We start from the raw sequence: 56766 nt of genomic DNA, 5'->3' as shown, positions 1-56766 counted from the left end.
CTCAGCCCGAAGGGGCGGCTCGCGAGCCGCTGTGCCCAGGTCTCCAGCTCGGCCTCGGGCCGCCCGGCCGTGCGCAGCCGTACCGCGATCTCCAGCAGCGCGGCCCGCTCGTCCCGCGACTGCCCGGCCCCGGCCAGCCAGGACGCGACCACCCGGGCCCGGGCCCGGCCGGAGAGCAGCCCGAGCAGCTCCGTCCGCGACCGCGGGGTCATCGTGGTCAGCCGCCGCGCGGCCTGGGCGCAGACCCGGTCCAGCAGTTCGCGGGGGACGTGCACCCCGCGGCGCTCGATCTCCTCCAGCACCGGGGCGGCGTCCCCCGGCAGCCGGGCCCCGGCGATCCGCGGCGCGGTCAGAACCAGGCCGGCCCCGGTCGCGTCCCGCCCGGGAAGCGTGTTCTCCACGGCCGCGGCGAGCTCCGTGGTCTCGGGGGCGTCGAGGTCGGCTCCGGCGAACATCCGGGCGAAGAGCCCGATCAGGCTCGGGCGCTCAGCCAGCCAAGGGCCGAAGGACTCCAGCAGCCAGGCGCAGTCCGCGGGGGTGGGCACCGCGTCCTGCCAGACCCGGCGCAGGATCGGATCGGCCTCGGCGGCGGTGAGCTCCAGGTCCAGCAGGGACACGGTGGTGATCCGCCGGTCCAGCGAACCGCCCCGGGCGAGCGACTCCAGGATGAGCGCCCCGATCCGCGGCGCGCGGCGCAGGTCCCGTCCGGCGAGCCGCCGGCACGCCTCGTCGGTGAGCATGCGCCGCCGGATGTGGGAGTTGGCCCGGTCAAGGCCGGTGAACACCCCGGCGACCAGGGGGTCGCGTCCCTCAGGGGGCATCCGGTCGTAGGCGGCGGAGAGGTCCCCGGCGCCGAGGCAGGCGAGGGCGGCGGCCGCGTTCTCCACCTCGGTGACCGGCGGGGGCGAGTCCGCGGCGAGGCAGACGTGCACGGTTTCGGCGAGCCTGACCAGGTCGGGCGCCGTCCAGAGGGCGCGGATCGTGTAGCGCAGGGCGTGGCGCGGCGGGGCGGTCGCGCAGGCGGCGAGGGCGAGGTCGAACTCCAGCCGGTCCAGCGGGAGGTCCTGCCAGACCCAGCCGGGGGCGGTCGCGCCGTACCGGAGCAGGAGCCGGGAGACGGCGAGCTGCTCCTCGGGCGTGACCGACACCTCGCCCCGGCAGAGCGCGAGGAGCGCGGCGGCGGTGTCGAGGTCGTCCCCGTCCAGTTCGCCGACGGCCTCGATGCCGGTGAGGTCGAGCCGCCGCCAGCAGGCGGCGACGGAGCGGATGAACCGGCCGGCCCCCTGCTCGGCCCGCGGGTCGCCGGGGGCCGGCCGGTCCAGGTCGATCACGACCGCGTTCAGGGTGGGCGGGATCCGGACGTCGGGCGTGGTGCCGACCAGGAGCTGGGAGGTGCCGGCCGGTTCGGCGCTGTAGGTGGTGAAGGAGAGCAGCGCGGCGGTGGCGCAGGGCAGGGAGTACGAGATCACGGCGATCCAGAAGACGATCTCGTCCGGATTCCGGCTGACGAGCAGGATGCGTCCGTATCCGGCGGCGAGGGCTCGCCGTACCTCCCGCAGGAGCCTGATGAGCAGGGCGTACCCGGGTTCGCCCCGCCGGGCCAGCCCTCGGCCGAGGGTTTCGGGGTCGAAGGAGGCTCCCGGGCGCAGGTCCACGGTGCCGTTGAGGGAGCGGGAGCGCCACAGCGGCGCGTCCCAGAAGTCGATGGGCCTGATCCCGTCCAGCTCGTTCGGGGTGGTGACGACCGCGTGGCCGAAGAAGTCGCCGTGCCGTCCGGAGCGATCCCGGTCCAGGGGGTGGCAGCGGGTGAGGACCACCTCGCGTCCGTAGGCGGCGTAGGCGAGGGTGACGGGGCGGGCCGCGCCCGGGGTGGGCGGGGGTTTGCCGGTGAGGAGGGGGACGACCAGGGACTCCAGCCGGTGCGGGGTGCCGGGGGTGCGTCCGATGAGCTGGAAGCCGGGTCTTCCGGCAGGGCCGGACGCGACCGAGGTGTAGTGGAGCTGCCAGGCCATAATGGGGTCCTCGTTGCCCGTGAATTAGTCCAAATCTGCACAAGAGCCGCAAGAGTGGATCTTCTACGCTTTAGTGGGCGAGAGAGGGGGTTTCACCAGGGTGCCGGGGCGCGCCGGACCTCCCCGTGTCCAAGCCGCCGGTTCCTCCCGGGCGGTTTATCGACGATCGCTTCGCGGTGTACGGCACGTCGGTGCGCACGCCTGCTCGTCTCCGCGGCATCGTGGCCGGCGGCCAAGAGGTCATTCACTGACATCCCGGGTGGTTCACCCATATGGATTCCCCAAGCGCTCTTCGATTTTGCCAACACCATACCCCTGTGCGCCTTCAAGGAGACGCCTGTTCGCCGCCCGATAAACAACGGGTCGAGCCATACGGATATCACGGGCTATTTCCCGAAATAGGGGTTAGCCGTAGAAGACGCGCTCGACCACGGCGCGGGCCCTGCGGGTGGTTCGCAGGTAGTCCTCCACAAGGTCGGAGGTGGCGTCAGGGGGGTAGCCGAGAACCCCGGCGAGTTTCGCGCGTTCCCTGATGTCGGCCGGGATGCTGTCCCCGGCCCGGCCCCGGACCAGCATGATGCCGTCGCGGATCCGGGAGGCGAACCGCCACGCCTCGACGAGCACGGCGCAGTCGTCGGCGTCGAGCAGCCCGTCGGCCGTCGCGGCCCGCAGCGCGGCGAGCGTCCTGGTGGTCCGCAGGCCCGGCAGCCGCCACGCGTGCCGGAGCTGGATGAGCTGGGCCACCCACTCGACGTCGGAGAGCCCGCCGCGTCCGAGTTTGGTGTGGAGTGTGGGGTCGGCGCCGCGGGGGAGCCGCTCGGACTCCATCCGCGCCTTGAGCCGCCGGATATCCCGTACCGCACCGTCGGGAATGCCGCCCTCGGGGTAGCGGATCGGGTCGATCATCGCGATGAACGCCCGGCCGAGCGCGGCGTCACCCGCGAGCGGGGCCGCCCGGAGCAGCGCCTGGGCCTCCCACGACGACGACCATCGCGCGTAGTAGGCCGCGTAGGAGGCGAGGGTGCGCACGAGCGGGCCCTGCCTGCCCTCCGGGCGCAGCCCCGGGTCGATCCCGAGCGGCGGATCGGGCGCCGGGCGGGCGAGGAGCCGGCGGAGCTCCTCGGCGACCGCGTGGGCCGCGTCGACGGCCGCGCGCTCACCGCCGCCGTCGAGCGGCTCGTGGACGAACATCACATCGGCGTCGCTGGCGTAGGAGACCTCGGCGCCGCCGAGCCGGCCCATCGCGATCACCGCGATCCTGGTCGGCAGCGGGCCGCCGCGCTCCAGCTCGACCTTGGCCCGCGCCGCTTCGAGGGCGGCCTGCACCGTGATCGCGGTGAGCTCGGTGAGGGTCTCGCCCACGGTTTCGCGGTCGGGGCGCAGCCGTACCGGCGGCCGGTCCTCGTCGTCGCCGCCGTGCACGCGATCCGCGGTGTGCTCGCCGAGCAGGTCGGCGACGGCCGTGCGGAAGAGTTCCCGGCGGCGCAGCGCCCGTACCGAGACGACCGCGGCCTCGGCGTCGCCGTGGCGCTGCAGCGCCGACCGGGCCTCGGCCGCCAGGGTGTCGGCGGATCGCGGCGCCAGCGCGGTCACGTCGCCGAGGAGGGTCACCACCTCGGGGGCGCGCAGCAGCAGGTCGGTGGCGTATCGGGACGAGGCGAGCAGCCGGGCCATGCGCTCGGCGACGGCCGCGTCGTCGCGCAGGAGCCGCAGGTACCACGGGGTGCTGCCGAGGGCGTCGCTGACCTGGCGGAAGCCGAGCAGCCCGGCGTCGGGGTCCGGGGCGTCGGCGAACCAGCCGAGCAGGACGGGCAGCAGGGTGCGCTGGATCGCCGCCCGGCGGGAGACCCCCGTGGTCAGCGCGGCGATGTGCCGGAGGGCGCCGTCGGGGTCGAGGTAGCCGAGCGCCTCCAGCCTCGCCTTGGCCGCCTGCGGGCTGAGCCGCGCCTCCTCGCCGGGGAGCCGGGCGACGGCGTGCAGGAGCGGCCGGTAGAAGAGTTTCTCGTGCAGGCGGCGGACTTCGAGGGCGTGCCGCCGCCAGGTGGCGGTGAACTCGCCGACGGGGTCGCGGACCATGCCGAGGGCGCGGCCGATCCGGCGCAGGTCCTGCTCGGCGTCGGGGACGACGTGGGTACGGCGCAGGCGGTGCAGCTGGATGAGGTGCTCGACCTGCCGGAGGAACGAGTACGCCTCGGCGAGGGTTCGCGCGTCGTCGCGGCCCACGTAGCCGCCGCGGGAGAGCGCGGCGAGCGCGTTGAGCGTGGTCCGGTGGTGGAGGAGCTGGTCGGTGCGGCCGTGGACCAGCTGGAGGAGCTGGACGGCGAACTCGATGTCCCGGAGCCCTCCGGGGCCCAGCTTGAGCTGACGCTCGGCCTGATATTTCGGGATATGCGCTACCACTCTTCGCCGCATCGCCTGGACGTCCTCGACGAAGTTCTCGCGTTCGGCGGCCCGCCACACCAGCGCGTGCATCGCCGCGGTGTACTCCCGGCCGAGCGCGAGGTCGCCCGCGATCGGGCGGGCCTTGAGCAGCGCCTGGAACTCCCAGGTCTTGGCCCATCTGCGGTAGTACGCCAGGTGGCTCTCCAAGGTGCGCACCAGCGGCCCCGCCTTCCCCTCGGGGCGCAGCGCCGCGTCCACCTCCCACAGCGAACCCTCCGGGGTGGTGGCCGAGCAGGCGCGCATCATGCCCTGGGCGAGCCTGGTCGCCGTCCGCAACGCCTTGGTCTCGTCGGCACCGGGGACGGGTTCGGCCACGAAGACCACGTCGACGTCGCTGATGTAGTTGAGCTCGCGCCCGCCGCACTTGCCCATCCCGATCACGGCGAGCCGGACCTGCCCGGTGTCGGCGACCTCCGCCCGGGCGATCGCCAGCCCCGCCTCCAGCGCGGCCGCGGCCAGCGAGGTCAGCTCCACGGCGACCTCGGGGAGCGGGACGGCTCCGGTGAGATCCCGACCCGCCAGCCCCAGCAGCAGCCGCCGATAGGAGACCCGCAACGCGTCCAATGTCGCCGTCGAGGCGTCCTGCGCGCGGGGCTCGGCGTCGCCCGGCGCCGCGCCCACCGCGAGCAGCAGTTCCTCGCGGAACGAGGACTCGGGGTCGCGCGAGGGTTCCTCCGCGAAGACCGGCAGGTGTTCCGGATGGCGGGTCAGATGATCCCCGAGGGCGGCGCTCACCCCCAGCACGGCCAGCAGGCGATCACGCGGCTCCCCGGGGACTCCGGCGAAGGCGACGGCCGAGGGATCCCGTTCGGCCAGCCGGACGAGGGCGGCGAGGGCCAGATCGGGGTCGGCGGTCCTGGTCAGCGCGTCGAGGAGATCGGGAGCCTCGGGCCCGAGGGCGGAGAGGAGCCGCGCGGCCCGGGACCCGTCGGCGAACCCCATTCTGGCGAGCCGACCGGCGTCGGTCTGAAAACGGGCCTCGGCGTTCACAGCACCACGGTAATCGTTGCCCGGTGTCCGCCGGCACCCGGTGGCCGATGATCGCTGTGGGCCCGGGGTTCCGCCGCGCCACTCCCCGAAGGGTCTCGATCTTCCCGGCGAGGACGCCCCGGTCTCCTTCGTGACCGGTACGGGCTGCGCCCCCAGGTCACCCGTGGCCCGGCCCCGGCGGGTACGGCACCACCCGTCCGCCCGATGAGCCCGCACGGCTCGGCGGCCGTCGCCCGTCCTCTCCGCTCTCCGAGGGCTCGCGGACGGTACGGGCCGCGCGGGGCCGGTCTGGTCGGCCGGGTGCCCGAGCCGCCTGTGGCCGTACCGTGTCTCGCTCTCGGCGGGGGTTCGCCGGCGTGGTCCGGGCCGCGCCGCGGTCGTACCGGATTCCGGCTGAAGATCTCAGGGGTTGTGAACCTTTTCGGGGGCTCGTGGCAATAGGGGCAATAGGAGGTGATCGTCCGGGCTCTGACCGACGGCGGTCACGGGGTGGACGGTTCGCCGATGTGTTCGTCGAGCAAAGGATGCCGATGAGATTGAGGTCAAGTGTCACAGCGCTCGCTGTGGTGATCACCGGGGTTGTCGCGCTCACCCCGCCGGCGGGAGCGGATCCCGGGAAACCGGTCACATCCGGAAGGAGCCTTGCACCCGGTCAGCCGGGGAAGCAGGCCGACCAGCCGAAGGACGGCAAGGTCACTCTGATCACCGGGGACCGGGTCACGGTCCTGCCCGGCGGTACCGCGGACCGGCCGCCCCGGGTCCGGGTGGAGCCGGGAAAGGGCCGTGAGGTCTCCTTCGCCCAGCGCTGGCGCGACGGCCACCTGCACGTGGTCCCCTCCGACGCGATGCCGTTGATCGCCGGCGGTCTCCTGGACGAGCGGCTGTTCGACGTCACCCAGCTGCTGGCGTGGCGGTACGGGGACGCGTACCGCGAGGACATCCCGGTGATCGTCCAATCCGACGCCGAAACCGCGACCCCGCACCTGAAAGCGGCCGAGGGTACAAGATCCTTTCCCGATCTTGGTCTCGACTCCGCCCGGATCCCCAAGACCGAGGTGGCCGGGACCTGGAAGAGCCTCGGCGGCTCGGCCGGCGCCAAGACCCTGGCCGGTGGGGTGACCAAGCTCTGGCTGGACGGCAAACGACGGCACACCCTGGAGCGGAGCGTCCCCCAGATCGGCGCCCCCACCGCCTGGGCCCAGGGCCTCACCGGTGAAGGCGTGACCGTCGCGGTGCTGGACAGCGGCTACGACGGGACCCACCCGGACCTTCGCGACGTCGTGGTCCAGGCCAAGAGCTTCGTCCCGGGCAGCCCCGCCGACCGGGACACCGTCGGACACGGCACCCATGTCGCCTCGATCATCGCCGGGTCGGGTCAGGCGTCCTCCGGCGTGAACCGGGGGACGGCGCCGGGCGCCAGACTCGCCGTCGGCAAGGTGGGGGACGAGAACGGCATCGCCGAGTCCTGGATCCTGGCCGGGATGACCTGGGCCGCGACCGAGGTCAAGGCCAAGGTCGTCAACATGAGCCTCGGCGGCTACGACGGCCCGGAGATCGACCCGCTGGAGCACGCGGTCAACACCCTCACCGCCCAGACCGGGTCACTCTTCGTCGTCGCCTCCGGCAACTCGGGTCCCCAGTCGGTGGGCAGCCCGGGCAGCGCGGACGCCGCGCTCACAGTCGGCGCCGTCGACTCCGCCGACCGGCTCACCGGCTTTTCCAGCACCGGGCCGCGCAGCTGGGACAAGGCAGTCAAGCCCGACATCACCGCCCCGGGTGACGCCATCACGGCGGCCGCCGCGGCGGGCACGGCGCCCGGCCCGTACATCACGCAGGGCGGAACCTCCATGGCCGCTCCGCACGTCGCCGGGGCGGCGGCGATCCTGGCCCAGCGCCACCCCACCTGGACCGCCGGGCAGCTCAAAGCCGCACTCATCGGCAGCGCCGTGCCGGGGGTCGGCACCGGGGCCTTCGAGCAGGGTGCCGGGCGGGTGGACGTGGCCCGCGCGGTCGCCCAGCCGGTGATCGCCGAGCCGGGTACCCTCTCCACCACGCTGCCCTGGCCGCACACCGGCGGGCCGGTCGTCAAGACGGTCGCCTACCGCAACAACGGCACCGCCCCCCTCACCCTGGACGTCGCCGTCGAGCGGTCCGGCGCCCCGCTGCCGACGGGATTGGTGGAGCTCTCCGCCCGGCAGGTGACCGTCCCCGCCGGAGGTGAGGCACCGGTGACGGTCACCCTCAACCCCGCGGGGGCGCCGGCGGGCGCACACGCCGGGGTGATCGTCGCCCGGTCGGGGGAGACCGCGGTGCGAACCCCGATCGGCGTCCATGTGGAGCCCGAGTCCGGCGACGTGAGCGTCCGCCTGATCGGCAGGGACGGCGGCCCGGCCATCGGCGACATCACCTTCTACGACCTGGCCAAGGGGGAGCGGATCGAGGTGCCCGTCGGCGGACGCGGTGTCGTCTCCGTCCGGCTCCCCGTCGGTGACTGGAACCTCTACACCGACCTCTTCTCGTTAAACGACCGGACCGCCACCCTCGCCCATCAGCCGGTCCGGGTGACCGCGGCCACCCAGCCCGTGGTGGTGGACGCGCGGCAGGGGAGGATGTTCCGGTTCTCGGTGGACGAACCGAGCGCCGTCCCCGACCGGCTGATCTCCCTGTCGGTCGTCGACAGGGAAGGCGCGAAGTCGTGGTCGAGCACCGTCACGTGGATCCACGCGGATCCGAACAACAAGCTGCTCGTGATCCCGGCCCGGAAACCCGGGCTCAGCCTCACTGTGGGGACGGTCTGGCACAAACAGGGCGCTCAGTACAGCCCCTACCGTTACGACATCCTCAAACACCACGACGGCGGCTTCCCCGAGGACACCGCCCACGCGGTCAGGACCGCCGACCTGGCCAAAGTCACCGCCACCTACCGGAGCAACGGGGCACCTGGCGGAGCCGCCGACGTCGGTGTCGGCGCGGCGGCACCGTCGGCGCATCCGGCGTTCACCTACGACACCCCCGTCGCCCTTCCCGGCACCCTCACCCACTACCGCACCCCGGGGAACACGCTCACCTGGTTCTCTTCCCTCGCCCACAACCCCTCCGGGCACTGGGTCAAGGACACCGGCCGGACCCTGCGCGGCATGAACGAGACCGAAGTGTGGAACAACGCGGTCGCCGGGCCCGCGCTTCAGGACGGCGAATCCGCCCGTACCGGCGACGAACTCCGCTACGCCGTCGGCTCGCTCTTCACCGAGGGCACCCCCGGCCGGTACAGCGTCGACGCCGGGACCACGGGCACGGTCACCCTCGCCAAGGACGGGCGGACGCTCGCCAGGACCGAGTTCGCCGACTGCGTGCCGTGGGACCTTGGCCTTTGCACCTTGAAGGCAACGGTCCCGGCCGAGGAGGCGGTCTACACCCTCACCACGAGTGGCCGCCGGAACCCCTCGGTGAGCCCGCTGTCCACCGCGGTGGAGACGGTGTGGACGTTCCGCTCGGCCCGCACCGCGGAGGCCCGGCCGCTCCCGCTGGCGACCGTCCGGTTCAACCCGGCCGGGCTGGACACCGCCAACCGGGCCCGGCGCGGCAGCCTCACCCCGATCCCGTTGCGGATCGAACGGGCGCCCGGCGGCGCTCCCGCGCCGGTGGTCACCTCGGTCCGGGTGGAAGCCTCCGCCGACGACGGCGCCACCTGGAGCCGGATCCCGGTCCTGCCGGGGCCGCACGGCACCTGGACCGGGTTCGCCCTCAACCCCAAGACCGGCGACCACGTCTCCCTGCGGGCCGTGGTGACCGACGCCTCCGGCGGCTCGGTCACCCAGACGATCACCCGGGCCTACGGCCTGGCCCCGTGATCTGAGCCCGTTTCCCATGACGGTCCGATCCGCCGGGTGAGGACCGTCCGGGGACCGTGGGCCTGCGCCCTGGGCCCACGGTCCCCCGCCTCGCCGGTTCACGCGATCGGGTACGGGCTGCGCCACGCCGCCTGCCCGGGGGCCGCGGGAGCGGGTACGGCTCCGCGGGTTCGCTCGATTACCACACTCGGCGTCCTCCGGGAGCCCGGCTGTGAGGGGAGAAGCCGCGCGTGGACCGTCTCCGGCTTCGCTGCTTGCGGTTTCGTTCCCCGCTTGACAGGCTTGGTGAAGTCGCTCTGACCTGGGAAGATCGGTGTTCGAGCAGGTCAAGGTAAAGAAATCCCTATGACGTGACCAAAATCATGGTCTCAATGCATACATTCCGGAAACTAGGGGTATACATCACTTAGCGGAGCGAAACGGAACTCCTCGCGATGTCGATACGCATCGTCAGGATGGTGTTACGCTAAGCGATGTCGCGTCAGGTAAAGGGATTCACTTGCGGACATCGACTAACCCCCTCGTGGAACAGGGGGTTAGTCCTATTTGGGCGTCAGACGCTTCGCCCTCACGGCCACACGTCTGGCCTCGGCCCAATTCTTGATCCTCACTCGGCTATGTCGCACCCGGTTTCAGAGATGTCGATGTTCCTGGCGATGACTAGGACCTGAAGACGATCGGCGGCATCGGGCGCCATCGCCGCGTGTCGCCGTACCACCTCATGATTCCGTCGGCCGGGCTTCGCCAGCCCCACGACCTGCGTTGCACACCGCCCCAGCCAACCCACCGGCTTCGGCCACGGACCGTCGTCGCCGACCGGCCCGGCGACGCGGCCGGGAATGTCGGTGCCGCCGCCTAAGCTCACCCGTGAAACAGGAACCGCAGTCCGCCCGTCGATTTCTCCGGAGCCAGTCTGCATCGCGATCTGAGCAGCGGAAGAAGAAACGATGGCCACATTCGTCCTGATTCACGGCGCCGGCGACGTCGGCTGGTCCTGGCATCTGGTGGAAGCCGAACTGCGGGCGCGAGGCCATGACACCGTCGCCCCGGATCTTCCCTGCGCCGACGACTCGGCCGGCCTGCCGGAGTACGCGGACGCCGTGGCCGAGGCGATCGGCGACCGGACCGACCCGATCGTCGTCGCGCATTCGCTCGGCGGTTTCACGGCCCCGCTCGTCTGCGACCGGGCGGCGGTGCGGCTGCTCGTCCTGGTCGCGCCCATGATCCCCGCACCGGCGGAGGCGCCCGGCGACTACTCGGCCAACACGGGATACGACCGGGAGCCGCAGGACGGCTACGACGATGACATCGCCCTGTTCTACCAGGACGTCCCGCCGGAGCTGGCCGCCGAGGCGCTGAAGCGGTCGCCCGGCCAGTCCGGGGCCCGGATGGGGGAGCCGTCGCCGCTCAAGGCCTGGCCCGACGTCCCCACGCGGGTCTTGATCTGCCGCGACGACCGCGTGTTCCCCACCGGTTACCTTCGCCGGGTCGCCCGGGAGCGCCTGGGTGTCACCCCCGACGAGATCGCCGGCGGGCACACCCCCGCGCTGAGCCGCCCCCGCGAGCTGGCGGACCGCCTCGAGGCGTACGCCGCCGAGCAAGGACCGCTCCGCAGGGTGACGTCCTGATGGACGCCGGTGACAACAGGCCGGGCGACCCCGACCGTACGGAAAGGACCGCGATGCGACACCCGGCAAGCGAACACACGCCCGGCTTCGACGGCTACGACGCCGAACTGCGGCGGCACGGCGAGGTACTGCGCCGGGCCTGTGGAGTCCGGCTCCACGACCACGTCCTCGACATCGGATGCGGGACCGGGCAGACGACCCGGGAGAGCGCGCGCACAGCCCGGGCAGGCGGTGCGCTCGGGGTCGACGTGTCCGCATCCGCCGTCGAGCGTGCCCGCGAACTCGCCCGGGCCGAAGGGCTCCACAACGTCACCTTCGAGCGCGCCGACGCACAGGCCCACCGCTTTCCGCAGGAGCACTTCGACCTGGCCGTCAGCAGGTTCGGCACGATGTTCTTCGACGACCCCGTCGCCGCGTTCGCCAACATCGGGCGTGCGCTGCGCCCGGGCGGGCGCCTGGTGATGATGGTCTGGCAGCACGGCGAACACAACGAGTGGGACGTCGCCATCCGCCGATCCCTCGCAGGGCCCGGGGAGTTTGCAACCGCCGCTTCCGCCGGACCGGATCCGTTCTCGCTCGCCGACCCGCCGGCCGTGAAGCGGATCCTGGACGCCGCGGGGTTCGCCGACAGCGCCTTCACCGACGTCCATGAGCCGGTCTACTACGGCCCGGACGTGGCCACCGCCCTCGACTGGGTCCGCGGCTTCACCTGCACCGGCGAGACACTGAAGCGGCTGGACCCGCCCGCTGCGGCAAGCGCGCTCGGGCGGCTGCGCGAGTCGCTGTCCGCGCACCTGACCGATGACGGTGTCTGGTTCGACTCCCGCGCCTGGATCGTCACGGCCCGTCGCCGCTGAGCGGGAGCTTCCGGGCCGGAGTCGATCACAAACCGTCGGAGCCCTCCCGCCCGTCGACGGGGGGTTTCGGGGGTACGGCTTTGAGTGGTTCGGGCGTGACGAGAAGCCTGACCACACCGTCGCTGTGGGATTGTGCCGCCCATACCAACCAGTCCGCACCGACCGCGTCCGGAGGGACTGATTCGAAGGTGAGGCTGTAGGCACCCTTGCCGCCGCGGAGCCAGTTGACCGTCGGGGAGTCGGGATCGGCCTTGACCAGCTGATAGACGACCTGCAGGCCGCGTCGGCGTACCTCGTCGAGGACCTGCGCCACCGTACGGTCGTCCACGTCGACGCCCGCAAGCATCTCGCCTTCCGCGTTGGCCGCGTTGGCTGCTTGGTAGAGCTCGCCGGGTTCCGCCGGCCTGCCCAGCTGAGCCCGTATCTCCCCCTCGAATCCGACGGGGGCGCGAAACGCCAGATGACAACCGTCCTCGCCGATCCGGCAGTTCTCGGGCTCAAGTCCGCTTTCAAAGGCTCCCGCGGGTTTGGGGTTGCCTTCCCCGTCCGTCAGCACCAGACCCCCGACCAGACTCGGTGAGGCCGGTACGCGCTGCAGCCGAACGTTCAGCCCCACGGCGCTGAACGCCTTCGCGTACATCTCATGTTCGGCGAGCGGATCCTTGATCCGGGCCACCCACTGCCCGCCCTCCCGATTGATTTCGATGGCGGAGTTGGCGTAGGACGTCGCGCTGCCCCCCATTAGGCTCGGGCCGAGCACGGCGATCGTCGCGATACCCGCCGTCACGAGAGAACCGGCGATCAGCCGTCTCGCCGTCACGAGGGGTGAACCGCCGGGCAGCGGAGGAAGCCCCCGCCGTGTCCGGCGGGAACGCGGCTCCTCGGGATGCCAGCCGATGGCCATGGCCAGCTCTTCAGGATCCCGCAGGGGGATCTGCGACCTCATCGTCTCCAGCAGTCGGCTCTCATTCACCTGCGGTTCCTCCAAGTGCGTGTCGAACCTTGGTCCGGGCTCGGTTCAGTCGTGAGCGCACCGTGCCCACCGGGATCTTCAGGACGTCGGCGACCTGCTGGTAGCCGAGCTCACCCCAGGCGATCAGCAGCAGCACATCACGATCGCCTTTGCGCAGACCGGCCAGCGCGGCCGCCAGGCGGGAGGTCGCCGCGACGGCGGTGACCCGCTCGGCGACGCTGTCCGCGTGGTTCTGCAGCACCGGGTCGACACCGGTGCGGGCCAGCGCGCGGTACAGCCGGGTCTCCGAGCGGTGGTGCCGGTGAATCAGGTTGGTGGCGATGCGCCACAGCCACGGCCGCGCGTCGTCACGGGCGGGGTCGTAGCCGTTCCGCTTGCGGAATGCCACATGAAACGTCTCGGCCACGATGTCGTCCGCGAGGTCCTCGCCGAGGCGACGGGCGGCGTAGCGGTGCAACGGCGGGGCGTGACGGCGGAACAACTCACCGAAACACCCCGGGTCTTCGAGAGACTGCGCGATCACCAGCGCGTCGGGCCTCTCATCGTGAATCACGTCGGGGGAGCCCATGTGCTTCTTCCTGTTGCTGTGACCTACACCGGTTACTAGCCCGATGGAGGGCACGGGGTTCACGCCTGAGCGCACCTCTTCATCCGGATGAGCGGCCCGCGGGGTCGTTCATGCGATCCACCCTTTGGCCGACGGGGTACGGGCGCCGCTGCCTGAGCCAGGCACAACAGGCGAGCGATCAGCGCGGCCGGGAAGCTCACCCCCGGTGTCGCTGACGTGGGCGAGGCCCAAGGTAGCTGTGTCATCGCCGGTCAGATCTTCACTTATGGTCTTCGCCGACGCCGGGGCAAGGTCTGCCGTCCCGGTCCGCGCCCGTGGATCGCCCCCAAGTCGGTGGATCGTGACCGCTTTCGCGGCTCTTATCGACAACCCTGCCGAAGGCTGCGATGAAACCGTGGTCGGGTGCCATCGGACGATAGCGGCTCGGCGACTGATCTCCCGGTCGCGACTTGAGCGCGGCCCGGTCAGGCCGTGTCGGGGGTGAGCGTGGGAGGGGCCGGGAGGGGCTCGTAGGTGTTCGCCCGGCTGTCGAAGGTGTAGGCGGTCCAGGCGCCGCGCTGCTGGGAGGCGAGCCGGGCGCCCAGTGCCACCGCGATCGACGCGGGGCCGCTGAGGAAGATCGCGTGCTGCCCGGTCCTGGCGGCCGAGGGGAGCGGCGCGTCACGCCACGTGCGGCAGATCTGTTCGACCACCCCGCTGAACGTTTCGGTGTCGGTCGTCAGCTTCTCCGAGCCGGATTCCATGAGCCGAAGCTCGATCAGGTAGCCGATCCCGTCCTGCCTGCAGGTTCTCTTCACCTGTTCGGAGAACGACCTCCCAAGGCCCTGCAGGTCCACGGCGAGTGCGACCTTGGTCGGGTCTCCGCCTTCGACGGGCTCCAGCGGCTCCGCGGCCAAGGGTTTCACGGTGCTCTCCACGACTCGCAGCGGGTTCGCCGCGAAGAAGGATGAGGTGCCGTCGTCTCCCTTGGTCGCGTAGGCCGTGATTCGCTGCGCGTGCGTGTGGCCGAGCCGGGCGCCGAACCAGAAGGCGACGTGGAGCGGCATGATCGGGAACAGGTTGGTCTGCGTGGCGTCGGGGGTGACGCCTTCCGCCAACGCGGCCGCGGCCAGGGTCTGGTCGGCGAGGGCGTCGACGATCTCCCGGTCCCAGATGCCGTCGTCCGGCAGGTGGATTTCCGTTTTCAGGGTCATCACGCAGGTGTTCCGGCCGAAGGTTTCGGCTTGCTGGGTGAGCAGCCGATATCTGTCCAGTACGCGTCGGGGGTCTGCGGCGGCGGCCACGATTCCGACCTCGACGTTGCCGGTGGCCCTGCTTCGCAGCCGGAATCCCAGGGCGACGAACGCGAGCCCGAGAACACAACCCGCGACGAACCACCAAGGGCCGGGCTTCTCTCCGGTGATCACAGCCTTGACCGCTTCGACCCCGAATCCTCCGGCGACCGCCCCGCCGCCCGCGATCGCCGCGGTGCCGTCTTTGACGGCTTGGGCGATCCTCGTGCTCTCGCGTGGCGGATTGCCAGACCCGACCACGGTCAGCCGCGGGATGCCACGTCGTTCCAAAGCCGTCATCGTGTTCCCACTCCGGTCCGGTCTGCGCTGGAGAAGACCCGCGAGGGCACGATTATGGCGGTCAGGTACCGGGAAACTCCACCGGCGCAGGCGAAAGGCCATCGGATCCTCGGAGAGCGGCTTGCACGGGATCGCTTGTCATTCGGCCGGATCGTCGCCGTATGCGTCACGAAGAGACAGGCCGACGGCGGCGAGCCTCTGCTTGACGTCCTCCACGGACACGGGACCGAAGCGCTCGATCTCCAGGAGGTCCTGTTCGCTGCGGGCGACCAGTTCGCCGTAGGTGTGGATGCCCGCACGCTTGAGGCGGTTGTAGGGGCCCACCGCGAGGTAGAGTTCTTCGATGGGGCACGCCAAGTCACTGACCAGGCAACGGTCCGACGGCGACACCATGCTGCCTCCTCATCTTCGCCGGTTGCTCCAGCAGATTCTCCCGGTAGGGAGACGAGGGTCCAGCTGTTCGCGGCATTGATCACGATTATCCTACGCCACGGTCGTCCAAGCCAGGCATGTGATCACGTGGCCGTACACATCACCGGGTTGAGGTCGTTGGGGCCGCGGACCGTCGTGCCCTGATCAGGTACAGCACCACCGACAGCTACCACCAGGGCCAGCCCGTGCCGGGCAGCAGCACCGGCGGTGGCAGGAAGCGCCTCACCATCCGGTCCGACGGCTCACTCTTCATCGAGGGCACCGACTAGCCGGACTTCGCGTGGCGGCGTGAAACGACGCGTCCGATCAGAGGCCGACGGATTCCAGGTGGGCCGCGACTTCGCGGTAGCGGCTGACCGGGACGAGGTGGACCCCGTCGAAGGCGCCGCTGTCGCGGATGGCCAGGACCTGCTCGCAGGCGGCCCGTACTCCGGCCGTACGGTCGCGTTCGACGTCGTCGACGAGCTGAGAGGGGATGTCGATGTCGGGGATCTTGGAGGCGAGGTTGCGGGCCATGCCCGCGCTCGCCAGGACCATCACCCCGGCGTAGACGGGGACGTCGACCGAGACGGTCTCCCGCCAGCGGAGCAGGTTCTCCAGCGAGTAGCTGACCTGGACGAAGACGAAGTCGGCCGCGCCCTTCCAGGCGGGGATCGGGCGGAGTCCGGAGGTGACCCCGATCCGGAAGGCCGGGCAGCCGTCGAACGCCGGGTCGTGGCCCGCTCCGCGCGCTTCTTCGATCATCGAGCGTACGTTGAGTTCGCCGGTACGGCCGCCGGCGCTCGGTTTGTCGCCGTAGACGAAGAGGAAGCGGTCCACCCCGTAGGCGGCGGCGGTGAGCAGGTCGCGCCGGAAGCCGAGCAGGTTGCGGTCCCGGGAGTTGAGGCAGGCGATCCCGCGGGCGCCCATGGCCTGGACTTCGTGGGCGACGGCCACGCTGGAGACGGTGGCCCGGCCGATGTGGTTGTCGGGGATGAGGAACGAGTCGGCGACGGGGCTGAGCACCCCGATCTGGTGGCGTACCCGGGTCAGGTCGGGACGCGTCGGCGGTTCGATCTCACAAATCAACTCAAAACGGCGGCCAGGCACAGGGAAACTCTACCGGCGCGCGCGAACGGCCACCGGATGTTCGGCGATCCGGCGTGCGCAGAACCGCTTTGTCACTCGGCCGGATCGACGCTGTGTGCGTCACGAAGAGACTGACCGCTTTCGGCGAGCTTCCGCTTGACCTCCTCGACGCATGCAGGGTTGAAGTGCTCGATCTCCAGGAGGTCCTGCTCGCTGCAGGCGAGCAGTTCGCCGCAGGTGTGGATGCCCGCACGCTTGAGGCAGTTGTAGGAACGCACCGTGAGGATGAGTTCCTCAATGGGCCACGCCAGATCCAGGCGCGGGGGGTAATACGACACCATGTCGGCTCCTTACATTCATGGCTCCAGCCGCTTTCCGGTCGGCGACGAATGTCCGGCGGCCCGCAGCTTTGGATCATGATAGTCCGACGCCGACGTCATGGTCGTCCGCCGCCAAGACGACCCAGACGTGTACGGCCACGTGGCCGTCCGGCCCGATGCCGTGCTTGAGAGGTCATCGCATGGTAGGCGTCCGCGGCGGCTGTCACAGGGCTTGCGATCGATATCGCGCAAGGCCAGGGGATGCGGGACGGGGCCGCCGGCCGAGTTTCGGGGGCATGCGAAAGGCCGCCGGGTGTGCGGCGGCCCGGCGGCCTTTCGGTGGGACGTCTTCGCGTGGCCTGTGCTCCTTCAGGCGGCTTAGACGTCGTAGTAGAGCTCGAACTCGTGCGGGTGCGGGCGGAGGCGGATGGGGTCAACCTCGTTGACCCGCTTGTAGTTGATCCAGGTCTCGATGAGGTCCGGGGTGAAGACGCCGCCTTCGAGGAGGTAGTCGTGGTCGGCTTCCAGCGCGTTGAGGACGTCGCTGAGCGAGCCGGGGACCTGCGGGACCTGGCGGGCCTCCTCGGGGGGCAGCTCGTAGAGGTCCTTGTCCACGGGCTCGGCCGGCTCGATCTTGTTCTTGATGCCGTCGAGCCCGGCCATGAGCTGGGCGGCGAACGCCAGGTAGGGGTTGCAGGACGGGTCGGGGACGCGGAACTCCAGGCGCTTGGCCTTGGGGTTGGATCCGGTGAGCGGGATCCGGACGCAGGCGGAGCGGTTCCGCTGGCTGTAGACCAGGTTGACGGGGGCCTCGTAGCCGGGGACGAGCCGGTGGTAGGAGTTGACCGTCGGGTTGGTGAACGCGAGCAGCGAGGGGGCGTGCTTGAGCAGGCCGCCGATGTAGTGGCGGGCGGTGTCGGACAGCCCGGCGTAGCCGACCTCGTCGTAGAAGAGGGGGTCGCCTTCCTTCCACAGGGACTGGTGGCAGTGCATGCCGGAGCCGTTGTCACCGAAGATCGGCTTGGGCATGAAGGTGACGGTGTGGCCGTTCTCCAGCGCCGTGCTCTTGATGATGTACTTGAACAGCATCAGGTTGTCGGCGGTCTTCAGCATCGTGTCGAAGCGGAAGTTGATCTCGGCCTGGCCCGCGGTGCCGACCTCGTGGTGCTGCATCTCAACGTGGATGCCGGCCTCGATGAGCTTGCTGGCCATCTCCGAGCGCAGGTCGGTGAAGTGGTCCATCGGCGGGACGGGGAAGTAGCCGCCCTTGTAGCGGGGCTTGTACCCGAGGTTGCCGCCCTCCTGGGCCCGCCCGGTGTTCCACGCGCCTTCGATGGAGTCGATGTAGTAGTACCCCGAGTGCTGGTTGGTCTCGAACCGCACGTCGTCGAAGATGTAGAACTCGGCCTCGGCGCCGAAGTAGGCGGTGTCGGCGATCCCGCTGCCCCGCAGGTACTCCTCCGCCTTCCGCGCGATGTTCCGCGGGTCCCTGCTGTACGCCTCGCCGGTGAGCGGGTCGTGCACGAAGAAGTTGATGATCAGGGTCTTGTGCGCGCGGAACGGGTCCAGCACGGCGGTCGTCGGGTCGGGAAGCAGCAGCATGTCCGACTCGTGGATGGCCTGGAAACCGCGGATCGAGGATCCGTCGAACATCAGGCCGTCGGTGAAGACGCTCGCGTCGAAGTTCGCCACGGGGAAGGTGAAGTGGTGCATCGTCCCGGGCAGGTCGCAGAACCTGACGTCGATGAACTCCACGCCTTCGTCCTTAACGAACTTGAGGACGTCATCGGCGGTCTTAAACATCCAACCTCCTGGGGGCACGAGCTTGCATCCTCGAAGTTAGGCGATCGCCGTTTCCATGCCGTGTCTCGTTTGTTTCACGCGTGTTAATGCCGGTGCGGGACCACCCTCCCGGCCGGATACCGTGGATGCCATGAGCGGTGAGCGGCGTTGGACGCAGACCTGGATCAGCGGCACCCGGGCGGCGGGCGTGGACCTCGGCTACCCGGGGGAGCAGCTGGGCCTTCCGCCGGAAGGCAGCGGTTCGGTCGCCGGGTGGGGCCGCCGGATCGGCGCCCTGCTCATCGACTGGTTTGTCTGCGTCTGGGCGATCGCCCAGGGCCTGCTGCGCATGGACGCGCAGTCCGCGGGCCTCTGGGGGCTGGTCATCCTCTTCACGGAGTACGTCCTGTTGACCGGGACGCTCGGCTGGACCCTCGGCATGCGCGTCGTGAACATCCGGGTGGCGGGCGTGCACGGCGGACGGCCGTCGCTCCCGTCGGTCGTGATCAGGGCGTTCCTGCTCTGCCTCGCGGTGCCCGCGCTCATCTGGGACCGCGACCATCGCGGCCTGCACGACCGCGCGGCCGGCACGGTCGTCGTCCGGGTCTGACCGAGCGGCTCCACATCGGCGGCCGGTACGGCCGGAAGGCGGCGAAGCCCGTACCCGCCCGCATCCCCGGCCACGACTGAAAGACGGCCCCCGGCCACGACCGGAAGGCGGCGAAGCCCGTACCGGCACAGCGTCGATTCGGTACGGGCGAAGCCGGGTCAGCCCTCGGGGCGGGAGCAGAGGAAGATCGCGGTACCGGGGATGAAGCGGCCCCGCAGCGGGCTCCACTGGCCCCACTCCCGCTCGTGCCCATCGGGCCACTCCGGCTCGACCATTGCGTCCAGCCGGAGGCCGGCCCCGACGATCTCGCCGATCCGGTCGGCCATGGTCCGGTGGTGTTCGACGTAGACCGCGCGGCCCGCCTCGTCGACCTCGACGTACGGGGTGCGGTCGAAGTAGGAGCGGTCGGCGACGAGGCCGTTCGGCCCCGGGTCGTCGGGGAACGCCCACCGGAGCGGGTGGGTCACCGAGAAGACGAACCGTCCGCCCGGCCGGAGCACCCGCCAGGCCTCCCGCATCACCGCGGCGGAGTCGGCGACGAACGGGATCGCCCCGAAGGCGGAGCAGGCGAGGTCGAACGAGGAGTCGGCGAACGGCAGGCGCTCCGCGTTCGCCACCAGCGCGGGGAGTCGTACGGCTGTCGCCTCGTCGATCCGGCGCGAGTGCTGAAGCTGCCGGGCGGAGAGGTCGACCCCGGCCACGTGGGCTCCCTGGGCGATGAGCCAGCGCCCGCACTGCCCGGCACCGCAGCCGATCTCCAGGATCCGCTTGCCGCGAACGTCCCCCAGGAGGTGTACGTCGGCCTCGTCGGTCCCCTCCGGGCACCAGACGAAGCCCACGTCGCGGAGGAATTCCCCGTGTTCGGCCTGGTAGTCGTCGGAGGTGCCGTCCCACCAGCCTCGGTTGGCGGCGGCGGTCTCGGCGGCGGAGGCCGGCCTGCGGCTGACGACGATCTGTTCGACGAGGGCCTCGTAGCCTTGATCCTCGTGGCTCGGGTGGTCCTGGGTCATCGCGTCTTGGGGTTTACGCCCTTGGGCATGCGCATGCCCTTCGGCAGGGGGCCCTTGGGGATCGGCACGCTGCTTGGGAGGGTCCGCAGCCGGTCATTGATCGTCATCACGGCGGGTTTCCGTAGGTTGCGCGGGAGTTTCATTACGTGACGCTGGAGGTTTTTGAGCGGAATCTGCCCTTCGGCGTCGCCGCACTGGATGTCGTAGATGTAGATGTCGGGAACGACCCGCTGGAGCCGCTTCTTCTCGGCCTGCAGCAGACGCTGCGTCCGGTTGCCCGGCCCTTCGGACACCAGCACGATTCCGGGCGGGCCGACCACCCGGTGCACCAGGTGCTGCTCCCTGGTGACCACGACCGCCGGGGTGACGGTCCAGTTGCCGCGCATGCTCTCCAGGATCACGGCGGCGCCGCCCAGCTGACCTTCGAGCGCGGCGTACTGCGCCTTCTGCGCCAATCGCCCGAATATCACGAGCCCGACGATGGCGGCGGTCATGATGCCCAGCGGGATCATGTACCAAAGCAGGTCGATGACCACGCCGATCACCACGAAGAGGATCAGCGTGCCGAGGGCCGACGCGAACACGATCGGCATGCCCGTGCGGTTGTTCTTGTGGATGAACGACGCGATCATCCGGATCTGCTTGAGCCGCCCCGGACGCTCAGCGGTTTCTGTGGGCTTCGCCATGTCGGTAAGGATAGGAGTCCTACCCGCCAAGCGCGAAACGGAGCCGGCCTACGCTCTCCGCTGAACTCCGAACAAACATCCCGCAGGTCATCTGCCGAGGGCCACGGCCTGACGGTAAAGCTTGCCCGCGCGGTAGGAGGACCGGACCAGCGGTCCGGAGAGGACCCCGGCGAAGCCGATCTCCTCGGCCTCCGCCTGCAGGTCGACGAACTCCTCCGGCTTGACCCAGCGCTCGACCGGGTGGTGCCGGACGGAGGGCCGGAGGTACTGCGTGATCGTCAGCAGATCGCAGCCCGCCTCGTGCAAATCGCGCATGGCCTGGCTGATCTCCGCCCGCTCCTCGCCCATCCCGAGGATGAGGTTGGACTTGGTGACCAGGCCGTGTTCCTTGGCACGGGTCAGGACCGACAGCGATCGCTCGTAGCGGAACGCGGGCCGGATCCGCTTGAAGATCCGGGGGACGGTCTCGACGTTGTGGGCGAGGACCTCGGGCCGCGCGGAGAAGACCTCCGCCAGCTGCGCCGGATCCGCGTTGAAGTCCGGGATGAGCAGCTCGACGCCGCAGCCGGGGACCAAGGCGTGGATCTGCCGGGCGGTTTCGGCGTAGAGCCAGGAGCCGCCGTCGGGCAGGTCGTCCCGGGCGACCCCGGTGACCGTCGCGTACTTCAGCCCCATGGTCTGCACCGATTCGGCGACCCGGCGGGGCTCGTCGACGTCGTACTCGGCGGGCTTGCCGGTGTCGATCTGGCAGAAGTCGCAGCGCCGGGTGCACTGGTCCCCGCCGATCAGGAACGTGGCCTCCCGGTCCTCCCAGCATTCGTAGATGTTGGGACAGCCGGCCTCCTCGCACACCGTGTGCAGCCCTTCCCGGCGGACCAGTGACTTGAGCTGGGTGTACTCAGGTCCGGTCTTGAGGCGGGTCTTGATCCACGACGGTTTGCGCTCGATGGGGGTCTGGCTGTTGCGGACCTCCAGGCGGAGGAGCTTGCGGCCTTCCGGTGCAACGGTCACGCCAGCAGTCTACGTCCGCCCGGTGCGACACGATTCACCGGAGTCACCTCAGGTGCGAGGCGACCAGGTCCTCCTCGTGCAGGTCGAACGCGTCGGCGCCGAGGGCCTCGGCCAGCCGCTTCTCCACCTGCGGAATCACATCGTCAACCGTGATCAGCCGGCCGGTCTCCACCGACAGCGAGGAGACTCCGGCATCGGGGATCCCGCACGGCACGATCCGGTTGAACCAGTTGAGGTCGCTGCAGCAGTTCAGTGCGAAGCCGTGCATCGTCACGCCCCGGGCGACGCGCAGGCCGATCGCGCCCACCTTGCGGTCGGGGAGCCCGCGGGAGGCGGGCACCCACACCCCGGTTCGGCCTTCGACGGTGGCGGTCTCCAGGCCGAAGTTCCAGCAGACCCGGATGAGGGCCTCCTCCAGGAGCCGGATGAAGGCGACGACGTCCAGCGGCGGGGCCAGCTTGACGATGGGATAGCCGGTGAGCTGACCGGGACCGTGCCAGGTGATCTTGCCGCCCCGGTCCACGTCGACGACCGGGGTGCCGTCCTGTGGGCGATCGGAGGGGGCCGTGCGCTTGCCCGCCGTGTACACCGGGGCGTGTTCCAGCATCAGGCACGTGTCGGAGATCGCATCGGTGACCCTCCGCGCGTGCACCTGACGCTGCAGATCCCACGCCTGCTCGTAGGGCACATCAACACCGAGCCGGACAATCGCGAGCCTACTCACGGGGTCACCCTAAGGGGTAAGGAGCCGGGGTTCCACTTTGAACTCCTTGACCTCACCCGAATCATCGCGATCGACACGGTACGCGTATCCGCGGGGATCCACCGTGACGGCCTGGATGAACTCGGTGCCGACGTAGTGGAGGGCGACCCCCTCGTCCGCCGCGTAGCCGACCGGGAGCTCGCCGGAGGAGACCGACTGGTGCATGAGGGCCCGGCGCTGGGGGTCGGAGTCGTAGTGCACCCCGCAGGAGTACGGAAGCAGCCCCAGACCTTCGGCCCACGGCCGGAGCTTGGGGCCGAAGGAGTCGGTGCTGCCGCCCACGTGCCAGCAGAGCGCGCCGGCGCTCTGTCCGGACAGCACGATCCCCGCCTCCCAAGCCTCCCGCAGGATCTCGTCGATCCCGTGCAGCCGCCAGAGCGCCATCAGGTTGGCGACGCTGCCCCCGGTGACGTAGATCGCGTCCTGCTCCAGCAGAAGGGCGCGGATGTCGTCCACGTTCGGCATGGGGAAGAGCGTGAGGTGGCTGACCTCGACGTCCCACGGCCGCAGCGCGTCGTAGATCTTGACCAGCCAGTCGGGGTTGTCGCCCGCCGCGGTGGGCAGGACGCAGAGCTTGGGGCGGTCCTGCCCGGTGAGGTCCAGGACGTAGCGCATCAGCGCGCTGGGGCGCATGCAGCCGTGGCGCTCGGTGAGGACGAAGGACCCGCCGCCGATGGCCACGATGTGCGATTGACCGAGTCTGTTCATCTGCTTCTCCCCGATGGCCGCCCTGAAGGTACCGGCTTCCTACATTAGGGGGGCCGTAGTCGGTTCCGGGGACGGAACACCGCAACTAGCAGGGCGTGAAGAAGGTGTGTGTTTCCCCCAATCCGGTTGACGGCTGAACGGGGCCGATTGCCGCAGGTACGGCCTGCGGCGTCGAACCGTCCCTCGCCGTCAGGCCAGCACCGCCTCCAGCGCGGGGCCCACCGAGGGGTGCAGGAACGGGTAGCCGAGCTCGGTCAGGACCCCGGGCCGTATCCGCTGGCTGATCAGCACGCCTTCGTCGGCGAGTTCGCCGAGCGCGAGACGGAGCCCGAAGGCGGGGACCGGGATCGGCAGGGTAGGCCGGTGCAGCGCCCGGCCGAGGGCCTTGGTGAACGCGGCGTTGGTCACCGGCTCGGGGGCGGTGAGGTTGACCGGTCCCTCGGTCCCGGCGGCCTGCGGACCGAGCAGGAAGCGGACGGCGCCCACCCAGTCGGGCAGGCCGATCCAGCTGAAGTACTGCCGGCCGGTGCCGAGCGGCGCCCCGGCCCCGGCCCGGAAGATCGGGAGCATCTTCCCGAGGGTGCCGCCGCCACGGGCCAGGACGATCCCCGAGCGCAGCAGCACCACCCGCATCCCGGGCACCCGCGCCTCGGCCTCCCAGTCCCGCACCAGGTCGGCGAGGAACCCCGTTCCCCGGGGCGCGGACTCGTCGACGGCCCGGTCCCCGGTGTCGCCGTAGAAGCCGATCGCCGACGCCGACAGAAGCACCCCGGGCCGGTCGTCGCCGAGCTCGCCGAGCGCGCGGGCGAGGGTCCGGGTGCCCGTCACCCGGCTGGCGCGGAGCTCGGCCTTGTAGGCGTCGGACCAGCGCCGGTCGCCGATCCCCGCGCCCGCCAGGTGGATCACCGCTTCGGCGTTCCGCAGCACCTCGGGGTCGAGCGCACCGGTCCGGGGGTCCCACCGGGCCTCGTCGGGGTCGCGCGGCGGACGCCGTACCAGGCTCAAAACGCGGCGGCCCTCGCCGCGCAGTGCGCGGGCGAGGGCCGTACCGAGCAGACCGGACGAGCCGGTCATGATTATCGTCACATCACAATCCTAGGGCGGCCTCGAATCGGCCCTCCTCCAGACGGTTCTTGATCGTCGTGAGGAACCGGGCCGCGTCGGCGCCGTCCACCAGGCGGTGGTCGTAGGTGAGCGCGAGGTAGACCATCGAGCGGACCGCGATGACCTCCCCGGCCTCGGGGGTCTCCACGACGACCGGGCGCTTGACCACGGCACCGGTGCCGAGCATGCCGACCTGCGGCATGTTGAGGATCGGCGTGTCGAAGAGCGCCCCGCGGCTGCCCGTGTTGGTCAGTGTGAAGGTGCCGCCGCCGATCTCGTCCGGCCCGATCTTGTTGGTCCGGGTCCGCTCGGCGAGGTCGCCGATCTTACGGGCGAGGCCGGCGATGTTGAGGTCACCCGCGTCCTTGATCACCGGGACGACGAGACCGCGCTCGGTGTCCACCGCGATCGCCAGGTGCTCGTGGTCGTAGTAGGTGACCTCGTTGGTCTCAAGGTTGATCACCGCGTTGAGCTTGGGGTGGACCTTGAGCGCCTCGATGGTGGCGAGGGCGAAGAACGGCATGAAGGTCAGCTTCACGCCTTCGCGCCGGAGGAAGTCGGCCTTGGCCCGGTCCCGCAGGCGCGCGACCCGGGTGACGTCGACCTCCACCACCGTGGTGAGCTGGGCCGCGGTCTGCAGCGACTCGACCATGCGCTTGGCGATGGTCTGCCGGATACGCGGCATCTTCTCGGTCCGCCCGCGCAGGGTGGTGTCCGGGACGACCTGCGGTGCCTCCTGGGCGGGGGCCGCGGCCGGGGCCGCCGCCGGAGCCTGCGCCACGGGCTGAGCCGCCGGGGCCTGCGCCTGGGCGGCCCGCTCACGCTGGGCCTTCGCCGCCTCCAGGACGTCCTGCTTGCGGATGCGCCCGCCGACACCGGTGCCGTTCAGCGTGCCGAGGTCGACGCTGTGCTCGGTCGCGAGTTTGCGGACGAGCGGGGTGACGTACGGGCTGTCGCCGGAGAGCGCGACCGGGGGCATCTCGGCCCGCGCCGGCACCGGCGGCGGAGCCTGGACGGGCACGGGCGGCGGCGCGGCGGCCTGCGGCGCGGGGGCGGGCGGGGCCGCCGGGACCTCGGGCTGCGGGATGGAGGAGCGCGCCGGCGCGGGCGGCTCCGGTGTGGGCGCGGGTGCCGCCGCGGGGGCGGCGGCCGGTGCGGCGGCCGCGCCGTTCTGGTCGATGACGGCGAGTTCCGCGCCGACCTCGACCGTCTCGTCCTCGGCCACCGTGATCTTGGTGAGGACGCCGGAGGCGGGGGAGGGGATCTCGGTGTCGACCTTGTCCGTGGACACCTCGAGCAACGGCTCGTCGGCGTCTACGTGGTCGCCTTCCTTCTTCAGCCAACGGGTGACTGTGCCCTCGGTGACGCTCTCGCCGAGCTGGGGCATTGTTACGGAGACCGGCATGGCGTGCAGTGACTCCTTCTTCCTATGCGGGCACGGTCAGTTGTGGACGTGCAGCGGCTTGCCGGCGAGGACGAGCATCGCCTCGCCCATGGCCTCGGACTGGGTCGGGTGTGCGTGGATCAGCTGTGCCAGGTCGGAAGGGAGGGCCTCCCAGTTGTAGATGAGCTGCCCCTCGGTCACGAGCTCACCGACGCGGCTGCCCACCATGTGCACGCCCAGGACCGGCCCGTCCTTCTGCGCGATGACCTTGACCGCGCCCTGGGTCTGCAGGATCTGGCTCTTGGGGTTGCCGGCGAGGTCGTAGACGGCTTCGACGACGTCGTGACCCCGCTCCCTGGCCACCGTACTCGTCAGGCCCACCGAGGCGACCTCGGGGTCGGAGTAGGTGACCCGGGGGACGCCGTCGTAGTCGATCGGCACCGGGTTCAGCCCGGCGACGCGCTCGGCGACGAGGATGCCCTCGGCGAACCCGACGTGCGCGAGCTGCGGGGTCGGGATGAGGTCGCCCACCGCGGAGATCGTCTCAACGCCGGTGCGGCAGAGCCCGTCGACCTTGACGAAGCCGCGCTCCACGGCGACACCGGCCTCCTCGAAGCCGAGTCCGGCCGAGACCGGGCCGCGGCCGACCGCGACGAGCAGCAGCTCGGCGTCGAGGGTCTTGCCGCCTTCCAGGGTGACGACGACGCCCGTGTCGGTCGTCTTGACGCTCTCGAAGCGGACACCGAGCTCGGACTTGATGCCGCGGCGGCGGAAGGCGCGCTCCAGCAGCTTGGAGCTGGACTCCTCCTCCAGGGGCACCAGGTGGGGCAGCATCTCGACGATCGTCACCTCGGCGCCGAAGGAGCGCCAGATCGAGGCGAACTCGACGCCGATCACACCGCCGCCGAGGATGATCACCGAGCTGGGCACCCGGTCGAGGGTGAGCGCGTGGTCACTGGTGATGATCTGCGTGCCGTCGATCTCCAACCCGGGGAGGGAGCGCGGCGCACCGCCGGTGGCCAGGACGAGGTGGCGTCCCTCGACGGTCGTGACGGTCCCGTCGGCGCCCTCGACCTGGACGCTCGTGGGACCGGTCAGCCTGCCCGAGCCCTCGACGACGGTGACGCCCCGGCTCTTCAGCAGGCCCTGGACGCCCTTCCAGGCCCGAGTGACGATCTTGTCCTTGAAGGCGTGCACACCCGGGACGTCGATGCCCTCGAAGCGGGCGCGCACGCCGAAGACCTCGCTGTCCCGGGCCTGGTCCGCGATCTCGGCGGAGTGCAGAAGTGCCTTGGTGGGGATACACCCCCGGTGCAGGCAGGTGCCGCCGATCTTGTCCTTCTCGATCAGTGCGACGCTCAGGTTCAGCTCGGCCGCCCGCAGGGCGCACGCGTATCCGCCGCTCCCGCCTCCCAAGATGACGAGGTCATAGGGGCCGCTGCCATCAGCCACTGGGTGCTCCTTGTTCTTAATTGGTGGAAAACCGACGCCGTTCGCAGGACTGTCAGCCTACGCAAAGGCATCTTTTCACTTGTGAAGAGCGCACGGGGTCAGCCCGCGTATTCCTCCGCCAAACCGATCAGCGTGCGGGTGGCCGCGCCCGTGCCGCCCTTCGGGGTGTAACCGTACGGGTCGGTCTTGTTGAAGGAGGGACCCGCGATGTCGATGTGCGCCCAGGTGACGCCGTCCGGCACGAACTCCTTGAGGAAGATCCCCGCGACGAGCATGCTGCCCCACCGCTCGGACGGGAGGTTGGCGATGTCGGCCACGCTTGAGTCGAGCCCCTTGCGCAGCTCGGCGGGCAGGGGCATCGGCCAGGACGGCTCGCCCGCGCGCTCGGCGATCTCCACGACCCTGGTGCGGAACGCGTCGTCGTTGGCCATGACCCCCGCGGTGCGCCACCCCAGCGCGATGATCTGCGCACCGGTGAGCGTCGCGACGTCGACGATCAGGTCGGGCTCGTCCTCCCCGGCCCGCGCGATGCCGTCGACGAGCACGAGGCGCCCTTCGGCGTCGGTGTCGAGCACCTCGACCGTCTTCCCGCTGTAGCTGGTGTAAACGTCGGAGGGGCGCTGGGCCGTGCCGCTCGGCATGTTCTCCGCGAGGCAGAGGTAGCCCACCACGTTGACCTTCAGGCCGAGCCCGGCGATCCCGAGGAGCGAGCCGAGCACGGCCCCGGCGCCGCCCATGTCGGCCTTCATCCAGTCCATCGCCGACGACGGCTTGAGCGAGAGGCCGCCGGAGTCGAAGGTGATCCCCTTGCCGACGAAGGCGAGGGTCTTGGTCGCCTCCGGGTGGCGGTACGCGAGCCGGACCAGCCGCGGCGGGTTGATCGAACCCTGTCCCACGGCGACGATGCCGCCGTAGCCGTTCTCCTTGAGCGCCGTCTCGTCCAGGACCTCGACCTCCAGCCCGGCCTGCGCGCCCCGCTCGGCCGCGAGCTCGGCGAGCTTGGCCGGCCACAGGTCGGACGGCGGGGTGTTCACCAGGTCGCGGACGAGGTTGACCGACTCGGCGACGACGACCGTGCGCTCCAGCGGCGCCTCGGCCTCGGTGAGGACGGCGATCTCCCCGACGGGTGGCTTCAGCTCGCCGTTCGTGCGGTACCGGTCGAAGGTGTACGCGCCGAGGAGCGCGCCGAGCGCGATCGCCTCGACCTGCTCCCGGGTCGTCGCCGGCAGGGCGAAGGCCGCGCGGGCGGTGCCGGCCAGGGCCCGGGCGGCGGCGCCGGCCGCCCTGCGCAGGTCCTCGACCGTGCCGTCGGCGTCGCCCAGCCCCACGGCGAGGACGAGCGGGGTGCTCAGCGCCCCGAAAGTCGGGATCTTGGCGACCTCGCCGGTCTTGCCGGTGAACGCCACGGATCTCAGCGCCTCGACCAGTTTCCCGCCCAGCGCCTCGTCGACGCTCTCGGCTCCGGGGGCGGGCCGAAGGCCCTGCGGACCGGAGTGGACGCCGACCACGAGGGCGTCGGCGTCGTGGGAAGCTGGGGCGGAAGCCATCAGGCGCACAGTGGTCACGTCGGCCGATGCTATCCCCGCCGCGCCTCCCGCCGGACACCGCTCCCCATTCCCAAGTGCCGGGGTTGGTGATGATTTCCTGAAAACTCCATTGATGGTGCTAGTGTTGATAGCACCATGTCGCTCAGTCTGGATCTCGCCGATCCGCAGCCGCTCCACCTGCAGGTCGCAGGGGCGTTGCGGAGGTCGATCGCCGAGGGAGGGGTCGTGCCCGGCGACCGGCTCCCGCCGGCCCGTGACCTGGCGGCCACCTTGGGGATCAACGCCAACACCGTGCTGCGCGCCCTGCGGGTGCTTCGGGACGAGGGCCTGCTGGAGTTCCGGCGGGGCCGGGGCGTCACCGTCGCCGGACGGGCCGACGTACGGGCGGAGCTGGTGGGGCGGGTCCGGGAGCTCGCCGACGAGGCGGCCCGGTACGGCTACGGCCGGGCGGATCTGGTCAGACTCATCGAGGGGTTGCCGTAGCCCGGTTCACGATGGTGTTCTCCCGAGCCAACTGAATTCTCGATTAATTTTCAATATCGACCTGAAATGTCGAGATTTCAGGGATCTTAGTTAAATGTCTGAAAAATCACATTAACTAAGGATGGCCACGGTCACCACGGCCGCGGTGAAGGCGACTTCGGCGAGCGCGCCCAGCACGTCCCCGGTGATCCCCCCGAGCCGCCGCACCGCGTGCCGCCGCAGGATCCAGGCGGCGCCGAGCCCGGCGAGCAGCGCGGCGCCGTACGGCGCGATGCGGATCGGCGCGCCCCACCCGCCGGCGAGCAGCGTCCCGGAGCCGAGTACGGCCACGGTGGCCAGGAAGGTGACCAGGAGGGCGCCGCGCAGCCGTACCGTCTGCGCCACCAGGGTGCCCAGGCCTTCCGGCCGGGCGGAGGGCACGCCGGACCGGCAGGCCCAGGTGATCGCCAGCCGCCCGGTGACGCAGGCGGTGATCAGGGCCGCCGCACCGTTTCCCGCCGCGGTGGCCTGGGCGAGTGCCGACACCTGGCACAGGACACCGAAGACCAGCGTCAGCACCCCGAACGGGCCGATATCTGATTTTTTCATGATCTCAAGGGCCGAGGCGGCGGGCTTCCCGCTCCCCAGGCCGTCCGCCAGATCGGCGAGCCCGTCCAGGTGGAGGCCCCGGGTGAGCAGCGCGAGCGCCCCGGCCGCCAGCGCCGAGGCCAGGAGCGGGCCGCCGAGCGGGGCGAGGGCGAGGGGGAGCGCGGCGAGCGCCCCCAGGACCAGGCCGACCAGCGGGGCGGACAGCATCGCCCGTCCCGCGGATCCGCGATCGACGTGGGTGACCCGGACGGGGAGGACGCTCAACATGCCGAACGCCAGGCGCAGACCGTGCCACCCCATGGAGATCGTCCCTATCGGCCGCTGTCGGCGAGCGCGGCGGTGATCCCGAGGGTGATGTAGACGCCGCCCACGGCGAGGCGCTGCTTGGAGAAGAACCGCTTGACGTGCCCGCGGAGGGCGCCGCCGACCAGCGCGTAGAGGCTGTCCGAGATCATGGCGAGGAAGAAGAACGTGGCGCCCAGCAGCAGGATCTGCAGCGGCGCGTTGCCCCGGGAGGGATCCACGAACTGGGGCAGGAACGCGAGGAAGAACAGCGCGGTCTTGGGGTTGAGCACGTTCACCAGGATGCCCTCACGGTAGACCTTGCCCAGCCGGATGGGGGCGAGCGACCGGTCCGCGGCGAGGGTTTCCTTGGTCATGATGGCCCGGACGCCGATGTAGACGAGGTAGGCGGCTCCGGCGTACTTGATCACGCTGAACGCGATGGCCGAGGACGCGATCAGCGAGGAGAGCCCGATCACGGCGGCGACGATGTGCACGAGGGTCCCGGTGTGGATGCCGAGGGCGGAGACCAGTCCCGCGTTGCGGCCCTGGCTGACACTCCGGGTGAGAACGTAGACCACCGCCGGTCCGGGGACCAGCGCCAGCGCCAGTGACGCGATGGCAAAGGTGATGAATGTGGTTGTGCTGGGCATAGCGCACAGTGTGACTTATCGGGGGTGGGTGATCGCCACAGGGTTTTCCCACGCGGTCAGCCGAGTTCGACGACCTTGCCCGCGACGACCAGGGCGGTCTCCTCGGATTCGGCGGCCAGCCGCTGGTTGAGCCGGCCGAGCGCGTCCCGGAACAGGCCGCCCGAAGCGGTGGACGGGACCACGCCCAGCCCGACCTCGTCGCTCACCGCCACCACCCGGGCCGCCGAGTTCCGCCACGCCTCCACCAGCTCCGCCAGCCGTGTGGAGCAGTCCGCGCCGTCCCACCCGCCGTACCGGTCGAAGACCGCGGTCACCCAGGTCCCGAGCCCGTCCACCAGGAGCGGCCCGGCCGACTCGCGCAGCAGGGGCACCAGGTCGGTCGTCTCGACCGTCTCCCAGTGGGCCGGCCGGCGCGCCCGGTGCGCCTCGACCCGCGCCCGCCAGCGGGGATCGTCGTCCCCGGTACGGCCGGTGGCGACGTAGACGACCCGCGGCTCGGCGAGCAGCCGCAGCTCGGCCTCGGCGGACTTGCCCGAGCGGGACCCGCCCAGGATCAGGGTGCGCCGCGGCGCGGGGCGCACGGCCAGGCCGTCCCCGGCCCGCGGGGAGAGCGTGAGCGTGGTGCCGTCCGGGACCGCGCCCGCCCCCCAGAAACCCAGGCGCCGGGTGAGCTCGGCCTCCGAGGGCATCCGGTGGTCCAGCCCGACCGCGACGACCCGCGTGCCGGGCCCGACGGCACCGTCGCGCCGGAGGAGGGCGAGCCGTTCCGGGCCGCCCGCCAGGTCCGCCAGGACGAGGTCGTAGGCTCCCGGCGAACGCGGCGTGCCGCCGTACAGGACTCGGATCCCGTCGCCGGACACGACTTCGGTGCCCGGGGCGAGCACGACGCCGTCGGCGATCACCTCGGTGGGGGCGCGGCGGGCGCCGCCCGCGCGCATCCTGCCGCAGGAGGCGCAGCGGCAGCCCTCCTGCGGCCACCCGTGCGGGCCGCCCGTCCCCGCGATCTCGACGTTCATACGCCGACCGAGCATACGGGGGTACGGCGGCGCGGCTTCAGTTGAGGTTCTTGAGGTCCTCCCGCCGGGCGTTCAGCAGGACCTCCCCGGTGTCGCTGGAGGACACCGCGTGCATCGGCACGTAACACCTGGTGCGGTCGAGGATTCTCGCGAGGACCCCCAGGAACCCGTCGGTCCGGATCTCCCCCCGGCGGCTCAGCAGGCCTCCGGGGGTCTGAACCGCGGAGACGATCAGGCCTATGACCTGGAAGTCCTTCTTCATCCCGAAGCGCTCGCGGGCCTTGAGCCGGACGTCCACCACATGTCCCACCCACTGGCCTCCGGCGTCCCAGACCGAATGGCCGATCAGATCGCTCACCGGCATACCGGCCCCCCAAGCCGAATGATCATCAGTTCGGGGTCAGTATCACCGTCCGCGCAGGTGGAGCCGATCGGGGCGCGGAGGGCTAGGCGTGATCTTTACTCTCGGAACCCCCGCCGCCGCGCCGGGCGACCGCGTACGCCCCGACGCCGAGCAACGCCACGATGCCCACCCCGCCGAGGATCCAGGTGAGCGAGGAGCCGCCCGCGTCCACCACGGGGGCGAGGTTTTGCGGCTGGACCGCGCTGCCCTTGTCCTTCTCCTTGGCCGGATAGCCGTTGATCTCGACGATGTAGTCCTCGCGGTCGATCCGGGGCCTGACCACGGAGGCGAGCAGGTCCATGCCGGTCGCGTTCTCACCCGTCACCGCGCACTTGACGACTTTGGTGGGCTTGGGGGGCGCGTCGCCGGGGAACGCGTCCTCGGCCGCCCCGAAGTCGACGACCAGGCCCACCCGTTTCATCCCCGGTCGCGGTTCGACGCCCGCGCAGATCGTCTCGAACGGGTAGGTCTCCCCGGAGGGGGGTTCGGCGGACATCACGTTCTCGGAGGCGGAGAACCGCCAGCCCTCCACGGAGCCGTCCCTGGGGTTGCGGTCGCCCGGCCCCTGCTGGACGAAGATCCAGCCCGTGCCGTCGAACTGGTGGTAGCTCCAGAACCGTTTGAGTTGCTCCGGCCGGGGGCTCGGGACCGGCTCGGGGGTTTCGCCGCCAGGAGGTTCGGCCCCCGGTGACCGCGTCTCCGGCGTCTCCGGCGTCTTGGCGAGGACGGCGGGGGCCGGCGTCAAGAGGAGTGCTGTCGCCGCGACGAGGAGTGCGGTACGGCGAAGCCTGGGCAGCATGCTGGGAGCCTCCGTGGTCATGATTGAAGTAGGGTCGCCAAGTCCGCTACGGCGCGGACGAAACCCACGAAATGGAGCGTATGGCATGACATGGCGCTGGCGTTACGAGAATGCCGACGGAGCCGAACTGGACGGCACGCCTTTGCCGCACGAAGTGTTCACCAGCCAGGCCGACGCCGAGTCCTGGCTCGGCGAGAACTGGCGGACCCTGCTGGAGGCGGGTGTGGAGCAGGTGACCCTGCTGGAGGGGGACCGGGTGGAGTACGCGGCCATGAGCCTGCGCCCCGAGGCCTGAGCGCACCCAGACCCCGGGGGGATCTCATCGGCCGGGGGCCTCAGAGGGCTGTCAGGGGCGCCGCTCCGGGCTGGACGTCAGCGACGGGTCGCGCAGGACCACCGGGCCGAGGACGTCGTCGATCGCCGCCATGACGTCGGCACCGAGCCGGACGCCCGCCGCCTTGGCGTTGTCCCGCACCTGCTCGGGCCGGGAGGCGCCGATGATCGCCGAGGAGACGTTCGGGTTCTGCAGGACCCAGGCGACCGCGAGCTGGGCCATGGACAGGCCGGCCTCCGCCGCGATCGGCTTCAGGTTCTGCACCCGGGTGAGCAGGTCGTCGTTCTCCAGGAACGACCCCATGAACGACTGGCCGGAAGGGTCGGTGGCCCGGGAGCCGGCGGGCGGCGCCTGACCGGGGAGGTACTTGCCGGTGAGGACACCCTGGGCGATGGGGGACCAGACGATCTGTCCCACGCCCTCCTTGACGCTGAGGGGGACGACCTCCTCCTCGATGACCCGCCAGAGCATCGAGTACTGCGGCTGGTTGGAGACGAGCCGGTCGAAGCCCATCTCGTCCGCCATCCGCAGGGCCTCGGCGATCTGCCCGGCCGTCCACTCCGACACGCCGACGTACAGCACCTTCCCCTGGCGGACCAGGTCGTCGAAGGTCTTGAGGGTCTCCTCCAGCGGCGTCTCCGCGTCGAAGCGGTGCGCCTGGTAAAGGTCGACGTAGTCGGTCTTCAGCCGCCGCAGCGAAGCGTGGACGGACTCGTGGATGTGCTTACGGGACAGGCCGCGGTCGTTCGGCCCGCTCCCGGTCGGCCAGTACACCTTGGTGAAAATCTCCAGGGACTCGCGCCTGATGCCCTGCAGGGCCCGCCCGAGGACCTCTTCCGCGCGGGTCGCCGCGTAGACGTCCGCCGTGTCGAAGGTCGTGATTCCCTCGTCGAGGGCCGCCTTCACACACGCGAGTGCGGCCTCCTCCTCCACCTGTGAGCCGTGGGTGATCCAGTTGCCGTAGCTGATCTCACTGACCATGAGGCCGCTACGGCCAAGGTGACGAAACTCCATGTATCTCACCCTATGTTCACCCTTGGAGCAGATCGTTCCAACAGATGTCCCGGCTTGGAGTAGATCGTTTAGACAGGTCACGCAAGTCGACGCGCACAGGATTGTTACTCTCTGCTTATGAATGTCACTATTCGTATTGGGCGGCGGGTCCTGCTTGTGGCGATTCTCGGGGCGGCTACCGGCTGCAGCACCCGGTGGGAGCGGAAGCCGAGCGAGCCGGTGTCGCCGGAGGGCGCCCTGGCCTCGAAGGGCGAGATGTACGTCGAGAACGTCTCGGTGCTCGGGCCCGAGCCGACTCAGACGGTGCCGGCGGGGGCCTCGCTCCCGGTCGTCTTCGCCATGATCAACAAAGGGAAGGCGCCGGACCGGCTGCTCTCGATGAGCGCTCCGGGGGCCGCCGAGTCGGGAACGCTGTCCCCGGCTCCGGTGACGGTCCCCCCGGGCACGTCGGTCTGGGTGGGGGCGGCCGTCAGAGCGAGCCTGCGCGGGGTGGTGAAGCCGCTCCAGGTGGGGGACTTCGTCGCGGTGCACCTGCGCTTCGAACGGGTGGGCGAGCTCGTGGTCCCCGATGTGGTCATCCGCCCGGCCTCGTACTCGTCGACGCTGCCCCGATCCCCGGGAGCCTCCTAGGTGGGCGTCGTGGTCCGCGGCGACGGGCCGTCGGCCACGGCAGGCGGGCGACGGCCTTTTCCCGCCGTGCCGTACGGCCGCAAGGCTAGGAGCCGATCCTCTTCCCGCGCGAATGCCAGACCACCGCGACCGACGGGCGGGGCTGCTCGCCGTCGGGCCAGCGGCTGGCCGGGGCGTCCGGGGTGGCGCCGTCGATCTCACCGGGGTGCTGGACCGCGACGAAGACGCTGCGCCGGTCGCGGGTGACCACGGGACCGCACGTCTCGGCGCCGAGCGGCACACTCAGGAACTGGCGCACGTAGCCGCGCTCCCGGCCCCGCACCGGCATGACGAAGAGGCCGTCGTTGGCGCCCAGGGCGTTGCCGTCCGTGGCCAGCCACAGGTTGCCGTCGCCGTCGAAGGCCAGGTTGTCGGGGCAGGAGACGGGCGAGACCTTTGACTTGTCGTACCCCGCGAAATAGGTCGAGGGGTCCTTCGGGTCGCCGCAGACCAGCGGGATCGACCAGGCGAACCCGGTGCCCCGGCCCTCGACGATCTCCAGCACGTGGCCGCTCTTGTTCGACGCGCGCGGGTTGGCCTCGTCCACCTGCGCGGCGGTGCGGTTGGAGTTGTTGGTCAAGGCCACGTAGACGCCGCCGGTGACCGGGTTGCGCTCCACGTCCTCGGGGCGGTCCATCTTGGTGGCGCCCACCTTGTCGGCCGCGGCACGGGTGAAGACCAGCACCTCGGCCGCGCTCATGCCGGGCACGTGGGAGACGGTGCCCGACACCAGCGGAATCCACTCGCCGGAGCCGTCGAAGGCGCCGTCCTTGGGGAGTTTGCCGGAGCCGTCGATCTCCTCCTTGGGGCTGTCGCCGGTGAACCTGGCGACGTACAGGGTGCCCTCGTCGAGCAGCGTCCGGTTGTGGCGGTCGTGGCCGGGGACGTAGCGATCCTTCGACACGAACTTGTAGATGTACTCGAACCGCGAGTCGTCCCCCATGTACACGACCAGGCGCCCGTCGCGGGAGACCGACGTGTCGGCGGCCTCGTGCTTGAAGCGGCCCAGGGCCGTACGCTTGATCGGCGTCCCGTCCGGGTCGAACGGGTCGATCTCCACGATCCACCCGAACCTGTTCACCTCGTTGGGGTGCCTGGCCAGGTCGAAGCGCTCCTCGACCTTGTCGAACCGGCGGCTGCCGCTCGGGACGTCCGTCGGGATCGCATACCTGGCGATGTTCGGGTCCGCCCGGTCGCCGTTGACGAAGTACTGGTCGAAGTTCTCCTCGGCGGTGAGGACCGTGCCCCACGGCGTGGTCCCGCCGCCGCAGTTGTTCAGCATGCCGAGCGGCTTGCGGCCCTCGGGGTCGGCGGCGGTCTTCAGCAGGTCGTGGCCGGCCACCGGGCCGGTGAAGCGCATGGGCGTGCGCGCCGTGATCCGCCGGTTGTAGCGGCGGCGCCCCTTCGTCACCAGCCGCCACTCACCGGTGCCCCGGACCCGCTCCACCTCCACGACCGAGCCGCCGTGCGCCGCCAGCGCGATCTCGATCTGCTCCTCGGTGGGGTCGGCCGGCGAGTAGCCCCGGAACATCAGCGTCTCGTCGGTGTACTCGTGGTTCACCCAGAGCAGCCCCCGGTCCTCGCCTGTCTCCAGCAGCGCGACGTAGTCGCAGTTGTAGCCGAACTGCTTCGCCTGGGCCTCGGCCGTCTGGTTGTCGAAGTCGAACGCGGGCGCGCCGGGCAGCACCGGGTCGCCCCACCGCACCACCACGGAGGAGGAGTAGCCCTGCGGGGTCCGCAGCAGGTCGTCCTTGTTGGGCGGCACCGGGGTGAACCGCAGGTCCCCCGCCTTGGCGCCGTATCCCCCCGCCTCGTGTCCGGGCTCGGCGGCGGCCGGTACGGCCCCGGCCACACCGGCCCCGACCACCAGCGCGCCGAGCGCACCGACGCGCAGCACCCCGCGGCGGGACAGGGCCTCGGCGGCGAGGTCGCCGAAGTAGGGGTTACCGCTGCGGTTGGCGACGTCGTTCGCGCACGCGTCGCCGCAGCGGTACCGGCACGTCAGCGCGGATCGGCCGCTCTTGTGCGGGTTGGGGAGCAGGGGCAGCGGCACGGGATCCTCCAGGTGGTACACGGTCCTTCAGGTCCGGACGCTACGGCGGTGATCGGAACCGCCGATGAACGCGCCGCACCCTCCCGATGAATGCTGCGTGCCTGGCTTTTGCTGAAATTTCAGAATTTCCTGGCCGGTGGCCGCCGGGCGGCGGACAGCCGAAAGCCGGCTCGCGCCGCGATCGGCCGAGCCGTAAAGCGAAGGTCCCCCGAACAAGGGGAAATCTTTACCCTGTGCCGTGTGCCCCCGGCCCGCCGTATCGGGGACACCCGGCTCACCTGCGGGGCAGGCTCGGCTTCTCGCCCACCCGGACCACCGGCGGCGGGAAGCGGAACTTGCGGATCTGCATGGCGCGCATCGCCGCGTACAGCCCGACACCCTTGGGATTCTCCAGGGGATAGGCGGCGATCGCCTGCTTCTTCACGGTTCGCGCCACCCAGAAGCAGGACAGGATCACCGAGACCATCATCAACGGCCACATCACGGTCACGACCGCGAAGTAGACCACCTGCTGGGCGGCGCCCAGCGGGAGGTAGATGAGGAGGAGGATGGCGATCGAGAAGGGCAGGAAGTACTGGCTGGGCAGTCTCCTGCTGTCCACCCAGTCTCGGGCGAACCGCTTCATCGGCCCCTTGTCACGCGGGGGCAGATGGCGCTCCTCCCCGCGGGAGATGCTCTCCTGGGCCTTGGCGCGTTCGGCTCGGGCCCGGTCGCGGGCCTGCCGGTACGCCGCCTTGCGGTCGCGCGGCGCCGAGATCGGCTGACGGCGCCGCCCCTCGGAGTCTCTGCGCTTGGGAGTGGGACGCCCCTTGCCGGTGGGCGTAGGCTGTTCGTCAGAAGCGGGGGCCTCTGCAGCCGGAGGATGAATACGACGTCGGAACACGTCGTTCAGCGTACCGGCGACGCAACTTAGTGACTGCCTCGCGCGTTATGCGTAGGGTGAAGGCAAGCGGCGCTGGGGACGGCACAACTGCAAAAACGTATTGAAGGGGACGGCCGACGCGCATGAGCGTGATGAAGCGACTTTCCATGATCTTCAAGTCCAAGGCCAACAAGGCCCTGGACAAGATGGAAGATCCACGCGAGACCTTGGATTACTCCTATGAGCGGCAACTCCAGTTGCTGCAGAAGGTGCGTCGCGGCGTGGCCGACGTCGCCACCTCGCGTAAGCGGGTGGAGTTGCAGATCAGCCAGATCGAGGGTCAGTCGGTCAAGCTGGAGAACCAGGGTCGGCAGGCGCTCAAGGCCGGCCGTGAGGACCTGGCGCGCGAGGCGCTCACCCGCAGGAACAACCTGCAGAGCCAGATCGCCGACCTCAGGATCCAGTACAGCAACCTCCAAGGTGAGGAGGAGAAGCTGACCATGGCCTCGCAGCGGCTGCAGGCCAAGGTCGACGCCTTCCGCACCAAGAAGGAGACGATCAAGGCGACGTACACCGCCGCCGAGGCGCAGACGCGGATCAACGAGGCGTTCTCCGGCATCTCCGAGGAGATGGGCGACGTCGGCCTGGCGATCCAGCGGGCCGAGGACAAGACCGCGCAGATGCAGGCGCGGGCCGGGGCCATCGACGAGCTGCTGGCGAGCGGCGCCCTCGACGACGCGCTCGGTCCCCGGGACGACATCCAGGCGGAGCTGGACCGGATGGGCGGCGGCATGGACGTCGAGCTTGAACTCCAGCGCATGCGGGCAGAACTCGGCCAGGCCCCCGCGCCCAAGAGCGCGATCGAGTCGGGCCAGAACCACGGCCAGCAGCCGCAGGGACAGCCGCACACGCAGCAATATCGTCAACCGGGGGAGGGCGCATGATTGTTCGAATCATGGGCGAAGGGCAGGTCGAGATCGCCGAGGCGGATATCGACGGGTTGAACGCCTTGGACAGCGAGCTGGAATCGGCCATCGAGGCCGACGACGAGACCGCGTTCCGCGTCCGGCTGGAGAGCCTGCTCGACCGGGTGCGTGAGGTGGGCCGCAGCCTGCCGGACGACAGCCTGGCCGCCTCCGAGCTGATTTTGCCACCCGCTGACGCTTCCATGGACGAAGTCAGGGCGATGCTCGGGGATACCGGCCTCATCCCTGGATAGACCTGGAAGTATGGTCCGAACCCGGTTCGCCCCAGACCGGGGCCTGACCAGCCGCATGGTCCTCACCATGTTCCTGTTGGGCCTCCTGTACGTCGTGTTCGTCGCGGTGCTGATCGCGCTGGGCGTCCGGACCGTGGCGGTCGTGGTGATCGCCGGAGCCCTGCTGTTCGTCCAGTACTTCTTCTCCGACAAGATGGCGCTGTACGCGATGAACGGCCGGGTGGTCCGGCCCGAGGAGGCGCCCGAACTCCACGGGATCGTCGACCGGCTCTCCGCCCTCGCCGGAATGCCCAAGCCCACGGTGGCGATCGCGGACAGCGACATGCCCAACGCCTTCGCCACCGGACGCAACCAGAAGAAGGCGGTCGTCTGCGTCACGACCGGGATCCTGCGCCGCCTGGAGCCCACCGAACTCGAAGGCGTCCTCGCCCACGAGCTGTCCCACGTCGCCCACCGGGATGTGGCGGTCATGACGATCGCCTCGTTCCTCGGGGTCCTCGCCGGTCTGATGACCCGGATGGCCCTCTACACGGGCCTGGCCGGGCGGGAACGCCGCGACAACGGCATCCCCATCGGGTTGATCGTGGTCGCGGTCTCCGGGCTCGTCTACATCGTCAGTTTCCTGCTCACCCGGGTGCTGTCCCGCTATCGCGAGCTCTCCGCCGACCGCTCCGGGGCGCTGCTCACCGGCAGGCCGTCAGCCCTCGCCAGCGCCCTCACCAAGGTGAGCGGGGACATGGCGCGCATCCCCACCCAGGATCTGCGCAAGGCGCAGCCGTTCAACGCCTTCTTCTTCGCCCCCGCGCTCAAGCGGGACTTCAGCGTCTCCGCGCTCTTCGCCACCCACCCGCCGCTGGAGCGACGCCTGGAGCAGCTCGCCAGGATCTCCGCACAGCTGGGCAGGGGAGCATGAGCAGCTGGTGGGACGCGCTGCTCGGCCGGACCAAGCCCGCCAAACCCGATCTGAACCAGCTCTTCGCCCTGCCCTCGGCGGCGATCACGCTGACGGCCGCCACCGGGTTCGGCCCCACCGGGACGGGGTCGGTGTGTTTCCGCGCCGTGGAGGGCGGGGCGTTCGCCCAGGTGGCCGATGAGGCCCGGGCGCTGATCGGGATGAGCGGCCCGGTGGAGCAGTCGGCCGACTCCTACGGGTACACCTGGCTGCTGGTCCGGCACGACCCGGACGACCTGGGGGGCCTGGTCACCGACCTGCACGCGGTGAACGACTCGCTGGAGGGTGCCGGGTTCGGTCCCTCGCTGCTCTGTTCGCTCGTCGCCTTCGCCGACGGCTCCGGACGGCGGATGGCCTTGGTCTACCTGTACAAACGCGGAACGTTCTATCCGTTCGCCCCGTTGGCCGGCGAGCGGCGGGACAACGCCGCGGAGCTGGAGGTCCGGGCCGCGCTCGGCGACGAGCTGAAGATCGAGCCCGATCTGGCCCGCTGGTTCCCACTCTGGGGAGCTCCGGGGCTGTGACCCGGGATTCCCGGGCCGGGGTCGGGATGAGATCCTCGTCACCGTGACGGGTGACACGTGGTCGCATGAGAGATACACCGCCCTGGTCGCGGCGGAGATCGACGCAATGGCACGGACCATCAGGGATCGGGATCCGCTGACCCCGGTGCCGAGCTGTCCGGGGTGGACCCTCGCCGATCTGATCCGGCACACCGGGTCGGTGCACCGGTGGGCCGCCCGGCTCCTGGTGGAGCTGCGGCAGCGGGGACTCCGTCGTGAGGACGCCGCCCTCCCCGCCGACCCCGGGGAGTATCCCGATTGGCTGATCGCCGGGGGAGAGGAGCTCACCCGGGCGCTGCGGTCCGCCGACCCGGACACGCCGATGTGGTCCCTCACCGCGGATCGGCGGCTGGCGTTCTGGTCCCGCCGCCAGCTGCACGAGACGGTCGTCCATCACGCCGACGCCGTACTCGCGCTCGGCGGTGAGCCGTCGATCGACCCCGGGACCGCGCTCGACGGCGTCGACGAGTTCTTCGCGATCCTGACCGCCGCGGCGCGGTACGCCCCCCGGGTGCGTGAGCTGACCGGCGACGGCGAGACGCTCGCCTTCCGCTCCGGCGATCAGGCGTGGCTGGTACGGCTGGCGCCCGACGGCTTCACCTGGAGCCGCGAGCGGGGGCCCGCGACCGTCACGGTGACCGCGGAATCCCCGGGTGATCTGCTGCTTCTCCTCTGGGGCCGGCCGTCCCGGGTGGAGGTCGAGGGCGACGTCAAGCTCCTGCCCTGGTGGACTGAGCGCTCGGCCATCTGAGCGCAAATTCTTACCCGCCCCCTCGGCGGGGGACGGGTCGCCGGAGGCGCCGGGTGATGGCATGGCCACATGATCATCAACTGTGCGGACCGTGTGGCCCGGTCCCGTCCGCCGCTGCTGCGGCGCACGTCGGCCGTCGTCGTCTCCACCGCCGTCGCGCTCGGCCTCCTGGCCGGTCCGGCGTTCGCCCGGGTGGACCCGCCGACGCCGGAGGTCCGGGTCTCCGGCGAAGGCCGCGTCCTGGCCGTCCCCGACGTCCTCCGGCTCAACGCCGGGGTGGAGGTGCGCAGGGAGACGGCGGGCCTGGCCTATCGCGCCGCCCGGGACGTCGCGGGCCGACTGATGCAGGCCCTGCGCGGCGCCGGGGTCGCGGACCGGGACGTCAGCACCCAGGACCTCACGCTGGGGCCGGAGTACGTCCCCGATCGCTATCCGGAGATCGCCCGCTATCGCGCCTCGCAGGGGGTGGAGGCGGTCATCCGGGACCTGACCCGGATCGACGCGGTGCTCGACGCGGTCGCCGCGGTCGGCGACGAGACCCGGATGACCGGGATCTCCTTCGAGGTCTCCGATCCGGTCAAGGCGCTCAGGGACGCCCGTGCCGCCGCCTTCCGGGACGCGCTGGCCAAGGCGCGGCAGTACGCCAAGCTCTCCGGCCGGACGCTTGGCCGGGCCACCCTCGTCTCCGAGGAGCAGGGGTCCGCGCCCCGGCCCATCCCGTACGGCTCGGCCGCGGCCGCCGGGGCCACGAGTTCGATCAGCCCCGGTCAGCAGACCATCTCGGTGTCGGTGCTCGTCCGGTACGAGCTGCGCTGACCTCGTTCCGACGTGCCGTGGTTCCTGGCACGGAGGTGGGAGGCCCTGCCTCCGTGATCGTTGTGGTGTGTGCGTCCGGCTGGGCGTACACACCACAACGATCATGTGGTTCGGGTCACCGTCGGCCCGGTTGTCCTGCGCCCACGGCATATCCCGAGCCGTCTCCGGGCTCGGCCGGTGTTCCCGTACGGCACCCGCGTGGTCCTGTGGAGGCGTCCGGCTGGGCGTGCCGCGCGATGCTCCCGTACAGCATCCGCGTCGCCTAGGCGATCAGGGGATGGAGAGCATCCGGTCCAGCGCCACGCGGGCCCAGTGGGCGGTCTCCGCGTCCACGGTGATCTGATTGACGATCTTGCCCTCGACGAGCGACTCCAGCGCCCAGACCAGGTGCGGGAGGTCGATCCGGTTCATGGTGGAGCAGTAGCAGACCGACTTGTCGAGGAAGGTCACGGACTTGTCGGGGTGGGCTCGGGCGAGGCGCTGCACCAGATTCAGCTCGGTGCCGATCGCCCAGGACGAGCCGGCCGGGGCCTCCTCCAGCGTGCGGATGATGAACTCGGTCGACCCGACGAGGTCGGAGGCGGTCACCACCTCGTGGCGGCACTCGGGGTGCACGAGCACCTGGACCCCCGGGATCCGCCGGCGCACGTCGTCCACACACTCCCGGGTGAACCGGCCGTGCACCGAGCAGTGGCCCTTCCAGAGGATCATCTTCGCGTCCGCGACGCCCTTGGTGCTCGGATGGTGGGGGCTGTACAGGACGCAGTCCTCCAGGGACATGCCCAGGTCCCGGACCGCGGTGTTCCGCCCCAGATGCTGGTCGGGGAGGAAGAGGACCTTGTCCCCACGCTCGAATGCCCATTCGAGGACCCGCTTGGCGTTGGAGCTCGTGCAGACGGCCCCGCCGTGCCGGCCGCAGAACGCCTTGATGTCCGCGGACGAGTTCATGTAGGTGATCGGCACGACCCGATCGGCCACCCCCGCGTCCTCCAGGGCCTCCCAGCACTCCTCGACCTGGTCGAACGTCGCCATGTCCGCCATCGAGCACCCGGCGGCCAGATCGGGGAGGACCACCGCCTGGTGGTCCCCGGTGAGGATGTCCGCGGACTCGGCCATGAAGTGCACGCCGCAGAAGACGATGTAGTCGGCGCCCGGACGGGCCGCCGCCTCCCGGGCGAGCTTGAACGAGTCCCCGGTCACGTCGGCGAAGGCGATGACCTCGTCCCGCTGGTAGTGGTGTCCGAGGACGAACAGCCGGTCCCCGAGCGCGGCCTTGGCCCGCTCCGCCCGGGCCACCAGCTCCGGATCGGACGCGGGCGGCAGCTCACCGGGACAGTCGACACCCCGCTCGCTGTGCGGGTCGGCGCCCTTGCCGAGCACGAAGAGCGGAAGCCCCATTGTGGTGGTCACGGACCCACCCCTTTTCGTCGAAGTGACACTAATCATGCCACATCCTCCGAGAGACCCCTCACCACCCCCCAAACCCGAGTAAACCCACCCCAAGCTCTAGAGGGCTTGCTTCAAAGTCCGGTACAGCTCACACACCGATTCTCGTGATCGTTGTGGTGTGTGTGCCCGGGAGGGTGCGGATAGCGCGGTGATCACCTAAGGCCGTGTGCGGGGCTGGGCCGGGTCTGGCTTGGGAGTGTTCGGAAGTCCTGTGGCCGGGTTGTTTTGGTGATCGTTGTGGTGTGTGTGCCCGGGAGGGTGCGGATAGCGTGACGATCACGTGGGCGGTGCCGGGCTGTGGCCGCATTGTTTGCCTTGCTTCGCGACGGGTCTGACCTCACCTCGCCGGAGGCGGTTCACGCGTTCTGGTTCTGTTACGGGGTACGCTCGCGCTCGACCGCGGCCCACGATGTCACCGCACGCCTTGAGGCCGTACGACGTCCGTGGCGGGAAGCCGCTCCAGGCCGGTCCCCGTCGCCGGTGATCGTTGTGGTGTGTGGGCCTCATGGGGTGCACGCCACGACGATCACGCGATTCGGGTCGGGGCCGGCTTGGCCGGAAGCTCGGAAGGCACCGCGGAATGTCCAGGGCGCGGTGCTGGTTGGTACCGTGTAGACAGGACTGGAATCAAACGCAGGGGATGCGCACATGACGGTTCAGAGCGAGGCCACGCAGCAGGGGATCACCCTGACCGACGCGGCGGCGGCGAAGGTGAAGAGCCTGCTGGAGCAGCAGGGTGAGGAAAACCTGCAGCTTCGCGTGGCCGTGCAGCCGGGTGGCTGTTCGGGCCTGCGCTACCAGCTGTTCTTCGACGACCGGAAGATGGACGGTGACGTGGTCGCCCGGTTCGGCGACGTCGAGGTCGTCACCGACCGGATGAGCGCGCCGTACCTCATCGGGGCGAGCGTCGACTTCGTCGACACCATTGAGAAGTCGGGCTTCACGATCGACAACCCGAACGCCACCGGGTCGTGCGCCTGCGGAGACTCGTTCAACTAGGACACCCCACACTTCCCGGACGGGAAGCGAGGGCTCCAGCCGGGTTTCACCGGACCCCGTCTCCTTGTGGAGACGGGGTTTTCGTTTGCGTGATGCCGCCGCATCGACGGGGCACAAGTAAGCTTGGCGGGCTTTGGCCTTCGTGCCCCCTGAGAATTCGCCTCTGAGACGAGGAGAACGACCCCGTGCGCATCGCCGTAACCGGATCCATCGCGACTGATCAGCTCATGACCTTCCCAGGCCGCTTCGGTGACCAGTTGATCGCCGAACACCTGGACCGCGTGTCGCTGTCCTTTCTCGTCGACGATCTCCAGATCCGTCGCGGGGGCATCGCCGCCAACATCAGCTTCGGCATGGGATGTCTCGGCATCACCCCGATCCTGGTCGGCGCCGTCGGCCACGACTTCGAGGACTACCGCTCCTGGCTGGAACGGCACGGTGTCGACTGCGGCTCGGTGCGCGTCTCCGAGCACCACCACACGGCCCGGTTCCTGTGCACGACCGATCAGGACCACAACCAGATCGCGTCGTTCTACACGGGGGCGATGGCGGAGGCGAGGGAGATCGAGCTTGGCCCGATCGCCGCGCGGTCCGGCGGTCTGGACCTGGTGGTGATCAGCCCCAACGATCCGGACGCCATGGTCCGGCACACCGACGAATGCCGGACCCGGGGCATCCCGTTCCTGGCCGACCCCTCCCAGCAGCTGGCCCGGATGGAGGGCCCCGAGGTGCGGCGGCTCGTGGACGGGGCGGCCTACCTGTTCACCAACGACTACGAGAAGGCGCTGGTCGAGCAGAAGACGGGCTGGTCCGACGAGGAGGTGCTGTCCCGGGTGGGCGTCCGCGTCACCACCCTCGGCCCGAAGGGCGCCCGCATCGACCGCGAGGGCGAACCGTCGATCCACATCCAGCCCGCACCCGAACGCGGCAAGGTCGACCCCACGGGAGTGGGCGACGCCTTCCGCTCGGGATTCGTCTCGGCGCTGGCGTGGGGGCTGTCCCTGGAGCGCTGCGGTCAGGTGGGCGCGCTGATGGCGACCTACGCGCTGGAGAGCGTCGGCCCGCAGGAGTACCGCCTCAGCCAGGAGGACTTCACCACCAGGTTCGCCGCGGCGTACGGCGCGGACGCGGGTTCCGAGGTGGCCCGGCATATCCGGTGCCACCACCCGTAGTCCCGGGCGCGCACGGGTACCGGCCGTCGGCCGTGACTGGAACCGGTCACGGCCGGGGCGGCTCTCGCTAGTAGCTGCGCCGGACGTGGATGGCCCAGCCTTGCTGGAGTTCCACGGTCCCGACGTGTTTGTGTGATTTGAGCCGGCACCAGGCCGGAACGTCGGTGTAGGCGGCCGGGTCGTCGGCGAGGACCGCGATGACGGCGCCGAGCGGGACCTGGTTGATCTGCTCGGCGAGCATGATGATGGGGATCGGGCATTTCCTGCCCAGCGCGTCGATGGTGAGAGCGACGGGGTCCCCCGCGACCTGGTTGCTCATCGGAAGTCCGGGGCGACCGGCCCTGGCGCGGACCAGAGGGCTTTCGCCCCTCCCTCCCTTCCGGAAAGGCTCTGCCGGGGCTCGCGGTGTCGCGGCGAGTCCGTCGAGAGTGCTGCGGCCTGTCCGCCGGGTCGGCGGTCAGGGGTGACACCGGTCGCGCCGATGTCGTTTCGCCGGTGGGACGGGCGGCGCCGGGACCGCCCCGCCGCCGGTCGTGGGGTCGTCACGCCGTCACCCCCTCGGCTGAGCGCAGTCTTGCGACGACGTCGGGTAGTACGTTGAGAAATCGTCTCACATCATGTGCCGTCGAACCCCGGGAGAGCGACACCCGGATGTTGCCGTGCGTGATCACGCCCATCGCCTCCAGTACATGTGACGGGCGAAGCGTGCTCGCCGTACACGAACTTCCTGAAGACACCGCGAATCCTGCCTTATCCAGTTCGATGAGGAGGGCCTCTCCTTCAACATACAGACAGGAGAACGCTACAAGGTGGGGCAGACGTTCTCGGGGCTCTCCGACCACCTGGACGTCGGGAATCAGCGCGGGAATCCGGGTGCGGATCATGTCGATCAACGGGAAGAGCCGCTCGGCCTCGGCGGCGCTCTCGGCGCTCACCGCGCGTAACGCCGCGGCGGCGGCCACGGCGGCCGGCACGTTCTCGAACCCGGGTGATCTCCCGCCGCCGCGCTCGTCCTCGGGCAGGGGCGAGCGCCATCGGGTGCCTTTGCGGATCGCGAGCACCCCGACACCGGCCGGGCCTCCCCATTTGTGGGCGCTCGCGGTGAGCAGCGACCAGCCGGACGGCAGCGGAACGCGGCCCACGGACTGGGCGGCGTCGACCAGGAGCGGAACCCCGGCGGCGCGGCAGGCGGCGGCCGCCTCCTCGACGGGTTGCACGGTGCCGACCTCGTGGTTGGCGGACTGAAGGCAGGCGAGCGCGGTCCCGGGTTCGAGCGCGGAGGCGAACTCGGCGGCGTCGACGCGGCCGGTTTCGCCGACGCCCACGGCCTGGACGGTGCCGCCTTCGCGTTCGTGCAGCGCGCCGGCCTGCAGCACGCTCGAATGCTCGACCGCGCCGACCACCAGCCGGTGCCCGGCCCGGCGCCGGCCCCGCAGCGCGCCGAGCACGCCCAGGTGGACGGCCTGGGTGCCGGAGCCGGTGAACCAGACCTCGTCGGGCCGCACGCCGATGACGTCGGCCACGTCGGCACGCGCCTCGTCGAGCATCATCCGGGCGCGCCGCGCCGCGCCGTACAGTCTGGCGGGGTCGGCCCATCCGGCGTCGAGCGCGGTTAGCAGCGCCTCACGCGCGGCGGGGTGCATGGGTTCGGTGGAAGCTGCGTCGAAATACGCCACATGTCCATCGTCGCACCGGTTTCCGATTTGCCGGGGTCCGCCCCCGGCCGTCGCCGGACTCATCACGTTGGTACGACATTCGCGGGGGCGGCGGGGGACCCGGTGCCTGTCCACGCTAATGTGTCCCCCAGCATAAGCGTGAAGTGAAAAAAGCATGACGACCGCCCGGGGGGAGACCCTTGGGCTTCATTTGTGGGGTAGGCGATCCGTGAGTCCGACCCGCCGTGCAGCACGGCGATCGTTGGCACGCCGCCAGGTACCACGCGCCGCCGCCTTGGCGTTGCTGCTGGTGTCCGCGACGGCGTGTAGTGGTGAGGAGTGGCTCCGGGGAGCCATGCCGGAGAACGTCACCGAGCAGGGCGACACCGTCCTCGCACTGTGGCAGGGCTCCTGGGTGGCGGCGATCGCCGTCGGCGTGGTCGTCTGGGGCTTGATCATTTGGGCGTGCGTCTTCCACCGGAAGCGCAAGGGCGGCGGCGACGACGAGCTCCCGCCCCAGGTGCGCTACAACCTTCCGATCGAGACCCTGTACACGGTGGTCCCGCTCATCATGGTGTCGGTGTTCTTCTTCTTCACCGCCCGTGACGAGGTCTACCTGGACGAGCTGTCCAAGACGCCGGACGCCGTGGTCAAGGTCGAGGGGTTCCAGTGGAGCTGGCGCTTCACCACCCAGTACCAGGGCAAGCAGGTGACGGTCAGCGGCATTCCCGGCAAGGACCCCCAGCTGGTGCTCCCGGTCAGCAAGAAGGTGCATTTCGACCTGCATTCGCCGGACGTCATCCACTCGTTCTGGGTGCCGGCGTTCCTGTTCAAGCGGGACGTCATCCCCGGGGTGCACAACAAGTTCCAGGTGGACACGTTGAACAAGCCGGGCACCTACGTGGGCCGCTGCGCCGAGCTGTGCGGCGTCGACCACAGCCGAATGCTCTTCTCCGTGAAGCTCGTTCCGCAGGCGGAGTTTGAGCAGTACATCCAGACTCAGAGCCAGGCGGGGAGCACGCCATGACCGCCATTCAGCAGCCGGCGACCGCCGGTGTCCTGGCCGCCGGGAAGCCGACGAGCAAGGGTAAGATCATCGCCTCGTGGTTGTCGTCCACGGACCACAAGGTCATCGGCAACCTCTACATGATCGCCTCGTTCGGGTTCTTCCTCATCGGCGGCGTCATGGCGCTGCTGATGCGGGCCGAGCTCGCCGCGCCGGGCCTCCAGCTCACCACGAACGAGCAGTTCAACCAGCTGTTCACCATGCACGGCACGGTCATGCTCCTGATGTTCGCCACCCCGCTCTTCGCCGGGTTCGCGAACGCCATCATGCCGCTGCAGATCGGGTCGCCGGACGTGGCGTTCCCGCGGATGAACATGCTGAGCTTCTGGCTCTTCCTGTTCGGCTCGCTCATCGCGCTCGGCGGGTTCCTCACGCCGGGCGGCGCCGCGAGCTTCGGCTGGTTCGCGTACACGCCCCTGTCCAACGAGGTGAGCTCGCCCGGAATCGGCGGCGACATGTGGATCATGGGTCTCGCGCTCTCCGGCCTCGGCACCATCCTGGGCGCGGTCAACTTCATCACCACGATCATCTGCATGCGGGCGCCCGGCATGACGATGTTCCGCATGCCGATCTTCACGTGGAACGTCCTGCTCACCAGCATGCTGGTGCTGATGGCCTTCCCCGTGCTCGCCGCGGCGCTGCTCGCGCTGGAGGCCGACCGCAAGCTCGGCGCGCACATCTTCGACGCCGAGACCGGCGGTGCGATGCTCTGGCAGCACCTGTTCTGGTTCTTCGGGCATCCCGAGGTGTACATCGTCGCGCTGCCGTTCTTCGGCATCGTCAGCGAGGTCCTGCCGGTCTTCAGCCGCAAGCCCATCTTCGGCTACATCGGCCTGGTGGGCGCGACGATCGGCATCGCGGGCCTGTCCATGGCGGTCTGGGCGCACCACATGTTCCCCACGGGACAGGTGTTACTCCCGTTCTTCTCGTTCATGACGTTCCTCATCGCCGTGCCCACCGGAGTGAAGTTCTTCAACTGGGTCGGCACGATGTGGCGAGGACACATCACGTTCGAGACACCGATGCTGTATTCGATCGGCTTCCTGGTCACCTTCCTTTTCGGTGGCCTGACCGGCATCATCCTCGCCTCGCCGCCGCTGGACTTCCACGTCACCGACTCCTACTTCGTCGTGGCGCACTTCCACTACGTGCTCTTCGGCACCGTGGTGTTCGCGATGTTCGCCGGCTTCTACTTCTGGTGGCCCAAGTGGACCGGGAAGATGCTCGACGAGCGGCTGGGCAAGGTGCACTTCTGGACGCTGTTCTTCGGCTTCCACCTGACGTTCCTGGTCCAGCACTGGCTGGGGGTCATCGGGTTCCCCCGGCGCTACGCGGACTACCTGCCGACGGACGGCTTCACCGAGTTGAACTTCGTCTCCTCGGTCGGCGCCTTCCTGCTCGGCGCCTCCACGCTGCCGTTCCTGTGGAACGTCTGGCGGACGCACAAGAAGGCCCCTCGGGTCAACGTGGACGACCCGTGGGGGTACGGCGCCTCGCTGGAGTGGGCGACCTCCTGCCCGCCGCCGCGGCACAACTTCAAGTCGCTGCCGCGGATCCGGTCGGTGCGCCCGGCCTTCGACCTGCACTATCCACAGATCTCCTCCTCCTCGGGTGAGATCGCGACGGGTGAGGGAGGCAAGCGATGAAGGTCCAGGGATGGATGTTCCTGCTCTGCGGCGTGTTCTTCGCCGCGGTCGACCTGGTGTACTGGTTCTGGTCCAAGGACCCGACCGGGACCACCGCGCTCGGCATCACGGTCGGTCTGGCCTTCATGATCGGCTACTACCTCCTGTACACGGCGGCCCGGATCGGCCCCCAGCCGGAGGACGACAAGCAGGCCGAGGTGGCCGACGGAGCCGGGGAGATCGGCTTCTACAGCCCGCACAGCTGGTGGCCGCTGTTCGTGGGCCTGGCGGCGGCGCTGACGTTCTTCGGGTTCGTCATCGGCTGGTGGCTCTTCATGATCGGTGTCGCCTTGACGATCCTGGCGACCATCGGCTGGGTGTTCCAGTACTACCGGGGTAACTTCGCCCACTGATCGCCCACTATGGACGATCGTGGCAAAACCCTTTATCGCGGGTGACCGACATTCCGTCGGTTACCCGCGATAGTGCTTTTAGGGAGATCCGACCCTTAAGGCGATGGGGAGGCGCACGTGGGAGAGAAGATTGCCCCAATGATCGTGGTTGGCGCAGGCCTGCTGCTGTCCACCGTGCTGACGGGGGAGCGCGCCTGGGCATCGGGCGACCAGCTCCCGCTCGCGGTGAGCATCACACCACAAGCCGGGTCGGAACGTGTCCTTCCCGACCAGCCTGTGTTGGTCGCCGCGATCGGTGGAACGCTCCAAACCGTCTCCGTGTCCGTAAAGGGTGTCCCGGTCGCCGGGCGGTTCAGCGCGGATCGCAGCCAATGGCGGACCGATCGGCCGCTGCGGCCGGGGGTGACCTACACGGTGACCGCCGTGGCGGCGGACCGGTCGGGCAAGCGTGAGCAGCGGGAGGCCGTCTTCAGCACCCAGCCGGCGAAGGAGACCTTCAAGATCGAGGACGTCACGCCCTCGCTGGGTGAGCCCGTCGGGGTCGGCATGCCCATCATGGTGAAGTTCGACAAGGAGATCGTGAACCAGGCCGAGGTCGAGCGGGCGCTGACGCTGGAGATGTCCAAGCCCGTCGAGGGGGCCTGGCACTGGATCGACAACCAGAACGTGCACTTCCGGCCGAAGGAGTACTGGCCCGAGCGCAACCGGATCCGGCTGGTCGCGCAGCTGAACGGGGTGAGCGGCGGGAAGGACCTGTACGGCTCACGCGACCTCGCGGTGGACATCAAGATCGGCAGGTCGCAGATCTCCACGATCAACCTCCGTACCCACCACATGACGGTGAAGCGCGGCGGCAGGAAGATCCGCAGCATCCCGATCAGCGGCGGCCGCGGCGGGCTGTACAAGTACACCACGACCAGTGGGATCCACCTGGCGATGGAGCGGAACGGGCACGTCGTCATGACCTCGCCGGACGCCGGTCCCGGCCAGGCGGGGTACTACCGGCTGGATGTCTACAACGCGATCCGGATCTCCAGCAGCGGGGAGTACGTGCACGGCGCCCCGTGGTCGGTCGGGTCGCAGGGCTACGCCAACGTGAGCCACGGTTGCGTCAACGCCAGTCCCTCGAACGCGAAATGGCTGCTCGACAACACGCTCATCGGGGACCCCATCGTGATCACCGGGTCCAGCCGCCGGCTGGAGCACATGAACGGCTGGGCGCAGTGGGAGATTCCCTGGCGGAAGTGGGTCGCGGGGAGCGCGTTCAAGTCGAGCCTCCAACCGGACAACGCCCTTGAGAGCCCCGCGTCGGGGACGAATCAGGCCGCTGCCGCACCTTCGTGACATCAATCACCCGACAAGTCCTCATCCCGGGCTGTGCCGACGCGACGGTTTAGGTTAGCCTAACCTAAATTCCATTCGCCGAAAGGCTGGCCCGGCCCCGGGCCCTGATCGGCGCCCTCGCCGAGGCATGCCTCGGACTTTCCGGGGCGATCTTCCAATCGCCGGCCCGGAACGCCCTGGGCGGTCCGGACCTGCTCGGCGCGGGCCTGGCCGCGGTGGTCGTGATCTCCCTCGGGCTTGGCGGCTCGCTCGCCGTCGCGGGCGCGGCCCTGGTCGGCGCGCTCGCCGTCTACCTGCTCGCCTACCGGCGGGGGCTCGGCGGGATGCGGCTAATCCTGGTCGGCGTCGGGATCAACGCCCTGATCCTGAGCGCCACCACCCACGTCCTCACCCTGACCGAGCTGCACACCGCCCAGCAGGCGCACACCTGGCCGCTAGGCAGCTTCAACGGCTGTACCTGGGAGCAGGTGACCCTCCTCGCCGCGGCGACCGTCCTGCTGCTTCCGGTGGTGCTCACCGGGGTCCGGCGGCTCGGTCCGCCGGCGCTCGGGGACGACCTCTCCCGCGCCCTCGGCCTTCGGGTCGAGCGGGCCAGGCTCGCACTAATCGTCGTCGCGGTCGCCGTGTCGGTGGCGTTCGTCGCCCTGGTCGCCCCGCACAGGTCGTCTCCCGGATCGTGCCTACCGGTCAACCCCGCAGGGATTGGCTGGTTTTGACCCAGCGGTCGAGGGCGGCGGAGGCGGCGCCGGAGTCGACGGCACCGGCGGCGCGCTCGTAGGCCGTACCCATCGCGGTGTCGAGGTTCTGCGTGAGGTCGCCGTCGAAGGCGACCAGCGCTGCGGCCGCGTTGAGCAGGACCGCGTCGCGGACCGGGCCCGTCTCGCCTTCGACCAGGCGGATCACCGCCTGCGCGTTGTACTCGGCGTCCCCGCCGCGCAGCGCGTCGGGCGCGGACCGGGGGATGCCGAGGACGGCCGGGTCGAAGACGGTCTTCACGGTCGTCCCCTCGCCGACGGCCCAGACGGTGGAGGTGGCGGCGGTGCTGAGCTCGTCGAGCCCGTCGTCGCCGCGGAAGACCAGGGCGCGCACGCCGCGTTCGGCGAAGACCCCGGCCATGATCTCGGCCATTCTCGGGTCGAACACCCCGATCGCCTGGGTGCTCGGCCGGGCCGGGTTGGTGAGCGGGCCGAGGAAGTTGAAGAAGGTGGGGATGCCGAGCTCGCGCCGGGCCGGGCCGGCGTGCCTCAGCCCGGAGTGGTACAGGGGGGCGAAGCAGAAGGCGATGCCGGCTTCGTCGGCGACGCGCGCGGTCTTCTCCGGGGGCAGGTCGATCACGACGCCGAGCTGTTCGAGCACGTCGGCCGCGCCGCACTTGGAGGACGCGGCCCGGTTGCCGTGTTTGACGACCTTCGCGCCGGCGGCGGCGGCCACGATCGAGGCCATGGTGGAGATGTTGACGGTGTGCGCCCGGTCGCCGCCGGTGCCGACCACGTCGACGGCCGGTCCGGCCACCGTGATCGGGGTGGCGTTGTCGAGCATGGCCCGGGCGAGCCCGGTCACCTCGGCGACGGTCTCCCCCTTGGCCCGCAGCGCGACGGCGAATCCGGCGATCTGGGCCGTGGTGGCCGACCCCGCCATGATCTCGCTCATGGCCCAGGTGGTCTCGTCGGCCGTCAGGTGCTCGCCGGCGAGCAGTGCGGTGAGCAACGCGGGCCAGGTGTTGCGCGCGTCCATGGGTTCTCCTCGCTGATCTGGGGGGATGACCAGGGGGCCGACGGGTCGGGGTGTGGCCGGGGGCCGGGTTACGTCAGTTGCGTGGCTGCGCGCCGCCGCATCAGGTCGGCGACGGCCTCGGCCAGCGCCATCGGGTCGATGGGCTGGGCGACGACGGCGTCCGCGTGGGACCAGTTGGCCAGCCACCGGTCGTCCTGGCGGGCGATGATGAGGCAGACCGGCGGACAGTTGTAGATCTCGTCCTTGGCCTGCCGGCAGATGCCCATGCCGCCGGCGGGCTGCGCCTCGCCGTCGAGCACGGCGATGTCGATGCCGCCCTTGTCCAGGTGTTTGAAGACCGCGGGCTCCGTGGCGCACTCGACGATCTCCACCAGGGGAACGTCCGCGGCGGGGCGACGGCCGAGCGCCAGGCGCACCTTCTCGCGGGTGGCGGCGTCGTCGCTGTAGACGAGGACCCTCATGATGTGCTCGCTTCCTCACTACCTATGGTCAACTCGGATGTTACCGGTAGTGTCGGAGTGGGTGCCCATGAACAGGCGCGCAACAGCCGTATTTCCGGACGTATGCTGACGCTGACGACCCCTTAACGGGGGGTCGCGCGGCGAGGCGGGCACCCGAGCCGACATAATGCTGCCCGTGGCGACAGCATCCGCAGTTACAGCTAAGACGGCGCACTCCTCCCGTCGGCCGAATCTGGTCAGTGTCGGGACGATCGTGTGGTTGTCCTCTGAGCTCATGTTCTTCGCGGCGCTGTTCGCGATGTACTTCACCATCCGGTCGGTGAGCCTGGGACAGGGCCTGAAGTGGCCTGACGCTCACCTCAACGTGCCGTTCGCGCTGTTCAACACGATCATCCTGGTGCTGTCGAGTGTGACGTGCCAGCTCGGCGTGTGGGCGGCGGAGAAGGGCCAGGTCAAGAAGCTGCGATTCTGGTACATCGTCAGCTTCCTGATGGGAGCCTGGTTCATCGGCGGTCAGGTCGTCGAGTACCTGGAGCTGGCCGCGCAGCACACGACGTTGTCGTCGAGCGCCTACGGGTCGGTCTTCTACCTGACCACGGGCTTCCACGGCCTCCACGTGACCGGTGGACTGATCGCGTTCCTCTTCATGCTGGGACGTACGTACGCCGCGAAGCGCTTCACCCATGAGCAGGCGACCAGCGCGATCGTGGTCTCGTACTACTGGCACTTCGTCGACGTGGTGTGGATCGCCCTGTTCCTGACCATCTACTTCATTCAGTAAGCGGAGATATCCGTGAAATCGATCACCGCGCGCCGGCGGCATCCCCTCGCGAGATACGCCGTCTTGTTTCTCGCCCTCCTTTTGTTTGGGGGCGGTTACGCGTTCCTGGCCCCGGTGGGGGGCAAGGCGGACGCGTCGATCGCCCAGGGCGCGAACGCCGTCGACGACATCGCCGAGGGTAAGAAGATCTTCGAGGCCACCTGCGCGAGCTGCCACGGCGTGAACGCGGAGGGCACCGCCATGGGGCCCTCGCTGATCGGTGTGGGGGCCGCGTCCGTCGACTTCCAGATCAGCACCGGCCGTATGCCCGCGGCCGCCCCCGCCGCGCAGATGCCGCGCAAGGCGATCGCGCCGGTCTTCGAGTTGCCTCTGGACCAGCGCAAGCCCGGCCAGCCCACCATCGACACGAAGAAGGTCGCCCAGGTCGCGGCTTTCATTCAGTCGCTCGGCGGCGGCCCGACCGTGCCGACCGACGCGGATGTGGATCCGGCGACCGGAAACGCGGCCAAGGGCGGCGAGCTCTTCCGCGCCAACTGCATCCAGTGCCACAACTTCGTGGGCTCCGGCGGGGCGCTGACCGGCGGCAAGCACGCCCCGGACCTCGGCAAGGCCTCCGCGAAGGAGATCTACGAGGCGATGATCACCGGGCCGCAGGCCATGCCGGTGTTCAACGACTCGGTGATCACTCCCCAGGAGAAGAGGGACATGATCGCCTACATCTTGGCCGTGCAGAACCAGCCCCACCCCGGTGGCGCGAGCCTCGGCGTGATCGGCCCCGTCACCGAGGGCCTCGCCGCCTGGGTCGTCGGCATCGGCCTCCTGGTCCTCGCCGCCATCTGGATCACCGCGAAGAGGCGGCAGGTCAATGACTGAGCACGACGAGAACAGCGCCGGGTGGCGTTCGCCCAAGCGGGTCGTGGGCACGCCCTCCCCGGCCGAGAGCCGCTACACCCTCGGCCAGGCGGAGCCCCCCTCGCCGAAGACGCCTGTGATCGAGGGCGTCGAGCCGCGGGATGAGGGCAAGGGTGCCGAGCGGGTGGTCGCCCTCTGCTTCCTGATCACCTTCCTCGCCGGCATCGCCTTCATCGTCTTCTACGTGATGTTCCAGGTCGGAACCATCGAGAAGGCCCAGATCTCCAACCTCGCCCTGGGCGGCACCCTCGCGCTGGCGCTGCTGGCACTGGCCACCGGGGTGACGGTCTGGGTTCGGGCGATCATGCCGAAGTACCACCTCGTTCAGGAGCGGCACCCGCTCGTCTCCGACGAGGCGACCCGCGACGAGGTCGGCTCGACCTTCCTGCAGGGCGCGGCGGAGAGCGGCATTCCCAAGCGGCGGCTGCTCCGCCGTACGCTGCTGCTCGCGGTGGCCCCGCTCGGACTCCTCCCGCTCGTGCTGCTCAAGGACCTCGGCCCGCTGCCGGGGACGGTGCTGCGCCACACGGTCTGGGGGAAGAAGACCAAGGAGGGCAAGGAGCGCAGGCTGATCATCGAGGGGACCGGGAACCCGATCAGGGCGGCGAACTTCAACTCCCCCGGCGGTATCCTCTCGGTCGTGCCCGAGGGGTATGAGCACGATCTGAACGAGCTCGCCAAGTCCACCCTGATCCTCATCAAGTTCCGCCCCGAGGAGCTCAAGGCGGGGACGAACAAGAACTGGACGGTCGACGGCATCGTCGCCTACTCCAAGATCTGCACACACGTGGGCTGCCCCACCGCCCTGTACGAGCAGACCACCCACCACATTCTCTGCCCGTGCCACCAGTCGACCTTCGACGCCACCGACGGTGCCAGGGTCATCTTCGGTCCCGCCGCGCGTCCGCTGCCCCAGCTGCCGCTCGGCC

Annotated in this window: 53 protein-coding genes and 2 pseudogenes (2 of these 55 cut by a window edge); 23 read left to right on the top strand and 32 right to left on the bottom strand. The window is 70.1% G+C overall.

Annotation, left to right across the window (positions count from 1 at the left end):
- A protein-coding gene (locus RUR_RS05905) for a GAP1-N2 domain-containing protein (protein WP_283133835.1) crosses the window boundary here: on the bottom strand, positions 1 to 2012 show its 5' portion. Its footprint begins 97 nt before the window's first position; only the first 2012 of its 2109 coding nucleotides appear in the window; it begins with the start codon at positions 2010 to 2012; the stop codon falls past the left edge of the window.
- Between the two features lie 405 nt (positions 2013 to 2417).
- A complete protein-coding gene (locus RUR_RS05900) occupies positions 2418 to 5444 on the bottom strand; it encodes a bifunctional [glutamine synthetase] adenylyltransferase/[glutamine synthetase]-adenylyl-L-tyrosine phosphorylase (protein ID WP_283133834.1) in 3027 nt (1008 codons plus the stop codon).
- Between the two features lie 530 nt (positions 5445 to 5974).
- Here RUR_RS05900 and RUR_RS05895 point away from each other — a divergent pair.
- Complete coding sequence (locus RUR_RS05895) at positions 5975 to 9295, top strand: S8 family serine peptidase (protein ID WP_283133833.1); 3321 nt, start codon at positions 5975 to 5977, stop codon at positions 9293 to 9295.
- Between the two features lie 607 nt (positions 9296 to 9902).
- Here the strand turns inward: RUR_RS05895 and RUR_RS05890 are convergent.
- Positions 9903 to 10250 carry a hypothetical protein gene (locus tag RUR_RS05890; protein WP_283133832.1) on the bottom strand — a complete coding sequence of 116 codons (348 nt, stop codon included), beginning with the start codon at positions 10248 to 10250 and terminating at the stop codon, positions 9903 to 9905.
- Between RUR_RS05890 and RUR_RS05885 the strand changes: the two genes are divergently transcribed.
- A complete protein-coding gene (locus RUR_RS05885; RefSeq protein ID WP_283133831.1) occupies positions 10243 to 10923 on the top strand; it encodes an alpha/beta fold hydrolase in 681 nt (226 codons plus the stop codon). The genes RUR_RS05890 and RUR_RS05885 overlap by 8 nt on opposite strands.
- A gap of 53 nt (positions 10924 to 10976) precedes the next feature.
- The gene (locus tag RUR_RS05880) at positions 10977 to 11780 is read left to right on the top strand and encodes a class I SAM-dependent methyltransferase (protein ID WP_283133830.1); all 804 of its coding nucleotides are present in this window, start codon (positions 10977 to 10979) and stop codon (positions 11778 to 11780) included.
- A gap of 25 nt (positions 11781 to 11805) precedes the next feature.
- Here the strand turns inward: RUR_RS05880 and RUR_RS05875 are convergent, their stop codons facing one another.
- The 7 genes and pseudogenes from RUR_RS05875 to glnA all read right to left on the bottom strand — a co-directional run bounded on the left by RUR_RS05875 (position 11806) and on the right by glnA (position 18515).
- Entirely contained in the window at positions 11806 to 12753 is a 948-nt protein-coding gene (locus RUR_RS05875; RefSeq protein WP_283133829.1) for a hypothetical protein, read from the bottom strand.
- A complete protein-coding gene (locus RUR_RS05870; RefSeq protein ID WP_283133828.1) occupies positions 12746 to 13321 on the bottom strand; it encodes an RNA polymerase sigma factor in 576 nt (191 codons plus the stop codon). The genes RUR_RS05875 and RUR_RS05870 overlap by 8 nt, the downstream gene beginning before the upstream one ends.
- Before the next feature lie 464 nt (positions 13322 to 13785).
- Entirely contained in the window at positions 13786 to 14883 is a 1098-nt protein-coding gene (locus RUR_RS05865; RefSeq protein ID WP_283133827.1) for an SAVED domain-containing protein, read from the bottom strand.
- 147 nt (positions 14884 to 15030) lie between these two features.
- Positions 15031 to 15279: pseudogene (locus RUR_RS05860) on the bottom strand (DNA-directed RNA polymerase subunit alpha C-terminal domain-containing protein); the annotation flags it as partial.
- Positions 15280 to 15630: 351 nt separating this feature from the next.
- Positions 15631 to 16413 carry a methylenetetrahydrofolate reductase gene (locus tag RUR_RS05855; RefSeq protein WP_283133825.1) on the bottom strand — a complete coding sequence of 261 codons (783 nt, stop codon included), beginning with the start codon at positions 16411 to 16413 and terminating at the stop codon, positions 15631 to 15633.
- A gap of 95 nt (positions 16414 to 16508) precedes the next feature.
- Positions 16509 to 16706: pseudogene (locus tag RUR_RS05850) on the bottom strand (DNA-directed RNA polymerase subunit alpha C-terminal domain-containing protein); the annotation flags it as partial.
- Between the two features lie 384 nt (positions 16707 to 17090).
- Positions 17091 to 18515, bottom strand: a complete 1425-nt coding sequence (gene glnA / locus RUR_RS05845) for a type I glutamate--ammonia ligase (RefSeq protein ID WP_283133823.1) — start codon at positions 18513 to 18515, stop codon at positions 17091 to 17093.
- Between the two features lie 130 nt (positions 18516 to 18645).
- Between glnA and RUR_RS05840 the strand changes: the two genes are divergently transcribed.
- On the top strand, positions 18646 to 19104 hold the full coding sequence (locus RUR_RS05840; RefSeq protein ID WP_283133822.1) for an RDD family protein: 459 nt from the start codon (positions 18646 to 18648) through the stop codon (positions 19102 to 19104).
- Positions 19105 to 19262: 158 nt separating this feature from the next.
- Here RUR_RS05840 and RUR_RS05835 read toward each other — a convergent pair whose 3' ends face one another.
- The 9 genes from RUR_RS05835 to RUR_RS05795 all read right to left on the bottom strand — a co-directional run bounded on the left by RUR_RS05835 (position 19263) and on the right by RUR_RS05795 (position 28787).
- Positions 19263 to 20114, bottom strand: a complete 852-nt coding sequence (locus tag RUR_RS05835; protein ID WP_283133821.1) for a class I SAM-dependent methyltransferase — start codon at positions 20112 to 20114, stop codon at positions 19263 to 19265.
- Entirely contained in the window at positions 20111 to 20800 is a 690-nt protein-coding gene (locus RUR_RS05830) for a DUF4191 domain-containing protein (protein ID WP_283133820.1), read from the bottom strand. The genes RUR_RS05835 and RUR_RS05830 overlap by 4 nt, the downstream gene beginning before the upstream one ends.
- A gap of 87 nt (positions 20801 to 20887) precedes the next feature.
- Positions 20888 to 21811, bottom strand: a complete 924-nt coding sequence (gene lipA, locus RUR_RS05825; protein WP_283133819.1) for a lipoyl synthase — start codon at positions 21809 to 21811, stop codon at positions 20888 to 20890.
- 43 nt (positions 21812 to 21854) lie between these two features.
- Positions 21855 to 22535 (bottom strand): lipoyl(octanoyl) transferase LipB, encoded by a 681-nt coding sequence (lipB, locus tag RUR_RS05820; RefSeq protein WP_283133818.1) that lies wholly within the window; start codon positions 22533 to 22535, stop codon positions 21855 to 21857.
- A gap of 9 nt (positions 22536 to 22544) precedes the next feature.
- On the bottom strand, positions 22545 to 23282 hold the full coding sequence (locus RUR_RS05815; RefSeq protein WP_283133817.1) for a Type 1 glutamine amidotransferase-like domain-containing protein: 738 nt from the start codon (positions 23280 to 23282) through the stop codon (positions 22545 to 22547).
- 189 nt (positions 23283 to 23471) lie between these two features.
- Positions 23472 to 24368, bottom strand: coding sequence for a TIGR01777 family oxidoreductase (locus RUR_RS05810; protein ID WP_283133816.1), 897 nt, complete (start codon positions 24366 to 24368; stop codon positions 23472 to 23474).
- A 1-nt stretch (position 24369) separates the two neighbouring features.
- A complete protein-coding gene (gene sucB / locus RUR_RS05805) occupies positions 24370 to 25791 on the bottom strand; it encodes a 2-oxoglutarate dehydrogenase, E2 component, dihydrolipoamide succinyltransferase (RefSeq protein ID WP_283133815.1) in 1422 nt (473 codons plus the stop codon).
- Positions 25792 to 25827: 36 nt separating this feature from the next.
- Positions 25828 to 27222 carry a dihydrolipoyl dehydrogenase gene (gene lpdA / locus RUR_RS05800; protein ID WP_283133814.1) on the bottom strand — a complete coding sequence of 465 codons (1395 nt, stop codon included), beginning with the start codon at positions 27220 to 27222 and terminating at the stop codon, positions 25828 to 25830.
- A 98-nt stretch (positions 27223 to 27320) separates the two neighbouring features.
- Positions 27321 to 28787, bottom strand: a complete 1467-nt coding sequence (locus RUR_RS05795) for a leucyl aminopeptidase (RefSeq protein WP_283133813.1) — start codon at positions 28785 to 28787, stop codon at positions 27321 to 27323.
- A 117-nt stretch (positions 28788 to 28904) separates the two neighbouring features.
- Between RUR_RS05795 and RUR_RS05790 the strand changes: the two genes are divergently transcribed.
- Entirely contained in the window at positions 28905 to 29252 is a 348-nt protein-coding gene (locus RUR_RS05790; RefSeq protein WP_283133812.1) for a GntR family transcriptional regulator, read from the top strand.
- Positions 29253 to 29363: 111 nt separating this feature from the next.
- On the opposite strand, the gene RUR_RS05785 is transcribed toward RUR_RS05790, so the two are convergent.
- From RUR_RS05785 to RUR_RS05765, 5 genes are all read right to left on the bottom strand, one after another.
- Complete coding sequence (locus tag RUR_RS05785; protein WP_283133811.1) at positions 29364 to 30140, bottom strand: adenosylcobinamide-GDP ribazoletransferase; 777 nt, start codon at positions 30138 to 30140, stop codon at positions 29364 to 29366.
- An 11-nt stretch (positions 30141 to 30151) separates the two neighbouring features.
- Entirely contained in the window at positions 30152 to 30775 is a 624-nt protein-coding gene (locus RUR_RS05780) for a LysE family translocator (RefSeq protein ID WP_283133810.1), read from the bottom strand.
- Between the two features lie 56 nt (positions 30776 to 30831).
- Positions 30832 to 31791: a bifunctional adenosylcobinamide kinase/adenosylcobinamide-phosphate guanylyltransferase gene (locus RUR_RS05775; RefSeq protein ID WP_283133809.1), complete on the bottom strand. Its 960-nt coding sequence runs from the start codon at positions 31789 to 31791 to the stop codon at positions 30832 to 30834.
- A 37-nt stretch (positions 31792 to 31828) separates the two neighbouring features.
- Positions 31829 to 32149 (bottom strand): hypothetical protein, encoded by a 321-nt coding sequence (locus RUR_RS05770; protein WP_283133808.1) that lies wholly within the window; start codon positions 32147 to 32149, stop codon positions 31829 to 31831.
- Positions 32150 to 32237: 88 nt separating this feature from the next.
- Positions 32238 to 33014 (bottom strand): SCO2322 family protein, encoded by a 777-nt coding sequence (locus tag RUR_RS05765; RefSeq protein WP_283133807.1) that lies wholly within the window; start codon positions 33012 to 33014, stop codon positions 32238 to 32240.
- A gap of 64 nt (positions 33015 to 33078) precedes the next feature.
- Here RUR_RS05765 and RUR_RS05760 point away from each other — a divergent pair, with 64 nt between their 5' ends.
- Complete coding sequence (locus RUR_RS05760) at positions 33079 to 33288, top strand: hypothetical protein (protein ID WP_283133806.1); 210 nt, start codon at positions 33079 to 33081, stop codon at positions 33286 to 33288.
- 51 nt (positions 33289 to 33339) lie between these two features.
- Here RUR_RS05760 and RUR_RS05755 read toward each other — a convergent pair whose 3' ends face one another.
- Positions 33340 to 34341 (bottom strand): aldo/keto reductase family protein, encoded by a 1002-nt coding sequence (locus RUR_RS05755; RefSeq protein ID WP_283133805.1) that lies wholly within the window; start codon positions 34339 to 34341, stop codon positions 33340 to 33342.
- 117 nt (positions 34342 to 34458) lie between these two features.
- Between RUR_RS05755 and RUR_RS05750 the strand changes: the two genes are divergently transcribed.
- Positions 34459 to 34971, top strand: a complete 513-nt coding sequence (locus RUR_RS05750) for a copper chaperone PCu(A)C (RefSeq protein ID WP_283133804.1) — start codon at positions 34459 to 34461, stop codon at positions 34969 to 34971.
- Between the two features lie 85 nt (positions 34972 to 35056).
- On the opposite strand, the gene RUR_RS05745 is transcribed toward RUR_RS05750, so the two are convergent.
- On the bottom strand, positions 35057 to 37063 hold the full coding sequence (locus tag RUR_RS05745; protein WP_283133803.1) for a PhoX family protein: 2007 nt from the start codon (positions 37061 to 37063) through the stop codon (positions 35057 to 35059).
- 274 nt (positions 37064 to 37337) lie between these two features.
- A complete protein-coding gene (locus tag RUR_RS05740) occupies positions 37338 to 37946 on the bottom strand; it encodes a DUF3043 domain-containing protein (RefSeq protein ID WP_283133802.1) in 609 nt (202 codons plus the stop codon).
- A 122-nt stretch (positions 37947 to 38068) separates the two neighbouring features.
- On the opposite strand from RUR_RS05740, the gene RUR_RS05735 reads away from it, so the two are divergent.
- From RUR_RS05735 to RUR_RS05710, 6 genes are all read left to right on the top strand, one after another.
- Positions 38069 to 38869: a PspA/IM30 family protein gene (locus RUR_RS05735; protein WP_283133801.1), complete on the top strand. Its 801-nt coding sequence runs from the start codon at positions 38069 to 38071 to the stop codon at positions 38867 to 38869.
- Positions 38866 to 39144 (top strand): PspA-associated protein PspAA, encoded by a 279-nt coding sequence (pspAA, locus tag RUR_RS05730; protein ID WP_283133800.1) that lies wholly within the window; start codon positions 38866 to 38868, stop codon positions 39142 to 39144. The genes RUR_RS05735 and pspAA overlap by 4 nt, the downstream gene beginning before the upstream one ends.
- 10 nt (positions 39145 to 39154) lie before the next feature.
- Entirely contained in the window at positions 39155 to 40057 is a 903-nt protein-coding gene (htpX, locus tag RUR_RS05725; protein ID WP_283133799.1) for a zinc metalloprotease HtpX, read from the top strand.
- On the top strand, positions 40054 to 40620 hold the full coding sequence (gene pspAB, locus RUR_RS05720; RefSeq protein ID WP_283133798.1) for a PspA-associated protein PspAB: 567 nt from the start codon (positions 40054 to 40056) through the stop codon (positions 40618 to 40620). The genes htpX and pspAB overlap by 4 nt, the downstream gene beginning before the upstream one ends.
- A gap of 43 nt (positions 40621 to 40663) precedes the next feature.
- Entirely contained in the window at positions 40664 to 41410 is a 747-nt protein-coding gene (locus tag RUR_RS05715) for a maleylpyruvate isomerase family mycothiol-dependent enzyme (RefSeq protein ID WP_283133797.1), read from the top strand.
- Between the two features lie 69 nt (positions 41411 to 41479).
- Positions 41480 to 42226 carry an SIMPL domain-containing protein gene (locus tag RUR_RS05710; RefSeq protein ID WP_283133796.1) on the top strand — a complete coding sequence of 249 codons (747 nt, stop codon included), beginning with the start codon at positions 41480 to 41482 and terminating at the stop codon, positions 42224 to 42226.
- A 270-nt stretch (positions 42227 to 42496) separates the two neighbouring features.
- Here RUR_RS05710 and nadA read toward each other — a convergent pair whose 3' ends face one another.
- Positions 42497 to 43672: a quinolinate synthase NadA gene (gene nadA / locus RUR_RS05705; RefSeq protein ID WP_428846969.1), complete on the bottom strand. Its 1176-nt coding sequence runs from the start codon at positions 43670 to 43672 to the stop codon at positions 42497 to 42499.
- 651 nt (positions 43673 to 44323) lie between these two features.
- On the opposite strand from nadA, the gene erpA reads away from it, so the two are divergent.
- Together erpA and RUR_RS05695 are read left to right on the top strand one after the other, a co-directional pair.
- Positions 44324 to 44674 carry an iron-sulfur cluster insertion protein ErpA gene (erpA, locus tag RUR_RS05700; RefSeq protein WP_283133795.1) on the top strand — a complete coding sequence of 117 codons (351 nt, stop codon included), beginning with the start codon at positions 44324 to 44326 and terminating at the stop codon, positions 44672 to 44674.
- Between the two features lie 185 nt (positions 44675 to 44859).
- The gene (locus RUR_RS05695; protein ID WP_283133794.1) at positions 44860 to 45846 is read left to right on the top strand and encodes a carbohydrate kinase family protein; all 987 of its coding nucleotides are present in this window, start codon (positions 44860 to 44862) and stop codon (positions 45844 to 45846) included.
- Between the two features lie 67 nt (positions 45847 to 45913).
- On the opposite strand, the gene RUR_RS05690 is transcribed toward RUR_RS05695, so the two are convergent.
- Together RUR_RS05690 and RUR_RS05685 are read right to left on the bottom strand one after the other, a co-directional pair.
- Complete coding sequence (locus tag RUR_RS05690) at positions 45914 to 46165, bottom strand: sulfurtransferase TusA family protein (RefSeq protein WP_283133793.1); 252 nt, start codon at positions 46163 to 46165, stop codon at positions 45914 to 45916.
- Positions 46166 to 46388: 223 nt separating this feature from the next.
- On the bottom strand, positions 46389 to 47522 hold the full coding sequence (locus RUR_RS05685; RefSeq protein ID WP_283133792.1) for a cysteine desulfurase family protein: 1134 nt from the start codon (positions 47520 to 47522) through the stop codon (positions 46389 to 46391).
- Positions 47523 to 47796: 274 nt separating this feature from the next.
- On the opposite strand from RUR_RS05685, the gene ctaC reads away from it, so the two are divergent.
- From ctaC to RUR_RS05660, 5 genes are all read left to right on the top strand, one after another.
- A complete protein-coding gene (gene ctaC, locus RUR_RS05680) occupies positions 47797 to 48528 on the top strand; it encodes an aa3-type cytochrome oxidase subunit II (protein ID WP_346349015.1) in 732 nt (243 codons plus the stop codon).
- Entirely contained in the window at positions 48525 to 50213 is a 1689-nt protein-coding gene (gene ctaD, locus RUR_RS05675; RefSeq protein ID WP_283133791.1) for an aa3-type cytochrome oxidase subunit I, read from the top strand. The genes ctaC and ctaD overlap by 4 nt, the downstream gene beginning before the upstream one ends.
- The gene (locus tag RUR_RS05670; RefSeq protein WP_283133790.1) at positions 50210 to 50605 is read left to right on the top strand and encodes a cytochrome c oxidase subunit 4; all 396 of its coding nucleotides are present in this window, start codon (positions 50210 to 50212) and stop codon (positions 50603 to 50605) included. The genes ctaD and RUR_RS05670 overlap by 4 nt, the downstream gene beginning before the upstream one ends.
- A 138-nt stretch (positions 50606 to 50743) precedes the next feature.
- Positions 50744 to 51949: a L,D-transpeptidase gene (locus tag RUR_RS05665; protein ID WP_283133789.1), complete on the top strand. Its 1206-nt coding sequence runs from the start codon at positions 50744 to 50746 to the stop codon at positions 51947 to 51949.
- 68 nt (positions 51950 to 52017) lie between these two features.
- Complete coding sequence (locus tag RUR_RS05660; RefSeq protein WP_346349021.1) at positions 52018 to 52665, top strand: iron chelate uptake ABC transporter family permease subunit; 648 nt, start codon at positions 52018 to 52020, stop codon at positions 52663 to 52665.
- Here RUR_RS05660 and trpD read toward each other — a convergent pair.
- Both trpD and RUR_RS05650 read right to left on the bottom strand, forming a co-directional pair.
- Positions 52637 to 53683 (bottom strand): anthranilate phosphoribosyltransferase, encoded by a 1047-nt coding sequence (gene trpD, locus RUR_RS05655; protein WP_283133788.1) that lies wholly within the window; start codon positions 53681 to 53683, stop codon positions 52637 to 52639. The two genes, RUR_RS05660 and trpD, sit on opposite strands and share 29 nt — an antisense overlap.
- Before the next feature lie 68 nt (positions 53684 to 53751).
- Positions 53752 to 54144 carry a response regulator transcription factor gene (locus tag RUR_RS05650; RefSeq protein WP_283133787.1) on the bottom strand — a complete coding sequence of 131 codons (393 nt, stop codon included), beginning with the start codon at positions 54142 to 54144 and terminating at the stop codon, positions 53752 to 53754.
- A 166-nt stretch (positions 54145 to 54310) separates the two neighbouring features.
- On the opposite strand from RUR_RS05650, the gene ctaE reads away from it, so the two are divergent.
- The 3 genes in view from ctaE to qcrA are tightly spaced (at most 12 nt apart) and all read left to right on the top strand, a layout consistent with a single transcriptional unit that may run on beyond the window.
- Complete coding sequence (gene ctaE / locus RUR_RS05645) at positions 54311 to 54925, top strand: aa3-type cytochrome oxidase subunit III (protein WP_283133786.1); 615 nt, start codon at positions 54311 to 54313, stop codon at positions 54923 to 54925.
- A 12-nt stretch (positions 54926 to 54937) separates the two neighbouring features.
- Positions 54938 to 55798, top strand: coding sequence for a cytochrome bc1 complex diheme cytochrome c subunit (gene qcrC / locus RUR_RS05640; RefSeq protein ID WP_283133785.1), 861 nt, complete (start codon positions 54938 to 54940; stop codon positions 55796 to 55798).
- A protein-coding gene (gene qcrA, locus RUR_RS05635; RefSeq protein WP_283133784.1) for a cytochrome bc1 complex Rieske iron-sulfur subunit crosses the window boundary here: on the top strand, positions 55791 to 56766 show its 5' portion. 116 nt of this gene lie beyond the right edge of the window; only the first 976 of its 1092 coding nucleotides appear in the window; its start codon is at positions 55791 to 55793; the stop codon falls past the right edge of the window. Before qcrC ends, qcrA begins: the two co-directional genes overlap by 8 nt.

It is taken from the genome of Rhizohabitans arisaemae, from assembly GCF_025996515.1.
GTDB lineage: Bacteria > Actinomycetota > Actinomycetes > Streptosporangiales > Streptosporangiaceae > Rhizohabitans > Rhizohabitans arisaemae.
The sequence above is the reverse complement of the archived record's forward strand: the minus strand, read 5'-3'. Positions and strand labels throughout refer to the sequence as shown.

Bases quoted from the DNA above. Each gene is read 5' to 3' on its own strand.
- RUR_RS05880 (WP_283133830.1), top strand. From the start codon at position 10,977: ATGCGACACCCGGCAAGCGAACACACGCCCGGCTTCGACGGCTACGAC.
- ctaD (WP_283133791.1), top strand. From the start codon at position 48,525: ATGACCGCCATTCAGCAGCCGGCGACCGCCGGTGTCCTGGCCGCCGGG.
- pspAB (WP_283133798.1), top strand. From the start codon at position 40,054: ATGAGCAGCTGGTGGGACGCGCTGCTCGGCCGGACCAAGCCCGCCAAA.
- RUR_RS05790 (WP_283133812.1), top strand. From the start codon at position 28,905: ATGTCGCTCAGTCTGGATCTCGCCGATCCGCAGCCGCTCCACCTGCAG.
- RUR_RS05840 (WP_283133822.1), top strand. From the start codon at position 18,646: ATGAGCGGTGAGCGGCGTTGGACGCAGACCTGGATCAGCGGCACCCGG.
- RUR_RS05870 (WP_283133828.1), bottom strand. From the start codon at position 13,321: ATGGGCTCCCCCGACGTGATTCACGATGAGAGGCCCGACGCGCTGGTG.
- RUR_RS05835 (WP_283133821.1), bottom strand. From the start codon at position 20,114: ATGACCCAGGACCACCCGAGCCACGAGGATCAAGGCTACGAGGCCCTC.
- RUR_RS05750 (WP_283133804.1), top strand. From the start codon at position 34,459: ATGAATGTCACTATTCGTATTGGGCGGCGGGTCCTGCTTGTGGCGATT.
- pspAA (WP_283133800.1), top strand. From the start codon at position 38,866: ATGATTGTTCGAATCATGGGCGAAGGGCAGGTCGAGATCGCCGAGGCG.
- RUR_RS05760 (WP_283133806.1), top strand. From the start codon at position 33,079: ATGACATGGCGCTGGCGTTACGAGAATGCCGACGGAGCCGAACTGGAC.
- trpD (WP_283133788.1), bottom strand. From the start codon at position 53,683: ATGGACGCGCGCAACACCTGGCCCGCGTTGCTCACCGCACTGCTCGCC.
- RUR_RS05815 (WP_283133817.1), bottom strand. From the start codon at position 23,282: ATGAACAGACTCGGTCAATCGCACATCGTGGCCATCGGCGGCGGGTCC.
- RUR_RS05765 (WP_283133807.1), bottom strand. From the start codon at position 33,014: ATGACCACGGAGGCTCCCAGCATGCTGCCCAGGCTTCGCCGTACCGCA.
- RUR_RS05830 (WP_283133820.1), bottom strand. From the start codon at position 20,800: ATGGCGAAGCCCACAGAAACCGCTGAGCGTCCGGGGCGGCTCAAGCAG.
- RUR_RS05670 (WP_283133790.1), top strand. From the start codon at position 50,210: ATGAAGGTCCAGGGATGGATGTTCCTGCTCTGCGGCGTGTTCTTCGCC.
- RUR_RS05690 (WP_283133793.1), bottom strand. From the start codon at position 46,165: ATGAGCAACCAGGTCGCGGGGGACCCCGTCGCTCTCACCATCGACGCG.
- RUR_RS05755 (WP_283133805.1), bottom strand. From the start codon at position 34,341: ATGGAGTTTCGTCACCTTGGCCGTAGCGGCCTCATGGTCAGTGAGATC.
- RUR_RS05780 (WP_283133810.1), bottom strand. From the start codon at position 30,775: ATGCCCAGCACAACCACATTCATCACCTTTGCCATCGCGTCACTGGCG.
- RUR_RS05710 (WP_283133796.1), top strand. From the start codon at position 41,480: ATGATCATCAACTGTGCGGACCGTGTGGCCCGGTCCCGTCCGCCGCTG.
- RUR_RS05775 (WP_283133809.1), bottom strand. From the start codon at position 31,791: ATGAACGTCGAGATCGCGGGGACGGGCGGCCCGCACGGGTGGCCGCAG.
- glnA (WP_283133823.1), bottom strand. From the start codon at position 18,515: ATGTTTAAGACCGCCGATGACGTCCTCAAGTTCGTTAAGGACGAAGGC.
- RUR_RS05785 (WP_283133811.1), bottom strand. From the start codon at position 30,140: ATGGGGTGGCACGGTCTGCGCCTGGCGTTCGGCATGTTGAGCGTCCTC.
- ctaE (WP_283133786.1), top strand. From the start codon at position 54,311: ATGCTGCCCGTGGCGACAGCATCCGCAGTTACAGCTAAGACGGCGCAC.
- htpX (WP_283133799.1), top strand. From the start codon at position 39,155: ATGGTCCGAACCCGGTTCGCCCCAGACCGGGGCCTGACCAGCCGCATG.
- RUR_RS05650 (WP_283133787.1), bottom strand. From the start codon at position 54,144: ATGAGGGTCCTCGTCTACAGCGACGACGCCGCCACCCGCGAGAAGGTG.
- nadA (WP_428846969.1), bottom strand. From the start codon at position 43,672: ATGATTAGTGTCACTTCGACGAAAAGGGGTGGGTCCGTGACCACCACA.
- RUR_RS05895 (WP_283133833.1), top strand. From the start codon at position 5,975: ATGAGATTGAGGTCAAGTGTCACAGCGCTCGCTGTGGTGATCACCGGG.
- erpA (WP_283133795.1), top strand. From the start codon at position 44,324: ATGACGGTTCAGAGCGAGGCCACGCAGCAGGGGATCACCCTGACCGAC.
- sucB (WP_283133815.1), bottom strand. From the start codon at position 25,791: ATGCCGGTCTCCGTAACAATGCCCCAGCTCGGCGAGAGCGTCACCGAG.
- RUR_RS05885 (WP_283133831.1), top strand. From the start codon at position 10,243: ATGGCCACATTCGTCCTGATTCACGGCGCCGGCGACGTCGGCTGGTCC.
- RUR_RS05735 (WP_283133801.1), top strand. From the start codon at position 38,069: ATGAGCGTGATGAAGCGACTTTCCATGATCTTCAAGTCCAAGGCCAAC.
- RUR_RS05665 (WP_283133789.1), top strand. From the start codon at position 50,744: ATGATCGTGGTTGGCGCAGGCCTGCTGCTGTCCACCGTGCTGACGGGG.